General features: G+C 42.6%; 53 protein-coding genes, 1 rRNA gene, 3 pseudogenes, 1 riboswitch and 1 other annotated feature (1 of these 59 running past the window's edge). Of the genes and pseudogenes, 16 read left to right on the forward strand and 41 right to left on the reverse strand.

What is annotated here, in order from left to right; translation table 11 throughout:
* Window positions 1-53: 53 nt before the first annotated feature.
* The 10 genes from B9Y67_RS04815 to B9Y67_RS04860 form a co-directional block, all read right to left on the reverse strand.
* Window positions 54-1,620, reverse strand: a 16S ribosomal RNA gene (locus B9Y67_RS04815).
* 351 nt (window positions 1,621-1,971) lie between these two features.
* Window positions 1,972-2,307, reverse strand: coding sequence for a rhodanese-like domain-containing protein (locus B9Y67_RS04820; protein ID WP_085505662.1), 336 nt, complete (start codon window positions 2,305-2,307; stop codon window positions 1,972-1,974).
* 19 nt (window positions 2,308-2,326) lie between these two features.
* Window positions 2,327-2,635 (reverse strand): rhodanese-like domain-containing protein, encoded by a 309-nt coding sequence (locus B9Y67_RS04825; RefSeq protein ID WP_085505663.1) that lies wholly within the window; start codon window positions 2,633-2,635, stop codon window positions 2,327-2,329.
* Between the two features lie 172 nt (window positions 2,636-2,807).
* Window positions 2,808-5,225, reverse strand: a complete 2,418-nt coding sequence (gene leuS / locus B9Y67_RS04830; RefSeq protein WP_085505664.1) for a leucine--tRNA ligase — start codon at window positions 5,223-5,225, stop codon at window positions 2,808-2,810.
* A 187-nt stretch (window positions 5,226-5,412) separates the two neighbouring features.
* Window positions 5,413-5,629: a binding site (T-box leader), on the reverse strand.
* Window positions 5,630-5,690: 61 nt separating this feature from the next.
* Window positions 5,691-6,626 (reverse strand): ABC transporter permease, encoded by a 936-nt coding sequence (locus tag B9Y67_RS04835; RefSeq protein WP_254901775.1) that lies wholly within the window; start codon window positions 6,624-6,626, stop codon window positions 5,691-5,693.
* A gap of 1 nt (window position 6,627) precedes the next feature.
* A complete protein-coding gene (locus tag B9Y67_RS04840; RefSeq protein WP_085505666.1) occupies window positions 6,628-7,551 on the reverse strand; it encodes an ABC transporter ATP-binding protein in 924 nt (307 codons plus the stop codon).
* Window positions 7,548-8,195: an ATP-binding cassette domain-containing protein gene (locus tag B9Y67_RS04845; protein WP_254901705.1), complete on the reverse strand. Its 648-nt coding sequence runs from the start codon at window positions 8,193-8,195 to the stop codon at window positions 7,548-7,550. Before B9Y67_RS04845 ends, B9Y67_RS04840 begins: the two co-directional genes overlap by 4 nt.
* Window positions 8,196-8,235: 40 nt before the next feature.
* Window positions 8,236-8,619: a GntR family transcriptional regulator gene (locus B9Y67_RS04850; protein ID WP_441007548.1), complete on the reverse strand. Its 384-nt coding sequence runs from the start codon at window positions 8,617-8,619 to the stop codon at window positions 8,236-8,238.
* Window positions 8,620-8,628: 9 nt separating this feature from the next.
* A complete protein-coding gene (locus B9Y67_RS04855; protein WP_085505669.1) occupies window positions 8,629-9,399 on the reverse strand; it encodes a hypothetical protein in 771 nt (256 codons plus the stop codon).
* Between the two features lie 110 nt (window positions 9,400-9,509).
* The gene (locus B9Y67_RS04860; protein WP_254901706.1) at window positions 9,510-9,833 is read right to left on the reverse strand and encodes a DUF2524 family protein; all 324 of its coding nucleotides are present in this window, start codon (window positions 9,831-9,833) and stop codon (window positions 9,510-9,512) included.
* 72 nt (window positions 9,834-9,905) lie between these two features.
* Between B9Y67_RS04860 and B9Y67_RS04865 the strand changes: the two genes are divergently transcribed.
* Window positions 9,906-10,478 (forward strand): tRNA 5-(aminomethyl)-2-thiouridylate-methyltransferase MnmM, encoded by a 573-nt coding sequence (locus B9Y67_RS04865; protein WP_085505671.1) that lies wholly within the window; start codon window positions 9,906-9,908, stop codon window positions 10,476-10,478.
* A 13-nt stretch (window positions 10,479-10,491) separates the two neighbouring features.
* Here B9Y67_RS04865 and B9Y67_RS04870 read toward each other — a convergent pair whose 3' ends face one another.
* Together B9Y67_RS04870 and B9Y67_RS04875 are read right to left on the reverse strand one after the other, a co-directional pair.
* Window positions 10,492-11,529, reverse strand: a complete 1,038-nt coding sequence (locus B9Y67_RS04870) for a tetraprenyl-beta-curcumene synthase family protein (RefSeq protein ID WP_254901707.1) — start codon at window positions 11,527-11,529, stop codon at window positions 10,492-10,494.
* A 40-nt stretch (window positions 11,530-11,569) separates the two neighbouring features.
* On the reverse strand, window positions 11,570-12,370 hold the full coding sequence (locus B9Y67_RS04875) for an alpha/beta hydrolase (protein ID WP_085505672.1): 801 nt from the start codon (window positions 12,368-12,370) through the stop codon (window positions 11,570-11,572).
* Between the two features lie 69 nt (window positions 12,371-12,439).
* Between B9Y67_RS04875 and B9Y67_RS04880 the strand changes: the two genes are divergently transcribed.
* Entirely contained in the window at window positions 12,440-12,955 is a 516-nt protein-coding gene (locus B9Y67_RS04880; protein ID WP_085505673.1) for a gamma carbonic anhydrase, read from the forward strand.
* A gap of 84 nt (window positions 12,956-13,039) precedes the next feature.
* Here B9Y67_RS04880 and asnB read toward each other — a convergent pair whose 3' ends face one another.
* A complete protein-coding gene (gene asnB / locus B9Y67_RS04885; RefSeq protein ID WP_085505674.1) occupies window positions 13,040-14,944 on the reverse strand; it encodes an asparagine synthase (glutamine-hydrolyzing) in 1,905 nt (634 codons plus the stop codon).
* 157 nt (window positions 14,945-15,101) lie between these two features.
* On the reverse strand, window positions 15,102-16,301 hold the full coding sequence (metK, locus tag B9Y67_RS04890; protein WP_085505675.1) for a methionine adenosyltransferase: 1,200 nt from the start codon (window positions 16,299-16,301) through the stop codon (window positions 15,102-15,104).
* A gap of 279 nt (window positions 16,302-16,580) precedes the next feature.
* A riboswitch (SAM riboswitch) is annotated at window positions 16,581-16,689 on the reverse strand.
* Between the two features lie 337 nt (window positions 16,690-17,026).
* Here metK and pckA point away from each other — a divergent pair.
* Complete coding sequence (gene pckA / locus B9Y67_RS04895; protein WP_085505676.1) at window positions 17,027-18,616, forward strand: phosphoenolpyruvate carboxykinase (ATP); 1,590 nt, start codon at window positions 17,027-17,029, stop codon at window positions 18,614-18,616.
* Window positions 18,617-18,686: 70 nt separating this feature from the next.
* Here pckA and B9Y67_RS04900 read toward each other — a convergent pair whose 3' ends face one another.
* Window positions 18,687-19,463, reverse strand: coding sequence for an alpha/beta hydrolase family protein (locus tag B9Y67_RS04900; protein ID WP_085505677.1), 777 nt, complete (start codon window positions 19,461-19,463; stop codon window positions 18,687-18,689).
* A gap of 121 nt (window positions 19,464-19,584) precedes the next feature.
* On the opposite strand from B9Y67_RS04900, the gene B9Y67_RS04905 reads away from it, so the two are divergent.
* Genes B9Y67_RS04905 through B9Y67_RS04915 form a run of 3 tightly spaced genes read left to right on the forward strand, consistent with a single transcriptional unit; the run spans window position 19,585 to window position 22,161 of the window.
* Window positions 19,585-20,580: an ABC transporter substrate-binding protein gene (locus B9Y67_RS04905; RefSeq protein WP_085505678.1), complete on the forward strand. Its 996-nt coding sequence runs from the start codon at window positions 19,585-19,587 to the stop codon at window positions 20,578-20,580.
* An 11-nt stretch (window positions 20,581-20,591) separates the two neighbouring features.
* Entirely contained in the window at window positions 20,592-21,368 is a 777-nt protein-coding gene (locus B9Y67_RS04910) for an ABC transporter ATP-binding protein (protein ID WP_085505679.1), read from the forward strand.
* Window positions 21,355-22,161: an ABC transporter permease gene (locus B9Y67_RS04915; RefSeq protein ID WP_139823733.1), complete on the forward strand. Its 807-nt coding sequence runs from the start codon at window positions 21,355-21,357 to the stop codon at window positions 22,159-22,161. The genes B9Y67_RS04910 and B9Y67_RS04915 overlap by 14 nt, the downstream gene beginning before the upstream one ends.
* A 357-nt stretch (window positions 22,162-22,518) precedes the next feature.
* Here the strand turns inward: B9Y67_RS04915 and cydC are convergent, their stop codons facing one another.
* The 13 genes from cydC to B9Y67_RS04985 form a co-directional block, all read right to left on the reverse strand.
* Complete coding sequence (gene cydC, locus B9Y67_RS04925) at window positions 22,519-24,237, reverse strand: thiol reductant ABC exporter subunit CydC (RefSeq protein WP_085505682.1); 1,719 nt, start codon at window positions 24,235-24,237, stop codon at window positions 22,519-22,521.
* Window positions 24,237-25,964 carry a thiol reductant ABC exporter subunit CydD gene (gene cydD / locus B9Y67_RS04930; protein ID WP_085505683.1) on the reverse strand — a complete coding sequence of 576 codons (1,728 nt, stop codon included), beginning with the start codon at window positions 25,962-25,964 and terminating at the stop codon, window positions 24,237-24,239. Before cydD ends, cydC begins: the two co-directional genes overlap by 1 nt.
* A 214-nt stretch (window positions 25,965-26,178) precedes the next feature.
* The gene (gene ytkD / locus B9Y67_RS04935; RefSeq protein ID WP_085505684.1) at window positions 26,179-26,667 is read right to left on the reverse strand and encodes an RNA deprotection pyrophosphohydrolase; all 489 of its coding nucleotides are present in this window, start codon (window positions 26,665-26,667) and stop codon (window positions 26,179-26,181) included.
* A gap of 33 nt (window positions 26,668-26,700) precedes the next feature.
* Window positions 26,701-27,264: a hypothetical protein gene (locus tag B9Y67_RS04940; RefSeq protein ID WP_085505685.1), complete on the reverse strand. Its 564-nt coding sequence runs from the start codon at window positions 27,262-27,264 to the stop codon at window positions 26,701-26,703.
* A gap of 115 nt (window positions 27,265-27,379) precedes the next feature.
* Window positions 27,380-27,721 (reverse strand): hydrolase, encoded by a 342-nt coding sequence (locus B9Y67_RS04945; RefSeq protein WP_085505686.1) that lies wholly within the window; start codon window positions 27,719-27,721, stop codon window positions 27,380-27,382.
* Window positions 27,722-27,816: 95 nt separating this feature from the next.
* Window positions 27,817-28,569 carry an IucA/IucC family C-terminal-domain containing protein gene (locus B9Y67_RS04950; RefSeq protein ID WP_085505687.1) on the reverse strand — a complete coding sequence of 251 codons (753 nt, stop codon included), beginning with the start codon at window positions 28,567-28,569 and terminating at the stop codon, window positions 27,817-27,819.
* Between the two features lie 285 nt (window positions 28,570-28,854).
* Window positions 28,855-29,559 carry a DUF459 domain-containing protein gene (locus tag B9Y67_RS04955; protein ID WP_085505688.1) on the reverse strand — a complete coding sequence of 235 codons (705 nt, stop codon included), beginning with the start codon at window positions 29,557-29,559 and terminating at the stop codon, window positions 28,855-28,857.
* Window positions 29,560-29,653: 94 nt separating this feature from the next.
* Window positions 29,654-30,748, reverse strand: a complete 1,095-nt coding sequence (gene menC / locus B9Y67_RS04960; protein WP_254901708.1) for an o-succinylbenzoate synthase — start codon at window positions 30,746-30,748, stop codon at window positions 29,654-29,656.
* Between the two features lie 17 nt (window positions 30,749-30,765).
* Complete coding sequence (locus B9Y67_RS04965) at window positions 30,766-32,256, reverse strand: o-succinylbenzoate--CoA ligase (protein ID WP_085505690.1); 1,491 nt, start codon at window positions 32,254-32,256, stop codon at window positions 30,766-30,768.
* 139 nt (window positions 32,257-32,395) lie between these two features.
* Window positions 32,396-33,214 (reverse strand): 1,4-dihydroxy-2-naphthoyl-CoA synthase, encoded by an 819-nt coding sequence (menB, locus tag B9Y67_RS04970; RefSeq protein WP_062440751.1) that lies wholly within the window; start codon window positions 33,212-33,214, stop codon window positions 32,396-32,398.
* Window positions 33,215-33,246: 32 nt separating this feature from the next.
* Window positions 33,247-34,053 carry a 2-succinyl-6-hydroxy-2,4-cyclohexadiene-1-carboxylate synthase gene (gene menH / locus B9Y67_RS04975; protein ID WP_085505691.1) on the reverse strand — a complete coding sequence of 269 codons (807 nt, stop codon included), beginning with the start codon at window positions 34,051-34,053 and terminating at the stop codon, window positions 33,247-33,249.
* A 5-nt stretch (window positions 34,054-34,058) separates the two neighbouring features.
* Complete coding sequence (menD, locus tag B9Y67_RS04980; protein WP_085505692.1) at window positions 34,059-35,804, reverse strand: 2-succinyl-5-enolpyruvyl-6-hydroxy-3-cyclohexene-1-carboxylic-acid synthase; 1,746 nt, start codon at window positions 35,802-35,804, stop codon at window positions 34,059-34,061.
* The gene (locus B9Y67_RS04985) at window positions 35,804-37,195 is read right to left on the reverse strand and encodes an isochorismate synthase (protein ID WP_085505693.1); all 1,392 of its coding nucleotides are present in this window, start codon (window positions 37,193-37,195) and stop codon (window positions 35,804-35,806) included. Before B9Y67_RS04985 ends, menD begins: the two co-directional genes overlap by 1 nt.
* 263 nt (window positions 37,196-37,458) lie before the next feature.
* On the opposite strand from B9Y67_RS04985, the gene B9Y67_RS04990 reads away from it, so the two are divergent.
* The 4 genes from B9Y67_RS04990 (at window position 37,459) to B9Y67_RS05005 (ending at window position 40,368) form a co-directional block, all read left to right on the forward strand.
* On the forward strand, window positions 37,459-38,400 hold the full coding sequence (locus tag B9Y67_RS04990; protein ID WP_085505694.1) for a 1,4-dihydroxy-2-naphthoate polyprenyltransferase: 942 nt from the start codon (window positions 37,459-37,461) through the stop codon (window positions 38,398-38,400).
* Between the two features lie 93 nt (window positions 38,401-38,493).
* A complete protein-coding gene (locus B9Y67_RS04995) occupies window positions 38,494-38,880 on the forward strand; it encodes a hotdog fold thioesterase (RefSeq protein ID WP_394461902.1) in 387 nt (128 codons plus the stop codon).
* A 31-nt stretch (window positions 38,881-38,911) separates the two neighbouring features.
* A complete protein-coding gene (locus B9Y67_RS05000) occupies window positions 38,912-39,289 on the forward strand; it encodes a TraR/DksA C4-type zinc finger protein (protein WP_085505696.1) in 378 nt (125 codons plus the stop codon).
* A 584-nt stretch (window positions 39,290-39,873) separates the two neighbouring features.
* The gene (locus B9Y67_RS05005) at window positions 39,874-40,368 is read left to right on the forward strand and encodes a TspO/MBR family protein (protein ID WP_085505697.1); all 495 of its coding nucleotides are present in this window, start codon (window positions 39,874-39,876) and stop codon (window positions 40,366-40,368) included.
* Between the two features lie 599 nt (window positions 40,369-40,967).
* Here B9Y67_RS05005 and B9Y67_RS05015 read toward each other — a convergent pair.
* Window positions 40,968-42,026 carry a M20/M25/M40 family metallo-hydrolase gene (locus B9Y67_RS05015; RefSeq protein ID WP_085505699.1) on the reverse strand — a complete coding sequence of 353 codons (1,059 nt, stop codon included), beginning with the start codon at window positions 42,024-42,026 and terminating at the stop codon, window positions 40,968-40,970.
* Window positions 42,027-42,223: 197 nt separating this feature from the next.
* Here B9Y67_RS05015 and B9Y67_RS05020 point away from each other — a divergent pair, with 197 nt between their 5' ends.
* Both B9Y67_RS05020 and B9Y67_RS05025 read left to right on the forward strand, forming a co-directional pair.
* Entirely contained in the window at window positions 42,224-42,793 is a 570-nt protein-coding gene (locus tag B9Y67_RS05020; protein ID WP_085505700.1) for a thioredoxin family protein, read from the forward strand.
* A gap of 133 nt (window positions 42,794-42,926) precedes the next feature.
* Window positions 42,927-43,919 carry an ion channel gene (locus B9Y67_RS05025; protein ID WP_085505701.1) on the forward strand — a complete coding sequence of 331 codons (993 nt, stop codon included), beginning with the start codon at window positions 42,927-42,929 and terminating at the stop codon, window positions 43,917-43,919.
* Here the strand turns inward: B9Y67_RS05025 and B9Y67_RS05030 are convergent.
* From B9Y67_RS05030 to B9Y67_RS05060, 6 genes and pseudogenes are all read right to left on the reverse strand, one after another.
* Window positions 43,908-44,312, reverse strand: coding sequence for a YugN-like family protein (locus B9Y67_RS05030; RefSeq protein WP_085505702.1), 405 nt, complete (start codon window positions 44,310-44,312; stop codon window positions 43,908-43,910). The genes B9Y67_RS05025 and B9Y67_RS05030 overlap by 12 nt on opposite strands.
* Window positions 44,313-44,436: 124 nt before the next feature.
* Window positions 44,437-45,225 (reverse strand): annotated as a pseudogene (locus tag B9Y67_RS05035) (group II intron maturase-specific domain-containing protein); the annotation flags it as partial.
* 22 nt (window positions 45,226-45,247) lie between these two features.
* Window positions 45,248-46,914 (reverse strand): annotated as a pseudogene (locus tag B9Y67_RS21195) (IS1182 family transposase).
* A 221-nt stretch (window positions 46,915-47,135) separates the two neighbouring features.
* A pseudogene (locus B9Y67_RS05045) lies at window positions 47,136-47,588 on the reverse strand (reverse transcriptase domain-containing protein); the annotation flags it as partial.
* Window positions 47,589-48,185: 597 nt separating this feature from the next.
* A complete protein-coding gene (locus B9Y67_RS05055) occupies window positions 48,186-49,532 on the reverse strand; it encodes a glucose-6-phosphate isomerase (RefSeq protein ID WP_085505705.1) in 1,347 nt (448 codons plus the stop codon).
* Between the two features lie 153 nt (window positions 49,533-49,685).
* The gene (locus B9Y67_RS05060; protein ID WP_085505706.1) at window positions 49,686-50,852 is read right to left on the reverse strand and encodes an iron-containing alcohol dehydrogenase; all 1,167 of its coding nucleotides are present in this window, start codon (window positions 50,850-50,852) and stop codon (window positions 49,686-49,688) included.
* A 139-nt stretch (window positions 50,853-50,991) separates the two neighbouring features.
* On the opposite strand from B9Y67_RS05060, the gene B9Y67_RS05065 reads away from it, so the two are divergent.
* The gene (locus tag B9Y67_RS05065; protein WP_062440791.1) at window positions 50,992-51,231 is read left to right on the forward strand and encodes a DUF378 domain-containing protein; all 240 of its coding nucleotides are present in this window, start codon (window positions 50,992-50,994) and stop codon (window positions 51,229-51,231) included.
* 66 nt (window positions 51,232-51,297) lie between these two features.
* Here B9Y67_RS05065 and yugI read toward each other — a convergent pair whose 3' ends face one another.
* Window positions 51,298-51,696, reverse strand: coding sequence for a S1 domain-containing post-transcriptional regulator GSP13 (gene yugI, locus B9Y67_RS05070; RefSeq protein ID WP_085505707.1), 399 nt, complete (start codon window positions 51,694-51,696; stop codon window positions 51,298-51,300).
* Between the two features lie 318 nt (window positions 51,697-52,014).
* Window positions 52,015-52,488, reverse strand: a complete 474-nt coding sequence (locus B9Y67_RS05075) for a hemerythrin domain-containing protein (protein ID WP_085505708.1) — start codon at window positions 52,486-52,488, stop codon at window positions 52,015-52,017.
* 166 nt (window positions 52,489-52,654) lie between these two features.
* Between B9Y67_RS05075 and B9Y67_RS05080 the strand changes: the two genes are divergently transcribed.
* A complete protein-coding gene (locus B9Y67_RS05080; RefSeq protein ID WP_085505709.1) occupies window positions 52,655-53,824 on the forward strand; it encodes a MalY/PatB family protein in 1,170 nt (389 codons plus the stop codon).
* Between the two features lie 38 nt (window positions 53,825-53,862).
* On the opposite strand, the gene B9Y67_RS05085 is transcribed toward B9Y67_RS05080, so the two are convergent.
* Together B9Y67_RS05085 and B9Y67_RS05095 are read right to left on the reverse strand one after the other, a co-directional pair.
* Window positions 53,863-54,441, reverse strand: coding sequence for a superoxide dismutase family protein (locus tag B9Y67_RS05085; RefSeq protein WP_254901711.1), 579 nt, complete (start codon window positions 54,439-54,441; stop codon window positions 53,863-53,865).
* Between the two features lie 563 nt (window positions 54,442-55,004).
* Window positions 55,005-55,202 carry a hypothetical protein gene (locus B9Y67_RS05095; protein ID WP_254901776.1) on the reverse strand — a complete coding sequence of 66 codons (198 nt, stop codon included), beginning with the start codon at window positions 55,200-55,202 and terminating at the stop codon, window positions 55,005-55,007.
* Between the two features lie 103 nt (window positions 55,203-55,305).
* Here B9Y67_RS05095 and B9Y67_RS05100 point away from each other — a divergent pair, with 103 nt between their 5' ends.
* On the forward strand, window positions 55,306-55,686 hold the full coding sequence (locus B9Y67_RS05100; RefSeq protein WP_085505712.1) for a kinase-associated lipoprotein KapB: 381 nt from the start codon (window positions 55,306-55,308) through the stop codon (window positions 55,684-55,686).
* Window positions 55,687-55,801: 115 nt separating this feature from the next.
* On the opposite strand, the gene B9Y67_RS05105 is transcribed toward B9Y67_RS05100, so the two are convergent.
* A complete protein-coding gene (locus B9Y67_RS05105; protein ID WP_254901712.1) occupies window positions 55,802-56,776 on the reverse strand; it encodes a cation:proton antiporter in 975 nt (324 codons plus the stop codon).
* Between the two features lie 68 nt (window positions 56,777-56,844).
* Complete coding sequence (locus B9Y67_RS05110; RefSeq protein ID WP_085505713.1) at window positions 56,845-57,048, reverse strand: hypothetical protein; 204 nt, start codon at window positions 57,046-57,048, stop codon at window positions 56,845-56,847.
* Window positions 57,049-57,263: 215 nt separating this feature from the next.
* On the opposite strand from B9Y67_RS05110, the gene deoD reads away from it, so the two are divergent.
* Window positions 57,264-57,671, forward strand: the 5' portion of a protein-coding gene (gene deoD, locus B9Y67_RS05115; RefSeq protein ID WP_085505714.1) for a purine-nucleoside phosphorylase. The gene runs 303 nt beyond the window's last position; only the first 408 of its 711 coding nucleotides appear in the window; it begins with the start codon at window positions 57,264-57,266; the stop codon falls past the right edge of the window.

A 57,671-nucleotide genomic window follows, 5' to 3' on the forward strand; every position in this document is an offset into this window, starting at 1 on the left:
GATCTCTCAAAACTAAACGAACGCAACCAATACGTTTCCGTAATATTCCTTAGAAAGGAGGTGATCCAGCCGCACCTTCCGATACGGCTACCTTGTTACGACTTCACCCCAATCATTGGCCCCACCTTCGGCGGCTGGCTCCATAAAGGTTACCTCACCGACTTCGGGTGTTGCCAACTCTCGTGGTGTGACGGGCGGTGTGTACAAGGCCCGGGAACGTATTCACCGCGGCATGCTGATCCGCGATTACTAGCGATTCCGGCTTCATGCAGGCGAGTTGCAGCCTGCAATCCGAACTGAGAATGGTTTTATGGGATTTGCTACACCTCGCGGCTTCGCTGCCCTTTGTACCATCCATTGTAGCACGTGTGTAGCCCAGGTCATAAGGGGCATGATGATTTGACGTCATCCCCGCCTTCCTCCGGTTTGTCACCGGCAGTCACCTTAGAGTGCCCAACTGAATGCTGGCAACTAAGGTCAGGGGTTGCGCTCGTTGCGGGACTTAACCCAACATCTCACGACACGAGCTGACGACAACCATGCACCACCTGTCATTCGGTCCCCGAAGGGAACGCCCTGTCTCCAGGGTTGTCCGAAGATGTCAAGACCTGGTAAGGTTCTTCGCGTTGCTTCGAATTAAACCACATGCTCCACCGCTTGTGCGGGCCCCCGTCAATTCCTTTGAGTTTCAGCCTTGCGGCCGTACTCCCCAGGCGGAGTGCTTAATGCGTTAACTTCAGCACTAAGGGGTGGAAGCCCCCTAACACCTAGCACTCATCGTTTACGGCGTGGACTACCAGGGTATCTAATCCTGTTTGCTCCCCACGCTTTCGCGCCTCAGCGTCAGTTACAGACCAGAGAGTCGCCTTCGCCACTGGTGTTCCTCCACATATCTACGCATTTCACCGCTACACGTGGAATTCCACTCTCCTCTTCTGCACTCAAGTTCCCCAGTTTCCAATGACCCTCCACGGTTGAGCCGTGGGCTTTCACATCAGACTTAAGGAACCGCCTGCGCGCGCTTTACGCCCAATAATTCCGGACAACGCTTGCCCCCTACGTATTACCGCGGCTGCTGGCACGTAGTTAGCCGGGGCTTCCTCGTCAGGTACCGTCAAGGTGCCGCTCTATTCGCACGGCACTTGTTCTTCCCTGACAACAGAACTTTACGATCCGAAGACCTTCATCGTTCACGCGGCGTTGCTCCGTCAGACTTTCGTCCATTGCGGAAGATTCCCTACTGCTGCCTCCCGTAGGAGTCTGGGCCGTGTCTCAGTCCCAGTGTGGCCGATCACCCTCTCAGGTCGGCTACGCATCGTCGCCTTGGTGAGCCGTTACCTCACCAACTAGCTAATGCGCCGCGGGCCCATCTGTAAGTGATAGCGAGAAGCCATCTTTCAACCCGACTCCATGTGGAGTCCGGTGTTATCCGGTATTAGCCCCGGTTTCCCGGGGTTATCCCAGTCTTACAGGCAGGTTGCCCACGTGTTACTCACCCGTCCGCCGCTCGTTCCACAAGCGTCACCCCCGAAGGGGATCCGCTTGCTTCCCGCGCTCGACTTGCATGTATTAGGCACGCCGCCAGCGTTCGTCCTGAGCCAGGATCAAACTCTCCATAAAAGTTAGTTTGAATAGCTCATGTTTGCACTGCTAAAGTGCGTTGTTCATTTCCTCATATAATGAAGAAATTATATTGACGTACTGGTTGGTTCGTTCAGTTTTCAAAGATCAAAATTGTGCTCCTGTCTTTATCGACAGTAATAGAATTTTAGCATAATATCAAAGAAAATGTCAATAGTGAAAATGATATTTTCTTAGAATGCTTGTTTCGTTAATCGCCTGCTCAAGAAGCGACAAAAACTATAATACACACTTTTAAATTGATTGTCAACAAAATATTTAAGATTTATTGTTTTGCTATGTAAATAAAAGAGCTATCCCGCCATCATGCGAAATAACTCTTTTGTATTATTAAGCAGCAGTTACATAATAAATGTTTTTCTTCCTTTTTTTTCGAAAAAGATTTGCTGCAATTCTAGCTCCTCGAATATCATCACTTACCACCAGCACTTCTTTTTGACAATCGAATTGTTCCTTGAGTGCCCGTGGCAGATAACTAAGCGGAATATTTTCAGCTCCAGGAAAAGGAGATCGGTGAGCAGAAATATAATCACGGATATCTATTACGCAAAAACGTTCATCGAGAACAATTTGCTGATCGATTTCTTTCAGTTTCCATCTTGGAATTGCAAATCGTGTAACAGCGAGTATCCCTAAACTGGCTGTTATCGCAAACAATAACTCCACTTTTCATAACCCCTTCTATTTATTTAGGTTGAGTTTCGCCGTCCCAGTTCATCATTCCGCCTTCTAAGTTACGTACTTTGAATCCTTGCTGATCCAAGTATTGGGCAGCATTCATGCTACGGCCGCCAGAACGGCAAACCATGATATACTCTTGATCTTTATCCAAATCTTTTGCTGCTTCTGGAATCTCTCCTAATGGAATGTGTTTCGCTTGAGGAATCATTCCTTGAGCAACCTCATCATCTTCACGTACATCAATGATTTTTACATCTTTATTTTCTTTCAACATATTTTGAACTTCTTCAGGTTTATATTCATGAATAGCCATTTGACATTCCTCCTTAAAAACTGTAACCTTCACTAATTTTAAGCAAATTTATCATATTGTCAAGGGATAGGTGCCGGGGTATGAAAAGTTTGTACAGTTATACTATATCTCATTTGTATCAAACTTAAACAAAGAAAGCCGAGGCAGCCTTTTCAGACTGCTCCGCTTTCTATCAGTTCGCAACTATATTGACAAGTTTTCCAGGGATAGCAATTACTTTTCGTACCGTCTTTCCTTCCAGCCATTCCTGAATTTTTTCATGCTCGATTGCTTCTTTTTCAAGGTCTTCTTTTGAAGCATCTTTGGAAACTGTCATCTTAGCACGGACTTTACCCATTACTTGAATGACAATTTCCACTTCATCTTCCACTAATTTCGATTCATCGAAGGCAGGCCATGACTGATAAGCAATCGAATCTTGGTTCCCTAGTTTTTCCCATAATTCTTCTGCAAGGTGTGGAGCTACTGGAGAGAGGAGTTTTACAAACCCTTCCATATATTCTTTAGGTAAAACTTCTGCTTTATACCCTTCGTTCACGAACACCATCATTTGAGAAATTCCTGTATTGAATCGTAGTTCTTCAAAGTTTTCTGTTACTTTCTTGACCGTTTCGTGATAAACCTTCTCTAATGTTTGATCATCATTACTTTGTTGAACTTTATCCGACAGTTCTTCTCCTTCTGTTACAATCAATCGGTATACGCGGTCCAGGAAGCGCCGTGCCCCATCCAGGCCATTCGTCGACCATGCAACCGAAGCATCCAGCGGTCCCATGAACATTTCATACAGACGGAGTGTATCAGCACCATGAGAATCGACGATATCATCAGGGTTGACGACATTTCCTTTCGACTTACTCATTTTTTCATTATTCTCCCCAAGAATCATCCCCTGGTTGAATAATTTCTGGAATGGTTCCTTAGTTGGAACAACACCAGCATCATATAAAACTTTATGCCAGAAACGAGCATACAAAAGATGCAATACCGCATGCTCTGCGCCACCAATATAAATATCAACCGGAAGCCACTTTTTCAACTTGTCATAGTCGGCAAGCTTCTCGTCATTATCAGGATCAATATAGCGAAGATAATACCAGCAGCTGCCGGCCCACTGCGGCATCGTGTTAGTTTCCCGACGTCCTTTCATTCCCGTTTCCGGATCGGTGACGTGTACCCAGTCATCAATGTTGGCCAATGGAGACTCACCCGTTCCGGATGGCTTGATTTCGGTCGTTTTTGGCAGGACAAGTGGCAGCTCTTCTTCTGCTACTGGCGACATAGAACCGTCCTCCCAATGAATCATCGGAATTGGTTCACCCCAGTATCGCTGACGGCTGAACAGCCAGTCACGAAGACGATACGTTGTTTTCTTCTCGCCTTTTCCGTTCTCTACAAGCCAATCGATAGATTTCTGGATTGCTTCTTCTTTATCCAGGCCATTTAATATACCAGAGTTGATGTGTTTCCCATCCCCCGTGTAAGCTTCCTGCTCGATATCTCCGCCTTCCACTACAGCAATAATCGGCAAGTCATATTTTTTGGCGAATTCGTAATCACGTTCATCATGGGCTGGAACCGCCATAATTGCACCGCTGCCATAGGTCATAAGCACATAATCTGCTACCCAGATCGGTAATTTATTGCCATTAATCGGGTTGATGGCATAAGTTCCCGTAAATACTCCTGTTTTATCTTTAGCGAGATCGGTCCGCTCCAGGTCACTTTTCGCTTTTGCTATTTGAAGGTATTGTTCAACTTCAGACTTTTGCTCCTCTGTTACAATTTTTTCAACCAATGGATGCTCTGGAGCCAACACCGCGTAAGTAGCACCATAAAGGGTATCTGGACGGGTAGTGAAAACATCGAAGCTTTCGTCAAAGCCGTCAATATCGAAAACTACTTCCGCTCCTTCTGATTTACCGATCCAATTACGCTGCATATCTTTAATGCTTTCCGGCCAATCCAGTTCTTCCAAGTCTTCCAGCAGACGATCAGCATACTCGGTAATTTTCAACATCCATTGCTTCATCGGGCGTCTTTCTACCGGATGGTCGCCACGTTCGCTCTTCCCATCGATTACTTCTTCATTTGCTAATACCGTACCAAGGGCCGGACACCAGTTGACAGGCACTTCATCAACATAAGCGAGCCCTTTTTCGTAAAGCTTAAGGAAAATCCATTGCGTCCATTTGTAATAGTTCGGATCTGTCGTATTGACTTCGCGATCCCAGTCATAAGAAAAACCCAAGGATTTTATTTGACGACGGAAGTTATCGATATTCTGTTTTGTAAATTCCGCCGGGTCATTTCCCGTATCAAGCGCATATTGTTCCGCAGGAAGACCGAATGCATCCCAGCCGATCGGGTGAAGTACTTCATAGCCTTGCATTCTTTTCATCCGCGAAACAATATCAGTCGCTGTATAACCTTCCGGATGACCTACGTGGAGACCGGCCCCTGAGGGATATGGAAACATGTCCAGTGCATAGAATTTCTCCTTATCAGAAGAAGCATCTGTCTGGAACGTTTTATTGCTATACCAATAATCTTGCCATTTCTGCTCAATCTTTTTGTGCTTAAAAGCCATCGCTTTTCCTCCATTCTTATTTGGTTCTCAGAGATGGTGATTTTCTTATATCAACATCAACGTTGAAATATTAGAAAAAACCGGCTTGTCGCCAAACACTTATGGCGAAAGCATCCGTAATTTCTTATAGTTTAAACCTTTAACAAAGTTATACTTTTTTAAAGTATAAAAAAGCCCCTCATCCCAACACTGGGACGAGAAGCTTACATTCCCGCGGTACCACCCAAATTGACGTCTTATACGTCCTCTTCAGCATCGGTAACGGCGATGGGCCGATAGAAGCTACTCTGATTCACTTCTATAACATCCGAGGCGAGTTCATCAGTTACAAGGCCAGCTTCCACCCGCCGCTGACTCTCTGAATTTCTTGCAGTCTGATTACTATTCCTCTTCTACGTCTTTATGAATATATCTATCCGTATCTTAATGAAACGTGAGGGCTTTGTCAAGCAATGGTAAGTGCTTTCACGTCGCAATGTCTCTTTTAGTAAACGATAGATGACTGATGGTAAGAAAAATCACCAGATAAATGATCAATACAACAATAGAGAATTGCGGTGTAATCCCCTCAACCAATGTTCTTGGCTGCAAATATTGCGTCAAGTCTGCATGGGTGAAAAGATAATATCTCATAATGGTATATTCCTGGAGTAAGAACACCATTTGCTGACCGGTAAACATAAGAAAAATGGACAAGCCGATAGCCAGAGCATTGGAGCGGGATAACGTTCCAACCATGAAAGCAAATGAGGTCATGATGAACAAATTAACAAATGACAAGCCATAAAGTTTCAAAGACTCCACCCAGATGGATTGCTTTATAACCTCCCCATTCTCAACAGTCAATAAAACTCCTTCTCCCGTATCAAAGAAAATCCATCCACTTATTATTGAGGTGACGTAAGCAATGATCACGATGGTAAAAGAAAATAAGAGAACAGCTCCATACTTAGCCCATAAAATCTTCCCTCTTTTTACTGGACGGATCGTCAATAACTTAATCGTTCCCCATGTGAACTCTGAAGCGACTATTCCAGACGCAATGATGACTGTAAACAATGTGGCAAATGCTAAGTTACTTTTAGAATCCACGAGAAATTGTCCAAAGCTTCCCCGTTCCAGTGGAGGGATGTTTTCTTCCAGTCGATGTTCAGAAATCACTTGCTGTTCTTCATAATAAGTTAGTTCCTTATCTGTAGCTTCTGGATTAGCAGCTTGTTGTTCGTACATCATTAACTGCTGCTGTACCTCTTCCTTCCAAGGGACATTTTCCTGCTGACTATTCCCCCAGCTGTTCACAAAAGCGAATAATAAGACCGAGCCAACCAAAATCGCAATTAAAATTATAGTGCTGTTTCGCCTAAAAATCTTCATCCATTCATTTTGCAGGAGGCGGATCATTTCAGCCAATCTGCTCACCTCCAGTCATTTCCAAAAATTCATCTTCCAATGTTTTTCGTAACTTAGTTATTTCATAAACAGCTATCCCATTTTCCACAAAGATACGGTTAAGTTCTGCTGCCTGCTCCTTATTAATGGTCAGTTGCAAATAACCCTTTTTCTCTTCCGCCTTTTTTATCTCCTGATGATCTTCTATCAGTTTCAATGCCTTTGCAGGATGAGAAACTTCAAATAGAAACGTATTATTTTGGTTCTGGTCATTATCTTCTACCGAACGGATGGTAATTAATTTGCCCTCCTGGATGACAGCAATGCGATCACACATTAGCTCGATTTCTGAAAGCAAATGACTGGAGACTAATACCGACACACCATCCTCAGCTGCAATTTTCCGTAAATACATTCGGAACTCCCGTATACCGGCAGGGTCTAATCCATTTGTCGGTTCATCTAAAATCAAAAATTTCGGCTTATGCAGGATAGCCTGCGCTAACCCCAATCGCTGCCGCATACCTAAGGAATAGGTCTGGACTTTATCATGGATCCTTTTTTCCAAACCAACCTGCTTTACGACCTCTTTGATACGTTGCTTTGTTATATTCCCTTGCAGCCGGGCGAAATGAATTAAGTTCTGGTAACCCGACAAAAATTTATACATTTCCGGATTTTCCACAATCGCCCCCACTTGTGAGATACTTTTCGTATAATCTTGACTTAACCGATGCCCGTCTATCATCACTTCTCCAGATGTAGGCTTTATCAAGCCGACCATCATCCGGATGGTGGTTGTTTTACCGGCACCATTAGGTCCAAGGAACCCGGTAACCTGGCCAGGATACAAATCAAGACTCAAGTTATCGATGATCGTTTTTCTCCCCATTTTTTTCGTTAAGTGTTTCAGCTGGACAACTGGCTGCTGACTCATGTTAACTTCTCTCCTTCATATAACCGCTTCATCCAATCTACAAGATTCAATTGATGTTTGCTCCGAATTTCATCAATATTTCCTTGAGCTAGAACTGTTCCTTCTTTTAATACCACTACTTCGTCAAGGAGGGGTTCGATTTCATTTATTTCGTGTGTAGTGATGATGAGGGTTTGCCTCTCTAAATCAAGGAACTGAATTAAACCTTGGACTAGGGAACTTCTAACCATCGGGTCCAGACCGGAAAATGGTTCATCCAAAAGGATATATGGTGCATTTCTTGCCAATGTCACTGCCATTTTCACCCGTCCTCTGTTACCTTTTGACAAGTGTTTTATTTTCTCGTCACCGTCCACCTCCATAAAAGAAAGGATATCTATTGCCTTTTGTCTGTCAAAGTCTAAAAACTGACTTTCATAGTAGTCAATCAGCTGAGCTGCATTAAAAAAGGGGTAGAATTGATCTATATCAGACATGTAGGCAACCGTTGCACTTACCTTTCGATCAGCAATTTTTTCACCAACACGTACTTCCCCTTTCGTAGGCTTCAGTAATCCGGCTATCAGTTTGAACATCGTTGATTTACCGCTGCCATTCTCTCCGATGACGCCTACAATTTTCCCCTTAGAAAAGCGAACATCCATGTTATGCACAGCTTTTTTCCATAAAAATTTTTTCGAAACGTTATTCAGTGTAATCATTTTTTCCCTCTCTTTCTCCTTGGTAATGCACAAGACCATCTACCATTTCATCTAGAGTGAAGCCAAGTTCGCTCATATCTTGAACAAATGCTTCGATATACAATTGCTTCATTTCCGTGCGCAGTTTTTGGAGCCGTTCGAGATCTTCTGTAACAAAAGTTCCTTGTCCTCGTTTTGTTTCCACGATCCCCTGCTGCTCCATTTCTCGGTAGACACGTTGCATCGTATTGGCATTCACCCCGGTTTCTACTGCAAACTCCCTGACAGAAGGCAATTTGTCTCCAGCATTACGTTCTCCCCGAATGATTTCACTTGAGACTTTATCGATCAGCTGCTGATATATCGGTTTATCCGGCTTGAAGTCCATTACCATCCCTTATACCTCTACCTTTCGATCCAATACCACAACACTGCCCCCATATAGCAGGCCGACCGTCAGCGCCCATGCTGCCACTTCACCTAATACGATAGGAATTCCTCCCGTTACGCCTCCATGAACAGTCACTCCAAAGACATTCAAAAAGTCGCCTGTCAAACCATCAATGTTAATCTGAACGGTTCCCCACCCTGCTATTTGTTCATATAAAGCTGAAGAACGTATTTTTGAGGTCATAATTGATATTGCAAGAAATGAAATAATAGAAATGATAATACTGAGACCGCCGAGGTAAGTTTTCAATACTTGATGGAGTACCCATAAAAACAATAGAAATACCGCCAATAAGATTGCCTGGCCAAGTATAAGAAGGGTTGCAATGAAAATAACCATTGCTGAGTCTCCTAAAGACAAGGTGACCCATTCCCTTGCTGTAAGTATTGTGATTAAACCGAACACCGTCATGGAAATAAGCATAAATGTGACTAATTGAAGAAACTTCACTCCGACAATCATTAATGAAGACTGTGGATTGTGCAGGAATAGCTCCAGCTGATCAGCTTCCCGATTCAGGCTGTACATGAGTAAAGCAGCTAAAACAAACATATGGAGTACGAGCACTACACCTGTAATAAGGAAGATTCGTGCTTCTTCAATGGTTCCAGACATCACTACTGAGAAGCCCAGTCCCGTTATTAAAATTACTAAATAGTAAATTCTCATTAATGCCCATTCTTTTTTCCATAATCCAATAAAAGCATTTCTTTTCATGTATGCCACCCTCTTGTATTAGTGTACTAGTTAGATAGTACACTAATACAAGATAAGAAGCAATAGATTTTTTCTTCATAAAAAAAACGGCCATAGCGGCCGTTCTCACCTTACCGATGCTCCAGATCATTTTCGTCCAATATCATATCATTCAAACATTGACTTACTTGGAGATGGAGCCGATGCAATTGATCTTTTTGCTGATGGTTTGCACTGTGCATTAATTTATCAATTTCCATCTCTGTTTGTTCCAGCCCCTGCTGTGCTTCTGTATAACTTGCTGTGATTGGATATCCATTTTGATTAGCAAGGGACAACTCATATTTCGCTTGCTCCAACCGTTGCTTCGTCTCCTGGATCATTGTTTCAATCGACTCTCTGGTCGCCATAGCTATCACCTCACCCATTAGCTTGGTTAAATCTGATTTTTTCATACACGAATATTGGTATCACAATCGTTCCATGCTAAAATTATTTCACAACTATATAGAGAAAGAGGAATCTATATGACATTGAGTACGGTACTGGCTTTTGCGCATCAGGTGATGAAAGCAGCCATCAAGGAAGGTGATACCGCAGTAGATGCTACCTGTGGTAACGGCCATGATACACAATTTCTAAGTAATCTGGTCGGCGAAACTGGCCATGTATATGGATTTGATATCCAGGACTCGGCTATCGCTTCTACTAAAGCAAAATTGACAGAGCAGCAATCCAATCGAGTAACCTTAATACAAGATAGTCATGAGGAAGTCCGCAGGTATATAAAACAAGAACATACGCGTTTACTTAAAGGGGCCATTTTCAATCTTGGTTATTTGCCAGGCAGTGATAAAACAGTTGTAACAACCCCCGCCTCCACGTTAACTGCTCTCGAACACTTACTCGAGCTGCTCCAGCCCGGGGGTGTGGTAGTATTAGTCGTTTATCACGGTCATGCTGGCGGCGATGAAGAAAAAGACCAGTTATTGGGGTATGTACAAACCCTGAACCAGCGATCTTTTCATGTCTTACAGTACGCTTTTATTAACCAAAAAAATACTCCGCCTTTTGTAATTGCTATCGAAAAAAGAAAATAAACCCGGCTGTCGGTTAAAGCGACTTGCCGGGTTTCAATTTATGATAGACTTTCGTTTGAAAATGAAAAAACTTCGCTTTTCTCCCGCTTGCATTTAATAATTCCCTGACAAAGACCTTTGCATTTTCAAGCCTGCTAACTTTTCGATCAGCAAGGTACATACCGACGAGCCCCTCCTGAATCATTTGGTGAAAGTGAGCATCAGGAAGTGTTTTGGTGCGTGCCTTTGTCTCTTCCACAAAATAAACGAAACGCTTCCGCATCTCTTGTTCATTTTCATAATAGGAACAGAAGTTGAGATCACCTTCCTCCTTATCCTCCTGCTGGTCAATGTAATAATCCAACAAGATATGAAGTCCTTGTAAAAAAGGGAAGTAGCTTTCCGCAACTTTTTTTGCAAGTCTTTCGTTCATCGTTCCGCCTAAGGTATATGAAACCAGACAGAAAATTCCGAGAGTCGAACCGGTACAGGCAGAGAATTCATACCATTTCAACCCTTTAACTGTTTTCTGTTCGGAAAACCATGTTTGCAGCCTGGGAATGCGTTCTTCTTCGACCACATGTTTGTGGACCTGTAAGTCATTATACAAATCACCTAACTGAGTTACGTAAGGATGGACAATTGAATAATCCGGCTGTCCTTCCAACACTTCCTGACAGGTAATAACCAGAGCTTCCAGGTAACCCCCGTCATTTCGCTCTTCACGGTATTGATAGTAGTCATGCATAGGGTTCCCAGGAGTCAAGGCATCCGTCATTGACTGATGAAGCATTCGGAAATCCTGGGGATCCAGGGAGGTACTACGGTCACATAAATTATCTAAATAGTCACTGATTGTTTGATAAGCAACGATGAATTTTACCGCTTCTTTCCAACGGCTGCCCGCCAGCATGCTATAGATAGAACCACCTTCGCAGTGAAAAGTCTTGCCCTCTATGCTTGCCAGCGCCTGCTTACGTAATTCTTCATTCGGTATTTTTTGCGCCATGCTGATCCAGCCGTTCAGCTCCTTATGTACTTGCGGGAAAACATGACGATAAACATTTCTCATCATTGTCCAACCGTTTGAAGGTATTCGCAAAACCAATGTTTCACTCCTCTTCGTGCGCGGATTGTTCCACTTTTTGCTTCATAAAATCCACAATATGCCGTACCACTGAATCGCGCTCCGGCTCATTCAGAATTTCATGATATAAGTTTGCCCATTCTTTATAACTTTTTTCACTGATGTCCAGCTGGTTGAACCATTTTTTAGTTTGGGTAATGTCGACCATTAAATCTTCACCAGCCTGGACAACTAATGTTGGCACATCCGGGTAGTCGTTAATTTTTTTAAAAGCCTGGTGAATCGATCGGACGAATTCCCAATACCAGCGTACGGACACTTTTTCCAATATAAGCGAATCAGCTTCGTCGGATTCGATAACATGCTTATTCCGTGTCACTTTTTCTGTAAGGATCGGCGCTTCCACCTTATATTTAGGATAGACAGCATCCAATACACGGGAAACCAGCTTCACTGATTTAGTTGGTTCATCTAAAATACCAAGTCCAGGAGAAGATAGAATGACACCGTTGACATCCGGTCTTTTCTCCTGCATGGTACGAATAGTAATCAAACCACCCATGCTATGACCTAAAAGAAAGACAGGAAGCTGGAATTTGGCTGCTTCATCCAGCCAATTCGTTACCGCCTCGATATATTGATCAAAACGGTCAATATGCCCGCGTCTTCTTGTCGATTTTCCCTGTCCAGGCAAGTCTCCGTAGACAACATGAAACCCTTGTTGGCGAAGAAGGGAAGCAATCTCATCATACCTGCCCGCATGTTCAAACGCACCATGAACAATCACTACTACTCCTGCAGGGTCATCTGCAAGTATCTTTTTCATCGGTTATTCCCCTTTTTCAGCGCTCGAATTTGCTATACTTGTAATAACTATATTATAAGGGGGATATCGATGATTTGCGAATATAAAGGAAAGCACCCGAAGATTGCATCCTCCGCTTACATAGCAGAGGATGCGGTAGTGACAGGGGATGTAACGATTGGAGAGAATGTCAGTATCTGGTTCAAAACAGTAATTCGTGGCGATGTAGCGCCTACTTATATTGCTGATAATGTCAACATACAGGACTTGAGTATGCTCCACCAAAGTCCGAATAATCCGCTGATCCTTGAGGAAGGAGTAACGATAGGACACCAGGTCACCCTGCACTCAGCTGTAATTAGGAAAAATGCATTAATCGGGATGGGGTCGCTTGTACTGGATGGGGCCGAAATAGGAGAAGAAGCCTTTTTAGGCGCTGGAAGCCTCGTTCCTCCCGGTAAAAAAATCCCGCCACGAACATTAGCCCTAGGGCGTCCAGCCAAAGTTGTCCGTGAACTGACAGAAGACGATTTTGCCGAAATGAATCGCATTAGAAGAGAATACGTGGAAAAAGGGCAATATTACAAAGAACTGCGTAATGACTAAAATTAAAAGACACAAAAATACCCTTCCGCTGACTTGGAAGGGTATTTTATTTCTCCTATTTCACACTTTATTCATTCTAAATGATTAAACAAAAGTCAATTTGCTTTCTGGTTTATCTTCGTTGATTAAGTCTTCGATTGGATGACGACGTTCGACAAAGACCTGATGCCATAGCATAAACATCAATACGGTCCATATCTTCCGGCTGTAGTCACCTTTCTCCTGACAGTGGGCATCTAACAAATGAAGTACATAGTCTTTATGCAAGTACTGATCCGTTTCACTTTCAAGGATCAGCATTTTCGCCCAATCATATAGCTCATTTTTCAACCAGTGACGAATTGGAACCGGAAAGCCTAGTTTCTTGCGGTCTAATACATGGTCAGGCACAATTCCGCGGGACGCTTCCCTTAAAATACTTTTCGTCGTTCCATTGGCTATTTTCAAATCGACCGGAATACTTTTTGCTACATTAAAAACTTCTTTATCAAGAAATGGCACACGTAACTCCAGTGAATTTGCCATTGTCATTTTATCAGCTTTTAATAAAATGTCACCACGCAGCCATGTATGAATATCTACGTATTGCATCTGATTTACAAGATCATAATTTTTTGCTGTGTCGAATAACAGCTCTGTCACTTTTTGATAAGGAATATTCAGATGGTTGCAAAGCAGTTTATTTTTTTCCTCTACTTCAAACATTTTTGCGTTACCAATATAACGGTCTCTTAATGGAGTAGTGCCCCGTTCAAGAAAACTCTTCCCTTTAACCCCTTCCGGTAAGATATCAGCTACCCTCCCCAGCAGGTGTTTGGCTGGATCAGGAATAGATTGAAAGACTTTCAAGGATTCCGGCTCACGATAGATGTTATATCCTCCAAATAATTCATCCGCACCCTCGCCCGAGAGGACTACAGTGACATGTTTCCGAGCTTCTCTGGCTACGAAGTATAGCGGAACACATGCAGGATCTGCCAATGGATCATCCATGTGATACATGATTTTAGGAAGCTTAGCGACATATTCCTCCGGCGAGATAATATATGATATATTCTCCACCCCAAGTTTATCAGCTGTTTCTTTCGCTACATCAACTTCAGAATATCCCTCTCGCTCAAATCCAACGGAAAAAGTTTTGATTCCTGGATGATATTCTTTCGCCATCGCTACTATTAAACTGGAATCAATACCGCCGGATAAAAACGAACCAACTCCCACATCACTGCGCATATGCTTGGCTACGGAATCATACATGACACCCTGAATACGTCCGATCCAATGCTTTTTATCCATAAGGATGGGCTCAAAAGTGGCATGCCAATAACGTTCGAAATTTATTTCTTGTCCCGGTTTTTGAGTAAAATAATGTCCTGCGGGTACTTTCTGGATATCTTCTGTCATCGTCCATGGCTCTGGTACATACTGAAAGCTTAAGTAATGGTTTAAGGCTTCAGCGTCAACCTGCTCTGAATCTTTCACCAAAGTCAAACTCTTCTTTTCAGAAGCAAAATATGTACCTTGATCTTCTACTGCAAAAAATAACGGCTTGATACCAAACGGATCTCTCGCCCCGTAGAGCTGTTGTTCCTGCTTATCCCAAATCAGGATAGCAAACATCCCCCGTAATTCATCGAAAGCCTTTTCACGTTTGTCATGAAATAAAGCCGCAATAACCTCTGTATCCGACTCTGTATGAAAAGTAAATCCTTTTGTCACTAATTTCTCTCTTAGTTCAATGTAATTATATATCTCTCCATTAAAAACCATCCAATACCGTTGGTCCTCATAGCTTAACGGCTGTTGTCCGCTGTCTATATCAATGATACTGAGGCGGCGGAAACCAAACGATATATACTCATCATGATAGAACCCTTCTTCGTCCGGTCCCCGGTGGGTAATATAATCATTTTGCCTTCGAAATGTATGAAGCTTGTCTTCAGTCATCTGTTCCGGGTCATTTCTAATCACACCGATGAATCCACACATAATAAGCCCCCCTCTTTCTCTTTACAAAATCTTCATACTTACTTATGAAGTATAACATACAAAAAAAGTAAATCCCCCCTCCTTTTTTCATATATTTCCACCATATTGCAAAAAAAACGGACCAACCTTTTTTAAGATTGGATCCGCTTCTTGGCATTTATTCGTTTAACAACTTTTTCAATTCTTTTGCTTTATCTGTTTTTTCCCATGGGAACTTGATGTCAGTACGGCCAAAATGACCATAAGCTGCTGTGTCACGATAAATTGGACGTCTAAGGTCGAGCATTTTAATGATTCCTGCTGGACGAAGATCGAACAATGCACGTACCTCTTCAACCAGTCGTTCTTCGCTCACTTTTCCTGTGCCGAAAGTATTGATAGCGATAGAAACCGGCTGGGCAACACCAATAGCATATGCCAATTGGACTTCACACGATTCAGCAAGTCCGGCAGCTACGATATTTTTAGCAACATAACGCGCTGCATAGGCAGCCGACCGGTCAACCTTAGTGGCATCTTTTCCACTGAAGGCTCCTCCACCGTGACGGGCATATCCACCATAGGTGTCTACGATGATCTTCCTCCCCGTCAAACCAGCATCCCCTTGTGGGCCGCCAATGACAAACCGCCCGGTCGGGTTAAGGAAATACTTGGTTTGCTCATCCATCAATTCTCGCGGCACCACAGGTTCAATCACATGCTGCTTCAAATCTTCCTGGATTTGCTCCAGCGTAATATCTTCCGCGTGTTGGGTAGAAATTACGATCGTATCGATTCGCAACGGACGATCATTTTCGTCATATTCGATCGTTACCTGTGTCTTTCCGTCAGGGCGCAAGTAGTCGAGTGTACCATCTTTTCTTACATCACTTAACCGCTTGGAAATCTTGTGGGCAAGAGAGATTGGGAGTGGCATGAATTCTTCCGTCTCGTTATTAGCATAGCCGAACATCAATCCCTGATCGCCAGCCCCGATTGCTTCAATTTCACTGTCACTCATACGACCTTCACGGCTCTCCAGAGCGACATCAACTCCACCGGCAATATCCGGGGACTGTTCATCGATTGCAGTTAGTACTGCACATGTTTCAGCATCAAAACCAAATTTAGCTCGTGTATATCCAATCTCTTTAATCGTCTTTCGAACGATACTTGGAATATCCACATATGTACTGGTAGTGATTTCTCCAGAAACCAGTACAAGACCCGTAGTTACAGTTGTTTCACAGGCGACACGGGCGTTAGGATCATTTTTTAAAATTTCATCTAAAATAGCATCGGAAATCTGGTCACAAATTTTATCCGGGTGACCTTCTGTTACAGATTCCGAAGTGAATAACCGGCGATTCGCAGCCATGCTGATAAATTCCTCCTTTAGTTGTACACAAATATTAGACGGAACTCTTATCCCAGTACGAATGGGAAACCAACCATCTCATCTATTTCTATTTTAATTCTCCCCGTTAGGGATAGCATGATATTTGATCTCATTAGAGAAACCTGGTTTGCCGCCAAGTCGTTTTGGCGATAGCCTTCATATTTCTTATACTTTAATCATGTAAAAAAGCTAACTTTATTAAAGTATAAAAAAGAAAAACCTTTCCTTTTAATGAGGAAAGGGGGCTGCTTCCTTTCGCTCTTATCGTTCAAGGATCAATCCTTGCTACAGGTTAGCACCTTTTCACTTCCGTGATGGTTGCTGAGGTTTCATCGGGCCTGTCCCCTCCGCCGACTCTGGATAAGAGAGTATCCGTTCGCACTATATCGTAACCAAATCGGTGGCGCTTGTCAATCAACTCAATCCTGTTAGAATAAGGATGGGAAGTTAGTTATACCCTACTATAAATAGGAATACTCCTATCGTATAATAAGGATAAAATAAATCTAAGCTTTTCATATGTTTGAGATCCTATCTTATTCTCAAATTAGCTTATATATATAATAGAATAAATATTTGAAAAAAATATGACAGTAACAAAAATAGTATGGACTAATACAATGAATGTGTTATACTAATAATCAATTAAAATACTCCCCACTTAAAATGTGGGTTGAATCTTTACGTAAAGGCGGGTTTACGCGATGACGACGATAAATCAAATGTCCCAACTCTCTGACTTGCTGTCTCAAGAGAATGTTTTAAAAAACCTTTCTGTAGCCCAATTAGTGGAAAAAACTTTAAGCCGAAATGAAGGCGTTCTCACATCGACAGGAGCGGTACGTGCTACTACTGGCACATACACCGGACGCTCGCCTAAAGATAAATTTATAGTCCAGGATGAGATTTCCAAGGATACTGTAGCCTGGGGACCAGTCAACAAACCGATTGATGAAGATGTGTTTACTCGTTTATATCATAAAGTACTTGATTACTTACGCGCAAAAAATGAAGTATTCATATTTGATGGATATGCAGGGGCCGATGAAAATTATCGTCTTCCCATCCAGGTGATCAATGAATTAGCCTGGCATAACCTGTTTGCACGACAAATGTTTATACGTCCAAAAGAAGAGGAATTAGCTGGTCATGAAGCAGAATTCACCGTCATTTCTGCCCCGAACTTCAAAGCGGATCCCGCAATTGACGGTACAAATTCAGAGGCATTCATCTTCATTTCTTTCAAGCATCGCGTAGTTTTAATCGGTGGTACAGAGTATGCCGGGGAGATTAAAAAATCCATTTTCTCTGTCATGAACTATATGCTTCCCCGAAATAATGTCCTATCGATGCACTGCTCCGCCAACGTTGGGCAGGAAGGCGATGTCGCCCTTTTCTTCGGACTCTCTGGTACAGGAAAGACGACATTATCAGCCGACCCGTACCGTCGTTTGATTGGTGATGATGAGCATGCATGGTCAGCCAAGGGCGTTTTCAATATTGAAGGTGGCTGTTATGCAAAAACCATTAATTTATCAAAAGAAAAAGAACCCCAGATCTATGACGCCATCCGATTCGGTTCCGTGCTGGAAAATGTCATCTTAGATGATGATTCAAGGAACCCTGATTATGATGATACGTCATTAACAGAGAACACACGAGCAGCTTATCCAATCGATAATATTGATAACATCGTGTTACCAAGTGTCGCCGGCCATCCCAACACCATTATCTTTTTGACAGCTGATGCTTTCGGCGTTCTACCGCCAATCAGTAAGCTATCAAAAGAACAGGCTATGTACCATTTTCTTAGTGGATATACAAGTAAGCTTGCCGGTACAGAAAGGGGAGTCACTTCTCCTGAGGCAACTTTCTCTGCTTGTTTTGGATCACCATTCCTTCCACTTGCTCCTGCAACATATGCAGAAATGCTAGGAGAAAAAATAGATCAATATAATACCAATGTATTTCTTGTAAATACCGGGTGGACCGGCGGAGCATATGGGGAAGGAAATCGCATGAAGCTTTCTTACACTCGTGCCATGATTCATGCGGCCCTGGAAGGTGAATTGAATTCCATTGAAACTCACCGGGATGAAATCTTTGGTCTCGAAGCTCCAATGCAAGTACCGGGAGTCCCTGATGAAGTGCTTATCCCAAGACAAACCTGGAATGACCAGAAGGCTTACGATCGAAAAGCTAAAGAGCTTGCGATGAAATTCCATGAGAATTTTGAGAAGTTTACACATGCAAGTGAAGCTATTGCACAAGCCGGCCCGACATATAGAGGCTAGCCTGAACTTTGTTTCCTCATCTCCTCATATATATAAAGAAACGGATACGTCCAGAGCGTATCCGTTTCTTTTATGTTTGTTTCAGCCATGCACACAGCTTCTCGACTGTCTCCCGATTGATTTTTGGTGGAAAATAGTGATCTGTATCAGAATATATCCAGCTTTCATATCGTTTATTATACACCTTCATGGCTTCTTGTAGACGATAGGCATGCTGAACGTCGACATTTTCATCTTTCTCACCATGAATCACCAACAAATCCGCTTCCATCTGATTGAGTTTATGGAGTGGGGTCCTGGCAAGGTAGCGCTCCGGATATTTTTTAGGTGTACCACCAGTCACCCGTTTCATCATGCGCCGAAGGTCTTCTCGTTCCCAGTAAGTAAGGGTAACATCGCTTACTCCTCCCCACACCACCACTTTTTTCACTTGAGGAATCTCAATTGCCGTCCATAATGCCATCACTCCTCCACGTGAAAAACCGAAGACACAAATATCCTCCTTCACTTTGGGATGATTCTCCAGCACACGAACACCTGAGTATGCATCATGTCGGTCATTTAAGGCGAAATCTTCGCTTCCTTCACCGCCCATATTCCCCCGGTAAGTTGGTGCGAATACAATAAATCCCTGGGCTGCAAATTGAATAATTCTCCCTATCCGCACCTTTCCAACGTTCTTAATTCCCCCTCGCAAGTAGAGAAATCCAGGGTAGGAACGATCCTCCTTAGGCTCCACCAAAAAACCCTTCACTTTCAACCCCTGGCTCATATAGGTTACAAGGTAAATATCAAAGCCAGGGTGAGGAGAAGGAAATTTCAGCTTGTCCACCACGGATCCATTCATTGTCATTTTCCCTCCTATGCCAATAAAGCTGTTCTGGTATATAGGCATTCACACATTTTTTCACTTTCACATAAACTACATTAGTTATTCTAACCAACATCATACAGGAGGAGCTTTCCGAATGAAAAAAATCCGTTTAGTGGGAATCTTCATGATGGCAATTCTGCTGACTATCGCTGCAGCAGCATGTGGCCAGCAGCAAACCACCAGCTTGAAGGTAGCAGAAGTCACTCGTTCGATCTTCTATGCCCCACAATATGTCGCATTGGAAAAAGGATTCTTTGAAGAAGAAGGATTAGAGGTCGAACTGAATACGACCTGGGGTGGTGATAAAACGATGACCGCTCTTTTATCAGATGGTACCGATATCGCTCTTGTAGGGTCGGAAACATCCATCTATGTGCACGCACGAGGGGCAAATGATCCAGCTGTGAACTTTGCCCAGCTTACCCAAACAGATGGGACATTCTTAGTTGCCAGGGAAGAAGTGAAGGATTTTCAATGGGAAGACCTGAATGACAGTACCTTTTTAGGACAAAGAAAAGGCGGTATGCCGCAAATGGTCGGTGAATTTGTATTGAAGAAGCACGGGATCGACCCGCAAAAGAATTTAAACCTGATACAAAATGTAGATTATGCTAATATTCCTAACGCTTTTGCTTCCGGTACTGGAGATTATGTCCAGTTATTTGAGCCGACAGCGAGTATCTTTGAGCAAGAAGGTATTGGCCATATCGTTGCTTCATTCGGTGAAGAGTCAGGGCACGTCCCATATACAGTTTTTATGGCAAAAGAAAGCTTCATCAAGGAAAACGAAGAAGCAATCAAAAAATTTACCAAAGCCATATACAAAGCACAACAATGGGTGGAAGCTCAGCCTGCGATGGAAACAGCAAAAGTCATCCAGCCCTACTTTGAGGATTCCGAACTTGATTTGATTGCCACCGTGGTAGATCGCTATAAGAGCCAGGGATCATTTGCTACGGATCCAATTTTAGATGAAGAAGAATGGAACAACTTGAAAGTGATTATGGAAGAAGCCGGTGAACTCCCAGAAGATGTTGATCATTCTACTTTAGTAAACACAAGTATTGCAGAAGAAATAATCAGCGAATAGGAGGATCCCTCATGCCATTGTTGTCCGTCAATCAAGTCTCTCACCACTATTATTCCAAAAAAGATTATACCAAAGCTCTGGAGAATATCTCGTTTACATTGGAACAGGGGGAATTCATATCAATACTGGGACCAAGTGGCTGCGGGAAAACGACATTACTATCCATCGTTGCCGGTTTAATTAAGCCGACAATGGGAGAAATCATACTTGGTGAAGACTCTGCTTCAGAACCTGGCAATAAGGCACATATGGGTTATATGCTGCAGCAGGATTATCTTTTCCCTTGGAAGACGATAAAAGAAAACATTATGCTTGGTCCAAAAATCAACAAAACACTAGATAACTCGATTAAAGAACAGGCAGATCAGATGCTGGAAGAGGTAGGCCTGCAAGGAATCGGGGATTCTTATCCGGATGAACTTTCTGGCGGGATGCGACAACGTGCCGCCCTGGCACGGACATTAATAACCGAACCGAAACTCTTATTATTAGATGAACCCTTTTCGGCACTGGATTTTCAAACAAAGCTCCGGTTAGAAGATTTCGTTTCTCAATTGCTAAAACAATATAACAAAGCGGCATTGCTCGTTACCCACGACATCAGCGAAGCGATTGTTATGAGCGACCGTATTATCTTATTAAAACCACGGCCAGGAGAGATTAAACAAATTTTCCGGATGCCTCCTGAGTTGAGAAAAATCTCTCCTTTCCAGGCACGTCAGCACCCTTCATTCCAGGCTATCTTCGATGAAGTGTGGAAGGAGATGAGTGCGCTTGAAAAATACTGAAGCTGCTAATCGCGAACTCCACCAGGCCTATGTGAGGAAACTAAAGATAGAACAACGCTGGATCTGGTTTTGGCAGATTTCGATCTTTCTTATATTTTTCAGTATTTGGGAGCTGGCCAGTAGATTAAAATGGATCGATCCGCTTCTGTTCAGTTCCCCAAGCAAAATCTACAAGTTATTCATTGCCAAAGCAAGCGACGGTTCCTTGTGGATGCATATTAACGTCACCTTATTTGAAACGGTTGCGGGTTTCATTATCGGCACCTTTGCAGGAATACTGTTAGCGGCCATGCTATGGTGGTCAACTCGCTTTTCAAAGATCATCGATCCTTACCTTGTCATCCTGAATGCTATGCCGAAAGTGGCACTTGGCCCCATTATCATCGTTGCCCTTGGCCCAGGATATATTTCGATCATCGCCATGGGAGCGATTATTTCTATCATCATTACAACTCTGGTTGTCTATAATGCTTTTCAGGAAATCGACAGTAACTATATCAAGGTATTACAGAGTCTGGGAGCATCAAAACGTGTATGTTTTAAGGAAGCGATATTCCCCGCCTCCTTCCCGACAATGATTTCCTCCCTTAAAGTAAATGTCGGTCTTTCATGGGTCGGTGTGATTGTCGGAGAATTTCTCGTTTCAAAACAGGGGTTAGGTTATTTAATCATCTATGGGTTTCAGGTATTTGACTTTACATTAGTATTATTTTCTTTATTGATCATCGCTATCTTTGCAGCTATCATGTACCAGCTGGTAGAGAAACTGGAAAAGAAACTGATCAAGCATTAATGTTAAGACTCTGTTATAACGTTTTGATGATTTATCATTAGATGCTTATTCAACAACCGAAAAGTCGAAGACTTGATTTCGAGATATCAGTGGTTCTTTACTATAATTGAGTCAGGGGCGGCTGGGAAATTGCGAGACTCCAATGGGAGAATAGTACATGGTGAGATCCCGCAGGGCTTTAGCCCGAGGAAGCTCACCGTACGCCCATGGAAAGCGAGTAATTTCCCGGACCTCCAACCCATTACTATCGTAATGGAAACAACATATCTTGAAACTGAGCTTCCATTAAAGGGAGCTTTAACTGAATGGAATGCCAAAAAGTCGTTCAACCGGGAGCAGCGGGTTGAACGACTTTTTTTACATTAATACATCTTTTTCTATTTGCTTCATATGGTAGAAATAGCTTTTTTTATCCATTAATTCTTTATACGTACCTGCTTCGATCATCTTCCCTTGTTCCATGATAATAATTTGATCCATTTTTTCAAGCCCTGTCAAGCGGTGGCTGATTAAGACGAGCGTATCGTTTTGTGCCTGGTGTAACAGATGGGCATAAATATATTTCTCTGTGAGCGCATCAATCGATGAAGCAGGTTCGTCTAACAGCCATAAACGCTCTCCTTTTAACATTGCTCTTGCAATGGCCAGGCGCTGCTTTTCACCACCGGAAAAGTTCTCCGCTTTTTCTAATACCTGATCATCTAAAGAAAACTGCTGTAATTCCACTTTATTCAGTACTGAATTCATCGTTTCGTCAGTCAAACTGTTATCTGCAATCAGTAAATTTTCCCGGATCGTACCATAAAAGAAATGGTTTTCCTGCAGGACCACATTCGTTTTGCTCCACAAATCTTCTTTAGAGATATGAATAATTTCGCTGTCTCCTACATAGATCTCTCCCTTATCTGGGTCAGAAATTCCCAGAAGCAGTTGCAGCAGGGTGGACTTTCCTGAACCACTGGGACCAACGATCGCCGTTTTTGAGCCAGCAGGCAAATGAAATGATACATCCTGTATTGCCGGGTGTCTTTCTTCCGGAAATGTATAGGATACCTTTTCAAACTCGATTGCCAGTGCCTGTTTGTTCGGAATCTTTTTGGATGAAGATGAACCAGTTTCTGCTTCAGACTCTTCCACAACAGAATAAAGGCGCTCTGCTGCTCTGCGATTATCTTCTAAATGATCTGGCAGCACAGCCATCGGTGTGGCATTTTCGAACATGGTTAACGAAATCATGACAAGCATAGCCAGAAAGACACCATCAAGCTGACCTTCCGTTACCAAAAAAGCGCCCACTGTCAGCACTAGCCAGGAAACCGTGAAAGATGCCATGGAATTAATAGCATGATTAAACATCGCTGTTTTCCCTTCAAGTTCCTGTTCGAAAATATAAGCCTCCGATGCATTCGTTAGTTGTGCCTCTTTCCCCTTAAGCTTTTGATAGATTTTCAAATCCAAAAATCCATAAAGTAACTCGGTCGCCTCCGTGGAAAGCTCAGCCCTTGCTTCTCTGATTCGACTCTCCATTTTTTTCTGCCTGATTGTAAACCAGGCTGGGATAATCAGCCCTGTTAAAATCAAACCGATAAATAAAAGAACAGCAATCCACCACGAATAGAAAACCACAAAAAATATTGTGCTTAAAAATACCAAAATTAATAGGATCGGGGGATAAAGCACGCGTAAAAAAAAGTTTTGCAGGCTTTCCACATCTCCGACAATCCGTGCAAGTAAATCCCCACTTCGATACTTTTGAAATATACGGGGAGCCAAGGGTTCAAGTTTCTGAAAAAAAGAGGCACGGATATTACTAAGCATGGTAAAGGTGGCACGATGGGAAAAATAACGCTCGCCATAGCGACTCAGGGCTCGAAAAAAACCCATCAGTTTCACACCTGCTATCAAAAATGCGAGTGTATATAATGGCGGAGCCAATGCCGCTTTCGAGACTAAGTACCCGCTTGCCCCAAACAGCACAATCGCTGTCATGCCGGCGAGATATCCGAAAAGAACAGACAGGAAAATATCTTTTTTTTCCGTCACTATTTCCTTTAGAACATATTTCAAGTGAATCATTACGCTCCACCCCCTTGTTGTGCTGTCACCATCTCACGATAGGCAGGTGTATTAATCAGTAATTCCTGGTGAGATCCTTGAGCAATCAATCTACCTTTATCCAGGAAAAGAATTTTATCCGCGTTTTTAATTGTATGAAGCCGGTGTGCGACTGTAATAACCGTAGAATTCTTAGCAAGTTCTTCGATGGAGTGCTGTAATATACGCTCTGTCTCCAAATCCAGCCCTGTTGTAGGTTCATCAAACAAAATGATCGAAGGGTTTTTCAAAAAAGCGCGAGCAAGTGCAACCCTTTGCATCTCCCCGCCAGAAAGTCCCCGGCCCGCTTCACCGATTGCAGTATCCAATCCTTGTTCAAGAGAGTGGAGAAGCCCTGAAATTCCTGCTTGTTCCGCAGCCCTCTCCACGTCTGTTCTTGTAACCTCTTTTTCGACACCAATAGCGATATTATCTGCAATTGTACCTGCAAATAAATAGGGGTGTTGTGATATATAACTTAATTGCTGAAACCATGCCGCTTCCACGTAATCATATAGGTGCTTATCCTCTACTTTTATTCTTCCTTTTTCAGGAGGGATCAATCCGGCTATCAAATAAAGTAGTGTTGTCTTTCCTGAACCGCTTCTACCTACGACCGCTATTTGTTGATTAGCGGGAAGCTCAACAGTGATATCCTCCAGAGAAAAACCATTCTCCTGATACCGAAAACTAATATCCTTCAAGCTAATAGAAGGTGGTTCACTCATTGAAAAATCTTGTTCTCCCCACTCTACTGTGTTTTCTTTTTCTTCTAATTCCTTTGTTATCTTGTCGGCCGCTCCCATACTTCCTCGTCCAGTATGGAAAGCACTACCTAAATCTTTAAGTGCCGTATAAAATTCAGGGGCAAGCACAAGCACAAAGAAAGCTGTAAAGAAACTGATGTTTTCAAATACAATCAAACGCAGCCCTACCTCAAGAGCGATAATCCCAATACTCAACATGGAAATGAATTCTAAGGTCAATGAAGAAACGAAAGCCAGCTTCAGCACTTCCATGGTGGCATCCCTGAATCTGATACTGCTTGTTCTTATTTTTTCCTGTTGCCGTCCAGCCTCTCCAAATAATTTAAGTGTTGTCAAACCTTGTAATATATCCAGAAATTTTCCTGAGAATGCCGCCATTTCTTCCATTTTTTCTTCAGATTTATCCTTCGTTTTCATGCCAATGATAGCCATAAAAACCGGTATAAAGGGAGCAGTAATCAACATGATGACTCCAGTTGGTGTATGGAAATAAAACGCTGTTCCGATGATCATCAATGGAACAATGGAACTCTGGATCACTTGCGGCACATATTGACTGAAATAGCTATCTATTTCATCCACTGCATCCAGCATCACACTGACTTTCTGCCCTGATTGTCCTTTAAATGAAGCCTGTATCGGGTTTCTGGTAAATTTCCGTAATAAAGACCTGCGAAAATCAGCTTTTACTTTAGCAGCCATTTTAACCCCAGTCCGGCCACTCCAGTACGTTAACGCAGCCCTTACAATCATTACTACTAACAAGCCGGCTAAACTCGGCAGCACATCAGAGAATGATAGCCCCTGCAAAAAAATGCTATCGACCACAGAAACAAACAGATAGGCCTGTCCTATAACCATAGTCCCTGTCAGTACAGCGATAATGGCCAGCATTACTCGTTCTATTTTTTGTTGCTTTGCAATAGCTTTTAAGTCAGTCATAAGTATTTCAGTCTCCCGTAAGGATATCGTGAATATTTTCACATATTTATTATATATCAAATCGCCTGTTCAAATAAATTCAAAAGACTTAATATAAAAAAACGTTGCCTGCTTACGTTATTTACAGCCAGGAAGGGGATCGCCTTCTTTAGTTTACATAAGTAAAGCTTAGAGCCACTTGGGTACTCTAAGCTTTTTTGTCCTCTTAAGGTTATTATGTGTCTTTTTCTTGTAGTAATTGCATTTTTTCGATGTATTGTAAACTACTGGGTAAAACTCCATCTTTCATCATAAAACTGAAACGCTTATTCTTTTTAATGTTTGCTGGCAAAGAATCAAAAAGTACAGGGCCTTCTGTTTCAAAATAATGCTCCTGTTTTTCGATGGATTCGATTCTTGCGAAATAGATATTTTTTATAATCGTCCCCCCTTTGCCATCCACATGATATTGCCCAAGGTATAGCAATTCTTTAATATCTGCACCTGTCTCTTCTTTTACTTCCCGAAAGGCTGCTTCGTCTGCTGTTTCACCTGCTTCGACTTTCCCCCCTGGAAATTCAATACCACGATCCTTATGCTGGGTGAGCAGCCATTTATCTTTGTATCTGCATATCACCCACACATGCTTAGGGTTTTTAGAAAAAGGTTGATTATCAAATGATAATTTCACTTCGTTATTATAGTAATCATAAAATGTCTTCATCGCCGCTTCAACTGCCTTTGACTGCTTCGTTAATTACTCATGTTCTATCTCCTGAATTCGCCACTTTCCGTCATATATAAAGGTAATGGCAATTGTATAGTCACCGTAGAGTTCATCATTATTCTTTTGGACGACCTTCTTATGGTTCTTATCTATATCGATGGTATCATAAGGTTGGCCATTTACAAACCAAGGCGGCGTTTCTGTAGGAAGAATATAAAGACCTGATTGCTTTTCTTTATAATAAAAATCAACATATTCTTTTGCGGCCTGCCCTGTCGCTATCGACTCGAACCCTTCCAGCAATGCTTCTTTGCTGTCATAATTTAAAACTTTATAATTTTCGTCTGTCTTCTGAACCAACTGATCCATAAACTGGTCCGTCCGTTCTTCAATCGTCGCTTTATCCAGGCTCTCTTTATTTTCACTCTCCGTGCTGGTGGCCTTTTTTTCTTCCGGATCCGTTACGGATTCCTGGTGCATGTTAACTTGTTTAGGTTCTTCCGCGTTCAGGGATACTCCGGTCTGAACAAAAAGCGCTAACGGAACAGCTATCACAATCGATTTGGCCAATTTTGCTGTTGAAGTTTTTCTCATTGTTGTCCACCCCTTGATGTCCTTGTTTTATATAATCAGTATTCCTGTTCCAAATCTTCCATAAACCCTTTTTGCTAGCAGATATTTAAAAATAAAATCGAAAAAACCGTAAACATTATAAATGTCTACGGCCTTCGGTAGAATCCTGATCCTCAAGAATTCCCATACTTCCAATATGCTCTTTTGTCTTTTCGTCTCCTAACTCATATACCCTGCGGAATACCATCCTTATGCCATCATCAAATTCGGCATTGGATTCATCATTATGGTAGTGACGAAAGGGAATATGAGCCCTCCAGAAAGTACGCTCATCTGCGTTGTGTATTTCATCAAAAAAGGCGCGAAGTTCCACTACTTCTTCTTCAGTCGCGTAAATTGTGAAAATATCATTATTCCCATCATGGTTGACTGAAATTTCCTGGGAACCAATATTTACGTAATATTTGTTTCTTTCCATGATAGCCCTCCTCATCTTACCAATAGTTTTTACAAACAAGAGGAGAATTATCATGATTTTTCTACTTATAAGCTAATGAAATGAAAAACGCTGCATCAGCAACGATGAGGACAAACTTTGCAATATCCACTGTCCTCATGCAATTTATAGCTTAAACAGCAGCATTTCCTTTCCCGAGCTCCGTTTGGCAGCTTTGGCTGATAGCTGAAATAATGGAACGGGTTCTTCTCTTCTCCAAAACTGGAGCCATCCAATTCATGTACAATGAAATGAAAATCATCACGGATTTGTGCCATCCGTTCTTCATCAAAGTGATTCTCAGCATAGCGTTCATAAAACCAGTAGAGATATATAGCGAAGTTTTCCCATAATACGTTCATAGATAGCCTGGTCAATTGGTTGATCTGAAGAAATAAAGGCCGGACATGTTCCGAGAATAATTCGGTCAATTGTTCACGTAACCTAGTATGACGGTTAACAGCAATAAGTTCCTCGACGTCCTTAGAAACAAATGTAAGCTTCGGAAACCATTTTTTATCCTCATCAAGACGTACGAGCCTTATATTTTCCGGTCGATGATCCGGACATTTGTCGAATGCCGATATCATCGCCAAAACGCCTGTCACTATATAATAACTGTAACGTTTTGAAAAGATAGATGCTGTAGTCAAATAAAAATCGGATTCCATAAAAACATGGATTTCGTCTAATTTTTTCTGCAGTGTCTGTTTATCCAATAGCTCGGAAGCATGGATTATCTCATAAGGTTCGCTATCCCTCTGTATTCGTGAAACATACCGGAAGTGATCTTCCATAAAGGTTTCTTCTCTTTCACTCAGTCGAGTCATTGTAATCACCTCAATGCACTGTCCATTCCATATAGTATAAGTTCTTTTTTTGCTGATATTCCAATTATAAGTCTATGGGGCTCCGTAAACTGTGTCAATGAATTTGATAATCATTTTCATTCAAGGAGTTTTCAAAGAGATATGAAAATTTTGCGTCGTGTGATATGCCCCCATCTATATCAAGAAATTATAAATTCAGCTCTTATGTAGTTCCTTGGAAAAATAGTTTCATTAAAAAACGAGTATGAAACCATGAAACCACAAAGTTACATACTCGTTTTCCCTTTAAAAATCATATTCTTGCAATATTTTTTTGGTAATCAACTGATATCCCTCTTCTGTCGGATGAAGCTCATCACTGAAATACTTATCCGACTTCTTATCGAACAGTCCATTCGTTTCAATGAATTTTGTTCTACTGTAATCATTAACAACTTGCTGACTATGGTTGTTCCAATCTCGCACCACTTGTTCTAATTCTTCAGAAGAAGGAAAGGGGTTATAGAGACCTAAAAATAATATTGGAGCATCAGCATTCCTGTCCCGTATTATCGTCAATATTTCCCTTACGTTATTTTCATAGTCTTTTTTTCCTTGTTCGATACGGTTATCATAAACCTTCGCAAGATCCCCGCCATTACTATTAATTAAATCATTGGTTCCGATAAAGATGATAAAGTAATCGGCATCTTCTATATTCTTTAACACATTCTCTTTATCCAACTGCTGCAGTAAGCCATCGGACTGCTGGCCGGGAATGCCATAATTATGGACCGTCACCGGGCCTTCGTGATTTTTACTTAATAAGGTTTGCAAGTCGCCTACATAACCGTTTCCAGTTTTATCCCCTACTCCATAGGTGAGCGAATCTCCTAAGGCGACTAATTCCTCCTGCTCTTCCGCTTTTTGTTTCTGATTTTGTCCAAGAAAATAAGTAACCGCTGCGATGATGACTAAAATGATTGTGATTGTTATCAGTAGTTTTTTCATAGGCCCCTCCTAGAAACTGTGAAATACCCTTCCCTTTATGAGGATAAACCTCTCCCCAAAAATTGGAATGACTTTCATTAAGTTTCTAAGATATTTAAAACTCAGCTTTTTCAGGTTGGAAGATATAAGTGTCTTGGGTGACAAACTGCAAGTACTCTTCATCCACTTTAAAGCCTATCCCTGGGCCCAATGGGACTTTTATTCTTCCTTGTTGGACCTCAACCTCCGGGATGATCAAATCCCTTTCCCAAAAACGGGAAGAAGCAGATATATCCCCAGGTATGGTGAATCCATCAAGGGACGCCAGCGCAATATTGTGAGCTTTGGATATACCAGACTCCACCATCCCCCCGCACCAGACAGGGATATTATTTTTTCTACTCCATTCATGGATTGCAAGTGCTTCCGTCATTCCTCCCACACGGCTGATTTTGATGTTGATTATTTGGCAGCTCCCCATCCGAACTGCCTGTTTGGCATCCGCCAGCGAGGTTACACTTTCATCCAGGCAGAGAGGGGTCTCCAGCTGATGTTGCAACTGTTGATGAAGATAGAAATCCCCGGGCCGAAAAGGTTGTTCGATCATCATCAAACCATGGGAATCCAATGATTGTAAATAAGGGAAATCCTTTTCTTTATAGATCCCATTGGCATCAATCATCACAGGAAGAGAGGGAGCATAAGTTTTGATTTCTTCAATCATCTGACCTTCGTTATACTTTTCAACTTTCAACTTATAGCGCCTGTAGCCTTCTTCCTGATAGTTAGCGATCACATCATCAAGCTTATCCGAGAGGCTCAGTACAACACCTGATTCGACATACGACCGACTTCCACCGATCAACATACTAAGACTTTTGTTTACTTGTTTTGCACACAAATCCCATAATGCTGCTTCTAACCCGGCTTTTGCCATTTGATTGCCTTGCCAGATTGACAATTGGCTGGCCATGTTGGATGGATGGGCAAGCTGGTGCCATTTAACAGCAGGAAGGAATATTCGTCTTAATACCGACCAGGCAGATTCGATTGTTTCTGACGTATAAAAGGGTGTAGAAAAGGCTGTCACTTCTCCAAACCCCTTCCTTCCTTCATTATCCATTATTTCTATAATAATCAGCTCCCGGTCATTGACCTGGCCGGCATGTGTCTGAAAAGGGTACCTCAGTGGCATCTCAATTTTACGCATGCGAACCTCTGCTATATTCATCCTTTGTCACCATCAACTTTCCGTAAACATAAGAGTTCCCGCCTCATCAGCTTATTTGAGGCATTACGAGGAAGCTGGTCTACAAAATGAATCTCCTTGGGGCATTTATATTTTGCCAGTTCACTATTACAAAATTGAAGCACATCCTCTTCGCGGATTGCACCATTAGTATCAGCAACTATAAAAGCGACAGGTACTTGTCCCCAATTTTCATCCTTTATGCCTGTCACACCAGCCTCCCTAACACCTTCCATCCCCGCCAGTACGCTTTCTATCTCAGCAGGATAAATATTTTCCCCGCCGGAAATAATCAAGTCTTTTCTTCTATCGACCACAAAAAGAAACCCTTCTTCATCCAGATAGCCAAGGTCCCCGGTTGCAAGCCATCCATCTTCTGACATAACCTCTTCAGTTGCTTCCTCCCGTTTAAAGTACCCAGTAGTCACCATGGGACCTTTCACTATGATTTCGCCCACTTCCCCCACGGCTGCATCGATTTTAAGGCTTGCTGTACTTAAAGGTTTTCCCGCGGATCCGAGTTTCCTCAGAGCATCTTTTGGGTTTAATGTAACTATTTGTGATGCCGTCTCCGTCATTCCATAGGTTTGGAAAGCCGGGATCTTTTTTTCTTTTGCTTTTTCTAAAAGCGGCTTTGGCGCTGGCCCACCTCCCAGTAGTACCCCTCGGAAATGGTGCGGAAGCTGTTCCCCTCCTAATTCTCCTATCATCCGCTGCAGCATGACGGAGACTGCCGATAACATGGTAACACCAGTTTGACGGATGGCTTTAATGACCGCTTTTTCTTCAAAACGCTGCATTAAGAAAATCGGCATGCCATAAACAACATTTTTAATCAATGCAGAGAATCCACTGACATGGAACATCGGTAAACAGACCAGCCATTTTTCAAAAGGGGACAGACCGAGATTAAGAGCGGAACTTACTGCACTTGCCCAATGGTTTCCATAAGTCAACTGTACCCCTTTAGGATTACCGGTTGTCCCTGATGTGTACATGATTGTGAAAAGATCCCCTAAATTTATTTCTGTCTGCATATATGTTGGTCGAACCTCTTCTGGTTGAATTTCCTGATATTCTACAATCTTATCCTGGCTAAGGCCGGCTCTATGTGCTGCTTCGCCAGCTACGGAATTGAAGTCCGGTTCTGTAACCATAAGCGTGATTTCCGCATCTTGCAGTTGAAAAGTAAGTTCTTTAGCTGTAAGACGTGTATTCAGCAACACAATGACTGCACCGATATAACTAAGTGAGTGGATAACGACGGGCATTTCTATCCGATTAGAAGAAAGAACCGCTACATGGTCCCCTTTTTTAACGCCCGATTTTTCAAAATAAGCAGCGTATCGCAGACTTTCTTTGTGAAGTTCCTGATAAGAAAGAGTGATACCATCGTCCATTTCGATAGCTGTTTCTTCTGGATTTAATTCTGCCTGTTTCAGCAGCCAGTGAGGGATTGTCGTTACCATGCCATAAAACCTCCTTAAGATCTTAAAAATAGGCCAATTACTTATTTGTTATGTAAAAAGAGAAGAAAGCATCAGCTTCCATGCGTGTGCACGAACTGATGCTTTCCCCATTGTTTGTCCTGACTTGTTCCTGTTCCGATCAAGGGAAACGCGGGAACTGTTTGAAATCAGGCTTTCTTTTCTCTTTAAAGGCGTCACGGCCTTCTTTTGCCTCATCGGTAGTGTAATAAAGTAATGTTGCATCTCCACCCATTTGCTGAAGGCCAGCAAGGCCATCTGTATCTGCATTAAAGGACGCTTTTAGGAAACGTAAGGCAGTCGGTGACTTTTCAAGCATTTCCTGACACCATTGTACGGTTTCTTTTTCCAATTCTTCCACTGGCACAACCGTATTGACCAAGCCCATGTCCAATGCTTCCTGTGCATCATATTGACGGCACAGGTACCAGATTTCGCGCGCTTTCTTATGGCCGACAATACGAGCAAGCAGCCCTGCGCCATACCCGGCATCAAAGCTTCCTACTTTAGGGCCAGTCTGACCAAAAATGGCGTTGTCAGCCGCAATGGTCAAATCACAAACTACATGCAGCACATGCCCGCCACCAATTGCATAGCCAGAGACCATTGCAACGACAGGCTTTGGAATGACACGGATTAAGCGCTGCAAGTCCAGTACATTCAGGCGAGGGATTTCATCTTCTCCTACATAACCGCCATGCCCACGTACGGATTGGTCGCCACCGGAACAAAACGCTTTATCTCCAGCTCCTGCCAATACGATGACACCTATTTTGGAATCATCTCTTGCATAAGTAAAAGCATCCAGCAGTTCATTAACCGTTTGTGGACGGAAAGCATTGCGAACTTCCGGACGGTTGATGGTGATTTTTGCAATACCATCATATGTTTCATAAAGAATATCTTCGTAATTTCTTTCGTTTACCCATTCAATTGTCATGGAAACTCCTCCTTTAAAACGCTTTCCGTTTCTTATTCTAGCACGAATTCGCTGACAATTTCAGCAAAAAACTCCGGTTGTTCGACATGAACCGCATGCCCAGCCTCCCGAATCACGTACAGCGAGCTATCTGATAGCTTTCTTTTCATACGTTCATTGATAGATACAAACTTCTTGTCCCACTCGCCAACAATCAGTTGGACTGGCAATTCCAGATGCACTAACTGTTCCCACCATGAGGGCTGGACACCAGTTCCCATGCCGCGGAGTGACAGTGCTAAACCAGCTGCAGACTGGCTCAATCTTTCTTCCCGAATTTTTCTTTTCACTTTTTCCGGGAGTCTTCGTTGGGAATCAAATAGGGGAAGGTTTTCCCAAAAATCGACAAATGATAGGATCCCTTCAACTTCTAACTTTTTGGCCAGTCTTTCATCCTTACTAATCCTTGCATGCTGATCCTCACTCGATTCCAACCCGGGAGAGGCACTTTCTAAAATAAGTTGTGCCACATAATCCGGATATAAAGCAGCAAAGGAAAGGGCCGTTCTCCCACCCATGGAATATCCTGCCAGGGTAAGAGAAGAAAGGTTTAATTTATCTATTAAGTGTTTCAAGTCATGACAAACCCGTTCCATCGATAACCTGTAATCCGTGTTATAAATGGTTTTCCCATGCCCGGGCAGGTCAATCGTTATCACTTGTAACCCTTTATTTATTAGCACCCCAGCTACGTCATCCCACGTCCGAGTGCTTCCGGTAAAACCGTGCAGCAACATCATAGGAGGGCCTTGGCCATTAATTTCCACCCAGTATTTTGTGCCATCAATTGTATGATACATAACGATCAACCCTTTAACTGTTTACCAATAGCTTCTTTGACGCTTTCCCATTTTGCCCTATGGTAAGGAACATTTTCTTCCCGTCTCGTCTGGACCTCTATCACCGATAAACCTGATGAAGCATAACTTTCAGCCAATGCATTTGTATAGTCCTCCCACGATTCTGCCAGGCAATAAGAGCCGCCATAAGCTTCCACAAATGGTTGAAATTCAATGCCCATGGGAGTGCCGAACAACTCCTCATAATGTTCAGGATGGCTGGCTTGCGGCAAGTAGGAAAATATCCCGCCCCCATCATTATTTATCAGAACAATTGTGATGTTAAGGTTCTTTTGTTTAGCAATCAACAACCCGTTCATGTCATGGAAAAAGGATAAATCTCCAATCAGCAATGTTACCGGTTTACCATTGGCACCTGTACCCAAGGCAGCAGACACGACACCATCAATGCCGTTCGCGCCCCGGTTAGCCATGATATCGACTGCTTTTGGCGTAGTCATGAAGAAAGTATCGACATCACGGATTGGCATGCTATTGCCGACATATAAAATAGACTGGTCAGGTATCACTTCGGCAAGCTTGACTACTGCATGACCTTCATTCATACCTTCTTCAGGTGATTCCGCAAGCAGCAGGTCTTTCGCAATCCGATTCATACTTTTCCAGGTATCAAGCCAGCTATATTCCACAATAGGCTCATCCAGCCGTTCAGCTAACTGCTCAGAGAAAATAACAGGATCGGCATAGATGGCTGCAGTCTCGACACCTGCTGGTTCACGGTATCCTGCCTCCGGTTCCACTATGAAGTGAAGCGGGGCATTCAGGGAAGTCAGCCATTGTAAGTAAGGCTTGGAAACCGGCATCGCTCCGAAACGGATAATAAACTCCGGCTGCAGTGCCTGTTTAATTTCATCATGCTTTAAAATCGCATCGTACGTCTCAATGATATTATTCTTTTCATACTTATTTGCTCTAAGCTGGGACAGTGGATCTGCCAATACAGGAGCACCGATGCGCTTAGCCAAATAGGCGAGCGCTTCACCAAGCTCAGGGTCCATCTGCGGTCCGCAAACTATGACGCCTTTGGAAAACCCTTTGAGTTTTTCAATCAGACTATCCAGATGTTCACGATCCAATCCCCGCTTGCCAATGACCGGGCTCTGTTCTTTTGTTGACCTGTCAGTTTCCCATAAACCTGGTAAAGTAAAGTCAGGGATCAAAGGTTCCCGTAACGGCAGGTTGATTTGGACAGGACCAGCATTCCCAAGAATTGCTTCCTGAACAGCACGACCAGCGGTAGTATTCGCATAACGGAGCATTTTTTCGCTCCCTTCTGGCAATGCAAGATCATGGAACCACTTTACGTACTCCCCGTACAAGTTCAGTTGTTCTATTGCCTGGGGAGCCCCAACATCCCGAAGTTCATGAGGCCGGTCTGCAGTGAGTACAATTAAAGGAATCCTGCTGTAGAAAGCTTCAATCACAGCAGGAAAATAATTGGCAGCAGCGGTGCCGGAAGTACATACCAGCGCTACAGGCCTTCTTCGTTCTTTTGCCATGCCAAGAGCAAAGAAGGCAGCCGAGCGCTCATCCAGGTTAACCCAATGATTAATTTCATCGTATTCAGCACAGGTCATGGCGATTGGAGTAGAACGAGAGCCAGGCGAGATGACAACATCCCGTACCCCCGCCTCCACTAATCCTTGCACAAACTTGGCCATGTACCTGGTCAGTGTCTCGGTGTGTTCCATCATGCTCCTCCTAGTACGGCTAACATCGGTGTAAACTTAATTGCTGTTTCTTCATATTCCATTTCGGGATCCGAATCTTTTACTACGCCACAGCCCGAAAATAAGGATGCCCTATTCTGTTCAATCAATGCAGATCTTATGGCGACGGCGAATTCCCCATTTTGATTCGAGTCGAACCATCCTACCGGACCGGCATACCAGCCTCGATCAAGGGGTTCAAACTCCCGGATATATTCAATCGCTTCCTCTTGTGGCAATCCTCCCAACGCCGGTGTCGGGTGCAGACGGGAAACGACATCCAGTAATGTATGCTCCTGCTTTAATCTTGCCCTTACTGGTGTATAAAGGTGTTGAAGATTCTTTAATGGATAAAGTACAGGCGAGGCTGGAATATCGACGTTTTCACTGCAGGCTTCGATCGCCTCACGTATCATCCGGACAACGAACTGGTGCTCCTCCAGGTTCTTTTCGTCCATCAGGAGTTCCTGCCCCAGCTTTTCATCCTGTTCGGCTGTCTCCCCTCGAGGGATTGTCCCCGCAAGACAGGTAGACAATAAGTTTTGATTTTCCACTTTAACCAGGCGTTCCGGGGTAGCCCCGACAAATTGGGCACCATTACTTTCAAATGCGAAAATATAACTGTTCGTCTGGGTGTCATCCAGATGCTGAAGTACTTGAGCTATGTCAACATTTTCATCAAACTTCAACCGCATCTCCCGTGCCAGCACTACTTTATCCACCACTCCGGCTTCAATATCTTCCGTTGCTTTCTTAACCAACTGTTTCCATGCTTCCGGTTCGATTTCGGTTTGTTCCAAAATTTCCGGAGTACTAAAAGAACGGTTAGTACATTGCAACAATAACGCCTTAGCTTCTTCCCATTGAAATTTCAATTGTTCTTTATGGTCATCCGGGTAAATGATGGCATTAATGGTAAGATAATGGTCACTCCCCACTTTCGTCAGTAAATAGCCCGGAATTTCCAGCTGACTGTTTTCAAAAGAAGCCCATAATTCGGTACTTACTTTGAAAGGATCAAAGCTGAAACCTCCCATGGCTACTGGACCGGTTCCCTTTTGCTCATAGCGATCGAACCTGTAGGCGTGCTCCATCAGCTTCTTCCATTGAAATTGTATATCCTGAAAACGGTCGTTTTTTGGTGAAGCTAAACGTACAGCCGCACCAACTCCTGCCATTACAAAGTCTTCATCGGCACTTTTCCAAAAAAGTCGGGTATCACCCATCACCGATGCTCCCACATAAAACAAAATCGGGTCAATTGGTTCTATATAATCAACGAAACTTACCAGCTGCTCTTTATTGGTCTGTTTCGCTTTATTCAATGCCTGATCTATGACTTCATCCAGTGTCGCTGCTTCTGTATGAATCATACGTGTCCCCCCTGAGTACCAGGAATGATAGTCTTAGAGAATACTAAGACTAAGCCCTATATAAGTCACCCTGCTCACGAACGGGTGTATTACTTCCATCCTGTTTTTCACTTCCTTTTCTATTTTATTCTCTTTTTGGACAGGACTCAAGGAATCCCTACTTATATCCAATAGTTTCTTACATAGATTGACACTTTCTCCTTGATTCCATAAACTTAAGATTGATTGTAATAATTTGATAGAAATAAAGGGAGAGAACAACTATGAATCCTGTGCAAGGTCAAGATATAAAGGCTTCCTTGAATGAAAAGGGAGGTTTTCAAGTTTGGTGGCGGCTGCTTCGTCCCCATACGTTGACAGCAGCATTCGTGCCAGTATTCATCGGAACGATGCTGGGCGTACTGGATGGGGGGTTTCATGCAGGGCTGTTTCTTGCTATGCTGACAGCTTCCATATTGATACAAATCGCAACCAATATGTTCAACGAGTATTATGATTATGTAAGAGGGCTGGATAATGAAAACTCTGTCGGTATCGGTGGTACAATCGTCAGGGATGGTATTTCCCCTAAAACGGTATTAACGTTGGCGCTTTCTTTATTCGGCGTTGCTATCCTGCTTGGTATTTATATTTCAGTAACAACCAGCTGGTGGGTTGCTGCTATCGGTGCTATTTCCATGTTATTCGGTTATTTGTATACCGGTGGCCCTTATCCAATCGCTTATACTCCATTTGGCGAATTGGCAGCAGGATTCTTCATGGGCACCATCATTATCGGCATCAGTTATTTTATCCAAACCCTTACAATCCATGGAGGAGTCCTTTGGATTTCCATACCAGTCGCCATTTTTGTTGGCGCCATCTTACTTGCCAATAATATCCGGGATTTAGATGGAGATAAAGAAAACGGACGGAAGACAATTGCCATCCTGTTAGGAAAACAAGGCGCTATCCGCTTCCTTGGAGCATTATTCCTCACATCCTATCTATTAACATTGATTTATATCATCCTTGGCCTACTGCCATTATGGTGCTTCCTTGCGTTTTTGAGCATAAAGAAAGCAGTTCCGGCAGTGAAAGGATTCGTTGGTAAATCACAGCCAATTGAAATGATGCCGGCTATGAAGGCAACTGCTCAAACCAATACAATCTATGGTTTCTTATTAGGTGTCTCTTTGTTACTACAAATCTATGTACCTATTTAACATCAAGCGGCAAAGGTTTTTGCCGCTTCTTTTTACATCCTGTGATGTTTTATTGAAGGTTTTACGGGAAATACTTACAAAGGAATGAGTGTAATGGAATTACAATTCGACAATACGATGATGGAAGCGTTAGGGATGGAAGTAAAAGAACTGGAGAAAGACAAGGTGGTCATGACGATGCCGGTACATGCTGCGACTCACCAGCCACTTGGATTTCTTCATGGGGGAGCTAGTGTCGCCCTTGCAGAATCAGCAGCAAGTATAGGTGCATTTCATAATATCAATCCGGAAACACACCGCGTATTTGGAGTTGAAATCAACGCTAACCATATCAAAAGTAAACGTGACGGCGCCGTCACAGCCACCGCTGTACCTTTCCACATTGGCAGGAACACGATGGTTTGGGAAATTAAAATCACCGATGAAGCCGAAAAGCTTATTTCCATCTCTCGCTGTACGATTGGTGTAGTTCCTCTATAACGATACTAGTGTTTCGAAAGGAGACGAAGCCATGCTTAATGATAAACAAATCCAGGAATTCAAAGAACGATTATTGGAAATGAAAAAGGAAACAGAACAGGATCTCGAAAAATATAGCGACTCTCTGGGAAATCAAGACTCCTCTGCGGAAAGCCATCAGGAATTGTCTGATATGCCTGATCACCCAGGCAACCATGGGACAGAACAGTTTGAGCGTTCCAAGGATCAGACATTTTACGAAAAAGCACGGGAACGTATGATGGAGATTGAAGATGCCCTGCAACGAATCGAAGACGGAAAATACGGACTTAGTGAAAAATCAGGCGATCCAATCCCTGTCGAACGGTTGGAAATCGAACCTACCGCTCGCTATACAGTAGAAGAGAGTCAGGAGATAGAAGGACGGTAATACACCGTTCTTCTTTTTTAGCCTGTGTCTCTGTTAAAACTCCATGCTTATGTTAAAGATAAGCTCCCTTTTCTTGAAGGCTCAGTTTCGAGATAGTTTGTTTCCGTTACGGTAGTAACGGTGTGGAGGTCCGGGAAATTACTCGCTTTCCGTGGGCATGTGGTGAGCTTCCTCAGGCTTCGCCTTGCGGGATCTCACCGCTCATGTTCATCCCACTGGAGTCTCGCAATTTCCCGGACCTCTTTGCGTTTATGAGAGAAACGGAAACATCAGTATATCGTTCTTCGAACCAAGAGTGAGCTATACATGAAATATGAACTTAAAGCCGCATCTTTATTCAATTATCCATTAAAAGTAGAAGACATCTGCAATATAAGAGGGGTTCTTTTCTCCCATCCTTCGGATTGGGTGGTTGAGAAACTGCGAGACTCCCGGGGTAGAAGGATCTAGGCGAGATCCCACAGGGCGGTAGCCCGAGGAATCTTTTATGGTAAAGAACCGCAGATACCTCGAAATCAAGCCTTCGACTTTTCGCCCGTTTTGTTGAATAATTTTATAACAAGATTGCAAAAGGAGAGAGAACTATCGGTAAATTAATTAAATTTATAGCTGTTTTTATCCTTATATATGCGGCTTTTTCACTAGCTGGATTTTTGTTTCCTGTTGATCGTCCATGGTATGACGGACTGGATAAACCATCCTGGACACCAAGCGGAAGTACTATCGGAATAATTTGGGCAATATTATATGGCTTCATCGCCTTTTCTGTTACTTACGCCGGTTTTAAAAATGGTTTCAAACAATTAGGAGTATGGTTCTGGAGCACCTTTATAATCAACTATATAACGAACCAGTTATTCAGCTTCTTTCAATTTGATTTAAAAGACTTGTTATTAGCCGCTGTAGATACTTCTTTAGTGGCTTTAAGCAGTTTACTGTTAGTAATTCTGCTCTTCAGGTGGGAAAAGCTAAGCGCATTATTACTTATTCCTTATTTCCTTTGGAGTTTATTTGCCACGTTCCTGGCCTTTACCTTTTTTCAGATGAATCCCGATCAAACCTTCTTTTCATGGATGTAAAAAGCCTTGCCTGATTCACAGGCAAGGCTTCTAGACTTGGAATTTATGTCAGGTTGAGATTTTTATTGCGGCAAATCATGGCTATAGCAATATATTTATCTTGAATTAAGCGCCCTTTTTGTTTCGAGCAGGAGCTGCTGATAAGATATTTGCTTTTTTAAACCTCCTTACGTGGCGTCGTATATAACAGAAGGCAAGTATTTCTTCCTCATTTATCCGAAGGACTCTAACAACCCGATGGGTAAAATCATTGCCTTTACTGAGATAGATCAACTCTATTGTTTTGCCACTTTCCTTCGCTCGACTTAAGATGTTATCTATGTGCCTCATTTTCCCACCCCCAAAACGAACATTTGTTCTTATTATACCCTTATCATATTCGGCAGTACACATGAAAATTCATCCATCATTCCAAAATAATATAACTGTCTTCCTATATTGGGGCTAATAAAAAAGAGAGCTGGAACCCTCTTCTCCTGCCACAGGAAAAATATTAAGCTTTATCGCAGCATTCGCCCCGTTCAGCTCACTATTTTCCCGATGGAGATCTGAGAAACTTCCCAACTCTCTAATGCCAAATCTGGCCACATTCATTGTTCTTAATCCTCCAATGGATTTAGGCTTTCTTTTCCTGTCATGTTAGCAATCATTTCCACCAGTAAATCAATTTCTTCGTCGATATCTTTGATGCTGGCCGTTTCTACTGGAGAGTGCATATATCGAAGCGGAAGAGAAACCAGGCTTACCGGAACCCCTTTTCCTGTCAGCCTCATTCTGTCGGCATCTGTCCCCGTAGCTCTTGGAGTCAGTTCATATTGCACCTCCATTTCAAGCGATTTTGCCGTTTTTTCAAGGAGTTGATTGATCTTCCGGTTGATCGGTGCTCCTTTTGCCAGTACAGGTCCACCTTCTAAACGGACATCTCCATATTTGTTAGTATTGACACCTGGATAATCGGTTGCAAAGGTGACATCACAGGCAATCGCCATCGTTGGTTCAATTCCAGCTGCTGCAAAATAGGCTCCTCCCATATTTGTCTCTTCATTGACAGTGGAAGCGGCATAGACACCCACTTTCAATTTTTTCTTTGAGAGTCTACGCACTACTTCTCCCACAATGAAAGCACCTGTACGATTATCAAGCCCTCTTCCAGCTACATAGCGGTCCATCATCACTTCCGGTTCCCGCTTATAGACCGCCAAATCACCTATTTGCACCAGTTCTTCCATGTCCTCTTTTGATTTAGCTCCACAATCAATAAACAGATCTTCCAGACCAAAGTCATCCTTAATCCCACCATGATGCTGGGCGTTAACCCCAATGACTCCTGTCACTGTTTTTTGATAGCCAAGTACTTGTACCTTCATACCGATTGCAGCTTTGGGGTTAATTCCTCCCATTTTGTCAAAATGCAGGTAGCCTTTCTCATCAATCCGATTGATGACCAATGCGATTTCATCACAATGTCCAGCTAAAAGTATTTTGAAATCAGCTTTGGGATTGAGAACAGCAATTGCATTGCCTGCATTATCGGTGAGCAATTTATCAGCATAAGGGCTAAATTCTTTCATCCATTTCTTTTGGATCTCCATTTCCATACTGGAGGGGGATGCTGTGTTTAATAATTCCAATAAAAAGTCCCTGCGTTGTTGTTCCATATTTGTTCCTCCTTCTACCACTGCTTTCTCCATCATACCAAAAAATCAAATCGCAGATGAGAATGTTTTTTAAGAAGATGTTTTATGTTACACAAGCTTCTTTTACACTTTGATAACTTATTAAAAATGTGTGCATGATTCATTACAAATCGGGGAATGGATTCTTGATATGTTCATTATTACGAGGAGGAGCTAACATGAATCTGGAAGAATGGTTTGAAAAAGGAATAACTGCACAAGAATATGTAGAATCAATGGGTAAATACCAAAAAGATTTTATTCATATATATGAGAACTTCCATATCCCTACGGATGATCAGCCCTTTTTTGAGTATTTGCAAAAACAGAATTTACGAGTAATCGTTTTAACAGAAGATTGGTGCGGAGATGCCATGCTTAACATACCTATTTTGTTAAAGTTCGCCGAGGCAGGTCACATGAATGTTCATTTGTTAGCACGTGATGAAAACCCTGAATTAATGGATGACTATCTGACAGGAGATGCCAGGTCTATTCCTATTTTCATTTTTATTGATCCAGAAGGAAATGAAGTCACCCATTGGGGGCCGAGAGCAGAGGCTATTCAACAATTTATCGAAAAATCCAGAAACGGTCTGCCTAAAAAAGATCCAAAAGATTACCAACTGAAAGAAAAGCAAATGTTTCAATTCATAACGAAAGCTTACCGTGATAACCAGGACTTTTGGAGTGAAGTATATGACAGTTTAAAACAGTCACTCGGACAGTTGGAATCAAGCCTGCCATAACACGGCAGGCTTTTTTAAATTGTATTATCGAAGGAAAGGTTGTCTATACTTAATGTTAGAAAAGCTTGTTTTGTCTTTTTTTGCTAATACTAATAATTATCTACTTTAAATGCTAGAAAGGAGGCGTACCTGTATGTATGGTTTTGTTCAGTTTTATTTCCGTTTACCTATATTCGTACGCCTTCTTCTCACGGTCATCATCTTCATGGTGTTTTTTGGAAGTGTCATCCATTTGCTTGAGCCCAGTCATTTTCCCACACTTTTTGATGGCGTATGGTGGGCATTCGTTACAGGATCGACTGTAGGTTACGGAGATTATGTACCGTTAAGCACTTCAGGAAGGATTGTTGCTATTTTACTGATTCTAGCAGGTGGAGGCCTTCTGACTTTTTATATGGCAACTATATCTGCAGGAACGATTAAGTATGAACGTGATTTATCAAGTGGAAAAGTCGCCTTTAAAGGAGAAAATCATATTATCGTGGTGGGCTGGAATGAACGCACAAGACAACTGATTGATATCATGCAAAAACAAAAAGACCCGGAAAAAGTAGTGGTCATTGATAAAACAATGAACATGCTCCCCTACCGGCAATATCCGGTTCATTTTATACGTGGTGATTTTTACGAAGATAAAATCTTATTTATGGCAAATATAACCAAAGCTCGTAAAGCTCTGATAACCGCTGACCCTTCGCAATCGGAAGATAAGGCAGATCAGGCAGTTATATTAGGTATTGTTGCGATGAAAGGCTGTAACCCTGACCTTAATATAACAGCTGAAATTCTTACCGACAAACAGGTCATCAATGCAGAGCGGGCAGGAGCGAAAGACATCATCCGATCCAACGATTTTATGAGTTCTTTATTTTACCATGAACTTTATCGGAACGACCCTGTCCAGCCATTTAAATTGTTATTGAAAATCCTGACGGAGGAACAGTTTTATGAACTCACCCCACCCACCCATTTAATTGACGCAAACTTTTCAACAGGGGCAGCTTACTACGCTGAAAAAACTTCCATTCTCATTGGATTGCTAAGACAAAATTCCTTGCTGATTAATGTCGATCCACAAGAATCAATACGTGAGGACGACCGACTGGTTTTATTGTCACCGAAGTAAATGAGCTTCCAGCTCTCTTACTAGTTCTCTGCCGATTTCAACATATTTATCCGGAACCGAAGCATCGGGGTCAACGGGTTCAGAAAATTGGTCAATGGAAGCTTTACCGACACCAACATGTACGTGATCGTCCATCCCTCGCTGATATTTATGGGAAAGTAGAAAAGGCTCACCTAATTCAACTATTACATGGTAGTCGTCTAAGGACCCTTGTTTTGCTTGAAATGGGACACGCAGAAACTGGTAACCTCCCTCGTCAGCAATCTTATAATCAAAATAACCATGGTCATAATCCCAGTTGCCACCTATTTGATAACCTAGAGGTTTCAAGGTCTGTTCTAATTCGCTCAAAGTGAAAGCTTCACCTGTCAGTTTTGAAGTTACAGGAATCACAATCATCACTCCTTTCTTGTTACCATCCCCAAAATCATTGAAGTTTATGAATCGAGTAGGAGGAGGTGACTAACCTCCGTCCTCTCACACCACCGTACGTACGGACCCGTATACGGCGGTTTCTTTAAGATTGACGTAAGAAAATATATCTTTGATACAAACTGCGAAGCCCTAAACGACTCCAGTAGGAGTTGTTTAGGGTTTTGCTTAGTATAGGACTCTCCGCAATCCGCCAGTATCCTTTTCTGGTGTTCGCCCATTCGTGGGCTTTCCACTTTGGAACACCTAAGCTAATCAGTTTCCTCTTGCGAGTCTTCGGAAGTTTCCATTCTTTCCAAAGACACATCCTCATTCGGCGACGAATCCATTTGTCCAAGCTGGAGAAAATGCTTTTCGTATCTGCTAACGCAAAGTACCCACACCATCCAATGAGGTATTGATTCAGTTTCTTGATACGATAGTCCATGCTCCAACCTTTTGACCGGGAGGTTAATTCCCGAATTTTCTTCTTCAGACGTTGTACACTTTTCTTATCCACGCGTACCTTCGGTTCGCGATGAGACGTGAAACTGAACCCCAAGAACTTTCTTCTCCATGGTCGGTCGACAGCTGATTTCTCCCGGTTCACTTTTAAGTGGAGTTTCTTCTCGATGAATGCGGTAATCAAGTTCATCACCCGATAACCTGCCTTCCGGGAAGAAACGTAGATATGAAAGTCATCGGCGTACCGAACAAAGTTGTGTCCTCTCTTTTCGAGTTCTTTGTCTAATTCATTAAGAACAATGTTGGCTAAGAGCGGGCTTAACGGACCACCTTGCGGAGTTCCTTCCTTCGATCGAACACAAACGCCATTCATGAGTATCCCCGATTTCACATATCGTTTGATAATCCGGAGAAGTCTGCTGTCTTTGATGGGGCTGTCCCATAAGTCCTCTTTAAAATGGAAAAACCACGAAGAAATTGATTTTTCTTCGTGGTTTTTTCGTTGTGAGCTTATTTCCCCGGTGAAACAGGCGGTTCCACTCCGCCTGTTTCAGGAAGTTGTGGGCGATGGCGACCAGCCCAAACTCTATATTCACTTTATCGATGCCCCGGAGAGAAAACCTCCGGAACGACCGATTGCCTTTGATATGACCGAACACACTTTCCACCTCAACTTTTCGTTTGGCGTAGATTTGTGCTCCTTCGTCACACCAAAGGCTTTCCCTTGCTTCCTTCTTCAGTTGTTCATATGCCGGGTTATAGTAAACACGCCGGTTTCCTTTTGCTTTCGTGCATTTTTCTTTTATAGGGCACCCGGTACACGCTTCACATTCATAGACCTTGAAGGCTCGCGTGTATCCGTACCTATCGGTACGGTGAGAATGGAATTGAAAAGGGACCTTTCGTCCATTCGGACAAATATAATAATCCCCTTCTTCCTTGTACTCCCAGTTCATAACCTGGCTTGGGTCTTTCTTGAACGAACGAGACTGCTCTTTTCGCATCGTGTTATATGGAATGAGTGTATCAAACCCTTCCTTCTTTGCGTATTTGTAATTGGTTTCTCCGCCATAACCTCCATCAGCGACAATTGTGTTGGGGAACGGAAGATCTGCAGCCTGCAGCTTTTGAAAATGCGGTTCAAAACAACGGGTATCTGTTGGACGCTGATGGATCGAGTAGCCGATGATGAATTGATTCTCTGTTCCTGCCTGCACATTATAACCCGGTTTCAGTTGCCCATTCTTCATATGATCCTCTTTCATTCGCATAAAGGTGGCATCCGTGTCTGTCTTAGAATAACTGTTCCGGTCACCGAAGGTGGCCAGCTGGTTTTCATACTTTTTTAAACGAGGAAGGTAGTCCTGGCTCAACGTTTTATAGATACGTCGTTTGGCGCGGAATACTTCCTTTTTTTCTTTCTTCTTTACCTTATCAGCTTCCTCTTCGACCGCCTTTTCCGCCTGTTCCACCTGAGCTTCTACCTGCTCGACAACTTTTTCAAATTGCCGGAAGTTACTCGCTTGGCAGGAGATTCCTCATTAGTAAGTATGTTTTCGTCTAACTCAATAGCTTCTTCAATATCCGCGAAAGTTTGATCCAACTTTTCCTGTAAGTTTTTTTCGTAACGTTGGACGGATTTTTTCCACACAAATGTATACTTATTGGCATTTGCCTCTATTTTTGTTCCATCAAGGAAATAATTGTCCATGGATATGTACTCTTGATCGATCAGAAGCTTAATCAACTCAGTAAATAAAGGTTCAATAATTGCTTTCATCCGTTCTGAACGGAACCGGTTGATGGTTCGGAAATCTGGTGACTGTTGGCCGGCCAGCCACATCATCGGCAGATGTTCTCGAAGAGCTTTGGCGATTTCGCGGCAGGAATAGATTTTTTGCGTGTAGGCGTATAAGATAACTTTTGTCATCATTTTGGGATGATAGGAGCTCCGACCGCCGCCTTGATATTGAGAGAAAAAGATGTCATCGTTGACCTGTTCCACCATGGCATGAATGACACGGACCACATGGTCCTCAGGAATTAAATCACTGAAGTCCATTGGTAGAACCAATTGCCCCATGTTATAATCAATGAAAGTAGCTGAAGAGTTACTCATAAAAAAAGAAGGTTTTTGTATTGTTGATTGCCAATTTGGGCAGGGAAACGATGAGACTCCTACGGGAGAGGCAAGACTGACGAGGCCCCGCAGGGCGAAGCCTGAGGAGACTTGTCGTCTTCCCCGTGGAAAGGGAATCGTTTCCCAGCCCCACTTTTCCAGTATCAACAATAATGAAAAAAGGCTGCCCCTATAAGTCTCTTATAGACTTATGGGACAGCCCCCATTAGCTTGTCATGATTGACTTTGTCGAAGAACTTTTCTAAATCCATATCTACGACCCAGCGGTTACCTTCTCGAATGTACGCTTTCGCCTTGCGTACCGCCTGATGGGCGTTTCGCTTCGGGCGAAAACCATAACTGTGTTCAGAGAAGGTGGGGTCGAACACCTTGGTTAGTTCTTGGGCTATGGCTTGTTGGATGAAACGGTCCACCACGGTAGGGATACCCAACAACCGTACTCCACCGTCTGGTTTCGGGATTTCGACTCGACGTACGGGAGAAGGTTGGTAGGTTCCCTTCTCAAACTCTGAACGCAAGGTAGACCAGTGCTCGGTTACATGCCTTCGCAGGTTTTGTACGGGCATGTTGTCGACCCCATGGCTCCCTTTATTACGTTCCACGCGTTTCAACGCTTGTGTGAGATTTTCCCGTGATAGGATGCGTTCCATCATTAGATATCTCTCCTACGCGAGCGATGTTCTTTCTTCGTTTCACCTTCTGTTCCACCCTCTCAAAGTCCCCCATGGACTTCACCACTTCCTCCTTTGAGTAGACTCCTGCGGAGTTGGCTGTGTCTTCACAGAGAAGTGCATCCGAAAGGATCGCTCTTGCTTAAAGATTCAGTCCTTCCCTTCCTACCTCGAGTTAGGAAGGTACTATGACCTCGGCTGACTTCTGCAGGATCAGCTGTCCATCACTGAACAGGTTGCGAAGGGTACCTCGCGTATCCGACAGACCTCCCCGGGTAAGTGCGCAAACTTCCTCTCCATGTACCCGCCTCATTTACTGCCAATTCTCTTTGGTCATTCGGGCTTTGGTGTGTTGTGCCACCTCATCCTAGAATGACAGCCTTCTATGAGATTCGTGTTCCTCGGGTCGGAGATTTGCCTCCAGCTTCCTTCAGATTCCAGGTCGTCCCAGACACCCTTGCCTTCAGCTAACGGTTACAATGACCTTCACCGCTCGGGACTTGAACCCTAAAGCGTGCGCACATGCCGGGCACACACATAAAAAAAACCCCGCTTCCCGCGGGGCTTTGCTATTTTTACTTACAACCGTTTTTCCAGCTCTTCTTTTTCTTTTTCGAATCCTGGTTTACCAAGCAAGGCGAACATATTCTTCTTATACGCCTCGACTCCCGGCTGATCGAAAGGATTGACACCTAATAAATATCCGCTGATGGCACATGCTTTTTCAAAGAAATAAACCAAATAGCCAAATGTATAGGCGTTCAACTTAGGAACATGAACAGTCAGATTTGGAACCTGACCATCTGTGTGTGCAAGCAAAGTACCTTCATAGGCCTTTTCATTAACTTCATCTACTGTCTTACCTGCAAGATAATTCAAGCCATCCAGGTTCTGTTCGTCTTCTTCAAGCGTAATATCTGATTTTGGTTTCTCTACTTTCAATACCGTTTCAAACAGGTCTCGCCGGCCATCCTGAACATATTGACCAAGGGAATGAAGATCTGTCGAGAAGTTTGCAGATGCAGGGAAGATTCCTTTCTGGTCTTTCCCTTCACTTTCTCCAAACAACTGTTTCCACCATTCCGCAAAGTATTGTAAGGCTGGTTCGTAATTAATAAGCATTTCAATCGACTTGCCTTTATTGTAGAAAATATTCCGTACAGCAGCATATTGGTATGCAGGATTTTCGCTCAGTTTAGAACCATTTAATTCATCCATTCCTGCTTTCGCGCCTTCCATCATGCTGTCGATATCAATACCACTGACCGCTATCGGCAACAGCCCTACCGCTGTTAATACAGAGAAACGGCCACCAACGTCATCCGGTACTACAAAGCTCTCATAGCCTTCTTCATCAGCTAATGTTTTCAGAGCGCCCTTTTGCTTATCTGTGGTCGCATAGATACGCTTACGAGCTTCTTCTCTTCCATATTTCTCTTCCAGAAACTTACGGAACAATCGGAATGCGATGGCAGGTTCCGTTGTCGTGCCGCTTTTGGAAATGACATTGATGGATACATCTTTATCTTTCAATACATCAAACAGTTCATTCATATATGGCGCGCTAATACTATTACCAACAAAAAATACCTGTGGTGTTTTTCGCTGTTCACCACTCAATTCATTGTAAAAGCTATGGTTTAGCATTTCTAATGCTGCACGAGCTCCTAAATATGACCCGCCAATACCGATAACCACCAGAACGTCACTATCTGACTGTATTTTCTCTGCTGATTTCTTGATACGGCTGAATTCTTCTTTATCATAAGTTTCAGGAAGATCAAGCCATCCTAAAAAATCATTGCCAGCTCCTGTCTTTTCATGTAAGGCATGATGCGCGAGCTTGACTGCATCTTCCATATAGTCCAATTCGTGCGTTTCGAAAAAAGGTAAAGCTTTTTCATAATCAAAGCGAATATGTGTCACTTTTATCCCTCCAGTTTTTCTGAATAAAACCAATCCAATTTCACTTTAGCGGAACACACCGTGCAATTCAAGCGCGTCCCAGGATGAAAGCGGATACAAGTGAAATTTATTTTTAAAAGCCGTCTGGCTGCCTGCCAGACGGCTTTTTTCTCATTATTTGGACATTTCTAGAATAGTTGCTACATCATCGTTCTCCAACTTATTAAAGTTACCGAAAGAACCACGTTTCATTGCTCTATCCACAATCAGCTCAAATTTCGAATCATCGATATCATAATCCCGCAAAGTTTCAGGAGCACCGAGTGATGACCAGAACTTACGCAATTCTTCAATCCCTTGCAATCCAGCTTCACGGTCTGATTTACCTTCTGCATTGACGCCGAACACCTGGACAGCCAATCGCTTGAAACGGGCAGGGTCCTGATCAAGGTTGTGCTTCATCCAATTCGGGAAGAGGATTGCCAAACCTCCCGCATGAGGAATATCATAAACTGCCGAGACAGCATGTTCGATGTTATGCGTGGCCCAATCACCACGATAACCCATCTGGAGCATGCCATTTAACGCAATTGTACCCGCATATAAAATGGTTTCCCGGTGCTCATACGACTCCAGGTCACCCAGCAGCTTCGGCGCTGTTTCGATGACAGCCCTTAAGACCCCTTCACACATTTCATCCTGTACAGGTGATTTCGTGGGATTATGGAAATATTGCTCTAGAATATGGGACATCATATCTACAATGCCATAAATCGTCTGATCACGAGGTACAGAAATAGTATGAGCTGGGTCAAGTATAGAGAATGAAGGATACGTATATGGAGGATAGCCCCAACCATATTTTTCGTTTGTCTCCCAGTTAGTGATTACTGCACCTCCGTTCATTTCAGAACCGGTCGCCGCCAGAGTGAGCACTGTACCGAATGGTAAAGCTCCTTCCGGGACAGCTTGTTTTGTTACAAGATCCCATGCGTCTCCTTCGTATTTTGCACCAGCCGCAATCGTCTTCGTACAATCGATTACGCTTCCTCCGCCGACCGCTAAAAGAAAATCAATATCCTCCTGCTTGCATATTTCCACACCTTTTCGGACGGTAGCAAGCCTTGGGTTCGGTTCTACTCCAGACAATTCAAATACTTCCGCACCAAATGTTTTTAATTTATCCAGCACTTTATCATATATGCCATTTTTCTTGATGCTACCTCCACCATATACCATAAGAACTTTTTTCGTTCCTTGTGGAAGCTCATCAGGAAGCTTTTCCAGCTGGTCTTTTCCAAAAATCAACTTCGTTGGATTATGAAATTGAAATGCATCCATTTTTATCAAAACTCCTTTCTTTCCCAATTAATTATGACGAACTTATCCAAATTTCTCAAAACATAAGCAATATGCATATTATATGGATTTCGAGAAAACCTAACAGAGAACCTATTCTTAACTAATTGGAGGGAAAAACATGGATACAATTAAACGGATAGCATTAATACTAACAGTTATAGGAGCAATTAACTGGGGATTGATTGGATTGTTCCAATTTGACCTGGTTGCTGCCATCTTCGGCGGTGGTGAACAAAGTGGTGCATTTGCCCGTATCATCTACACGCTAGTCGGTATCAGTGGTATTATTGCGCTATCTTATTTGTTCCGTCCAGAACTGGAAACTGCTGATCGGACAGAACCGAATACTACTCGATAAAAACAACAAGGCAGTCACGATGAGTTCGTGACTGCCTTCTTCATATCTTCCTGGTCAGGAATAGTATTAGTTGTTTTTGTTATAGGTCTTAGAGCGATCTTCCGATTGCTCAATCCACTCTTGCAACTTGTCTTTCAACGTGTTGAACCCTGCTGAATTATCTTGAGTTTGTGCTTGTGCAGGCTGGGAATTACGTGGACGACGAGGTTGTTTCTTAGGTGCTTCCTGAGTAGCACGGATAGAAAGAGAGTACTTGTTCTTCTCTTCGTCGATATTCAGAATTTTAACCTTTACTTCATCGCCTTCGGATAGATGTTCATTAATATCCTTTACATAACCGTGTGTCACTTCAGAAATATGAACCAAGCCTTGGACTTGATCGTCAAGGGCAACGAATGCACCGTATGGTTGAATTCCAGTAACTTTACCTTCTAATACTTGACCTGTTTCGAACTTCTCTGACATGCTATACAACTCCTGATTTATATATTATTATACTTTTACGCAATTATTGATTCTATCACATTAATCAGCTGCTGGCAAAGAATACTCGCAAATTGCAACAAAAGTTCTAAAAAACAGGAGCTACGCTTAATGTTACTAATCGAATACTTTAATTTATCGAAATGAAACATCCTATTCCAAAAAAATCAATGAATCTATGAAAAAATTATTAAAAACAGGTTTAAACAATGTTTAATCTGGTAATAATGAGTAACGTAAGACTTTCTCGTATTCCCCCTGTATAAGCAAAGCGGTAACCGCTTTGCTTTTTTTTATTTGTTAGACAAGTTTTTCGTGCAATGTAAGAATTTCAGGAAAGAGGTTTTCCTCTTCCCGGATAAAATGAGCAGTTACTGCCTCCAGCGCAAAACGGAGGCTGATTAACACATTAGCCTTTTTTATTTCTACTGTCCTTTCGTGATAACGCTCAGCCATGAATAAGAACTGTTTGATGTATTGTTTTATTTGTTTATGTTCTAAATCAAAGGTGAAATAAAGATAACCATGTTCTTCCGTTTCATTTAACAATAAAGGAAAGAGCTCCTTCTCTTCTGAAAGCAAATGGGCTTCCAATTGTTCATAGAAATGCTTGACTGGCAAAACAAGTTCCTTCATATCCTCATAAGAAATCTGCACAGACCGCTCAAGGTTAGTCAAACAGTCATCAATGATCTTCATTTCTGACTGCAGGGACTGGTGATCCTTCAGGAACTGATCTAATAGTAATGGGAGCCCGCCGTCATTATGCAACATTTCTATCACCTCCTGTTATTCTCTTACAATATAGCTCATATTGCGGCTTAGAAACATGATGTTTGTCACAATCAGTTATTTATTTTAATAAAAACAGCTTATTTCTCATTTCTAACAGTTTTGGTTAAGATGAAAAGGTGAAGGAAATTAAAAGGAGTGATAAGAAATGAGCCGATTTTATGAAGTGAAAGACCGAATGGGTACACGCTCTGTGAAATGGGATATGGCGGAAAAGTTATTCAAATCCAAAGAAGTGCTTCCTATGTGGGTGGCAGACATGGATTTTCAAGCCCCGCAAGGCGTGATCGATGCCTTAAGGGAAAGAGCAGCGCATGGCATTTTTGGATATACGTTAACAGACGAGTTAATTGGAGGAACGATATACGACTGGGTAAAATCACGGTATAATTGGACAATTGATACAAACTGGATCACCTATAGTCCAGGAGTCGTCCCCAGCCTACATATGATGGTGCAGGCCCTTACAGAAAAAGGAGATAACCTTTTGATTCAGACTCCTGTCTATCCCCCATTCTATAAAGTAGTCGAACAACATGAGCGCAATATTATCAAGAATGAACTGATCTACAGAGAGAACCGTTACGAAATTGACTTCGATGATTTCGAAAATAAAATAAAAGAGAATGATGTAAAAGCATTCATTCTATGTAACCCTCATAACCCTGTGGGGAGGGTATGGACAGAAGAAGAGCTGAAGAAAATGGCAGACATCTGTTTAAAACATAATGTCCTCATATTTTCCGATGAAATTCATGCAGACCTTGTCCTTCCTGGATATAACCATACACCGATCGCTTCTTTGTCAGAGGATATCAACCAAAAAACGATCACCTGTCTATCACCTACCAAGACTTTCAATTTAGCAGGACTACAGGCATCGTATGTAATCACTGCCGATAAGAAATTGAAGAAAAAAGTGGATGATAAGTTCCTTGCTCAGGGAATGAACATGCTGAACACAATGGGGATTACAGCTTTAGAAGCTGCTTATCAACATGGTACAGAATGGTTAGAAGAACTCATTGGAATCATAGAGGAAAACAAAAATTATGCGCTGAAACATTTGAATGCGACAGGAAAAATAGAAGTCGTAGAACCAGAAGGAACTTACCTCTTATGGCTCGATTGTAAAAAAACCGGTCTTGCGCATGAAGATTTGAAGACTTTTATGCAGGAGACCGCAAAAGTAGGACTTAATGACGGCGCCTCTTTTGGTAAAGAAGGCGAAGGATTTATGCGCATGAACATTGCCTGCCCTAAAGCGACACTCGAAGAGGGCGTAGACCGCATCGTACAAGCGGTGAAAGAACTTTAATATGAAAAAAGACGGGCTTATAAAGCGCCCGTCTTTTCTCATTCCTCTTTTTTATTCTTTTGGTCCATCGGATCGGTTGGCATCTCCCCGTCATCGTTTAATTGTATCTTTCCACAGGCTACACGTTCTCCCGCATCTCCCGCAGGCTGCGAAAAGCCATCGTCGATTGCTTCATGGATGACTAATGAAGTGCCTTCCCCTTTCATCAATGAATTTTTCCCATCCAGTAAGGTCGCCTCCGGAAGCATCACTTCCGCTTCCACTACCATCCCAGATTCATCTGCTTCTAAGTTAGGCATATCGCCTACATGAGGACCTTCCGTATTCATCAGCCCATGCATTTTTCCCGTAGGGTTATAGTGGTTGCCGGCACTTGTAAAATCAGGTCCTTCACACACCGGAAATTCGTGTACGTGAAAACCATGGGGACCAGGTTCTAAACCTTCCACATTTACCAGTACCTGGACTCCTTCCGACCGCTCTGTCAGTTTAGCTGTACCAATCATATCCCCATCCTGGTTATACATTCCGATCGTAGCATTTGATCTGCTGCTGCTTTGACACCCTATCAAACCTAAAGCAAGAAGACCTATAATAAATAACTTTCTATACTCCATGAGAAACGCCCTTTCCCTTGTTTCCCATAGCTTAACCAAATATTTATTCCTTTACACAAGCATTTGAAAAGAAGCGGCCATTAAGTCTTACTTAAATATAGCTTGTTGCTGATTTACCCATAAAGCCTTATTCAATAAAAGGTCCGAAAAGTCGAAGACTTGATTTCGAGATACTTTGAGGTCCGTTGCCGAACCAGAAGTAAGGGCGGCTGGGAAACGGGTCGCTTTCCTGTGGGGGGAGCCGCCGACCAAGGTACCTTTAAGTGTGATGAGGCATAAAGCTCGCTTTTTACTCATTTTATAGTCTTCCGTGCTGACCTGTTTCCGTTACACATAAAAACGCAAGGAGGGCCGGGAAATTGCGAGACTCCGATGGGAGAATAGTACATGGTGAGATCCCGCAGGGCTTTAGCCCGAGGAAGCTCACCGTACGGCCATGGAAAGCGAGTGATTTCCCGGCCCTCCTCTCCTAACCGTTACTAACGTAACGGAAACAAACTATCTTGAAACTGAGTCTTCAATTAAAGGGAGCTTAAATGGAAAAAGCCAGGGGCTCCCCTGGCTCATTTGTTAAGATAGTGCTTGTGCTCTTCTTCGTTTTTGAATCGTTCTTCTGTACGTTCTTCTTGTTTCTTTGATACTCTAATGATCAAATACATAGTAAGTACTGCAAGAGCAATAAATACAGACAAAGATAATACAGCAGGAATGTATTCCGTTTTATCCTCTGGAAAATATAAAAAATCCATCATAAATGGCATCACTTCCTTATCAAATTACACGCCTAGTATATCAGATTTTCCAATCTCTATAAATAAAAAAAGAAGGATATATTTGTTACAATGAAACAAAGGAGGTTTGATTATGTCAGAGCTTAATATCGGAGACTCCGTAATCGCGCATTATAAATCAGGCAGTTATATCGGAAAAATCATCGAGGATCGAGACCGTTTTTATTTAGTTGAAGTATTAGCTGTAGAAAAACACCCGATGCAAGGAGATCTACATAACCCGGGGAAAACGGAAGATGTATTCTTCCACGAACGAAAAGCGCTGAGCCACCATGAAAAAGCGAATATTGCAAAATCCGCCGTAAAGGCCTATGATGGTGAGATACCTGATTACGAACAGTCGCTAAGAAATGCGGTGAACAGGTTGAGAGAGCGCCTGGAAAGAAAAGATTCTGCTTTCAATCAAAAAGCGCTGGATCAGGTAACTTCATTAGAAAAATCTTATTTTGGATAAAAAGAGGAGCTGCACTGGGAAACCATGCAGCTCCTTTCAACTTCCAGGCACTTTTAAATCCCGTTTCTTTTTTTCCGGTTTACCATAAATAGCATTTGTTAACTTCGGGGCTAAGTCAAATAATAGCATGCCAAGAAATGCGGTGATAATAATATAAATTCCACTGAATATTTTGATGTTTCCACTGGCAATACTTGCGATAACAACGAGAAAATTCTCCTCTCGCGCATAATGAAAACCCCGCGCGTAGTGATGATCGCTTTGAAAGCCCAAACAATTTCCCTCCGATTATACCTACTAATAACTTTGCGATAACTGACCATAGGACCAATACAAGCAGTAATAACGGAAAAGGAACCCCGTCTCCAAATTCAATGGAAGTACCGAAGTAAACAAAGAAGGTTGGAAGCATCAAATCCCTGACAGGTACCACTGTTTGTTGGACACGATCGATATTACCGATTTCAGCTAGCATCATTCCTGCTAAAAATGCTCCCAGAACTTCTGAGAGTCCTAAGTATAAAGCCATCCCTCCATACGCTAAAGCAATCCCTATCAAAAGGGCTATCTTGAAATCCTCATCATCAATCTTATCCAGGAATTGACCGAAGCGTTTGAAGAGTGTCTTACCAAGTACAATTGCGTCTGCTGTCAGTCCGATAATCTTTCCGACTAAAATAATCGAATCCACCATGGTAAAGCTATCTCCAGAACTGATACCTATCAGCACTGCGATCGCAATTGGCGCCACTAGATCTTCGAAAATCAACAAAGCCAAAATGAATTCTGTTTCTGTATTTGCCATTCGGCCTTTATCATCTAACAGTTTTGCAGTTATAGAGGAACTTGTAGCATATGTAACAGCCCCGATCAGAAAGGCATGGAACAAATCCATTCCAAAGGCCATGGCCAGTATCATAGCGACTCCCATACTGAGAAAAACATCCAGGAAACCCGCGGGCCAAATTTTCTTGGCAATACCACCGAGCCTGTTTACACTGAATTCCAGTCCCAATAAAAAGAACAGTAGAACAATACCTATTTCACTTGCAAAGTGAAGCAATTCATTACCGCTGACAACATCGGCCAATACAATACCCAGCAGGATATAGAGAATGACATTGGGAAATTTTATTTTAAGGCTTAAGTAACCTAACCTTAGCTACGGGCTTTTCTGTTTCTTTTTAGGCTTTGATTCGCCTGAGTGGCGAAAATCAAAGCGTCCAATTGTTCTAATTTCATATTTTGTTCTTCTGTAGGTAAATGATTTACACCTTCACTCATATCATGTAACAGGGCTTGCTTCTCCGCTTCTAAACCATCCAGCCATCCTTGGATATTTGCCACAGAATTATTTTGCATCACAACCCCCTCCTTATACTTTTATTTTACTCTTTTTCATGCACAAAAATATCGACAAAAGAATGAATAATATGAAAGTTATGTGAATGAATGTATATTCATAATTATGGCAAATCATTGTCATATCAGTAAATGAAGGCGCTATATTTGTTTTTGATTTTTCACTGTGATAACTTGTAACTGTAGTAAACAATGTAAATAATGGAGGTTATACAATGAGTGTACATATTGGCGCTAAGCAAGGGGATATAGCGGAGACGATTCTACTTCCCGGTGATCCTTTACGCGCAAAGTATATAGCAGAAAACTTTTTAGAAGACGCCGTATGCTATAACGAAGTCAGAGGAATGTATGGGTATACGGGTACTTATAAAGGAGAACGCATCTCCGTACAGGGGACAGGAATGGGAGTACCTTCCATTTCTATCTATATCAACGAATTGATGGAAAGTTATGGCGTTAAAAAACTGATTCGCGTTGGAACTTGTGGAGCATTGCAAAAAGACGTCAAGGTACGGGATGTCATTCTGGCATCTACTTCTTCTACGGATTCTCAAATGAATCGAATGGTATTCGGTGGCATCGATTATGCTCCGACCGCTGATTTTGCACTTTTAAAAAAT

Source organism: Thalassobacillus devorans (assembly GCF_900176565.1).
GTDB classification, from domain to species: Bacteria; Bacillota; Bacilli; order Bacillales; family Halobacillaceae; genus Thalassobacillus; species Thalassobacillus devorans_A.

Bases quoted from the DNA above. Each gene is read 5' to 3' on its own strand.
- B9Y67_RS05075 (WP_085505708.1), bottom strand. From the start codon at position 52,488: ATGTTGCATAATGACGGCGGGCTCCCATTACTATTAGATCAGTTCCTG.
- B9Y67_RS04880 (WP_085505673.1), top strand. From the start codon at position 12,440: ATGATTTGCGAATATAAAGGAAAGCACCCGAAGATTGCATCCTCCGCT.
- B9Y67_RS04905 (WP_085505678.1), top strand. From the start codon at position 19,585: ATGAAAAAAATCCGTTTAGTGGGAATCTTCATGATGGCAATTCTGCTG.
- menH (WP_085505691.1), bottom strand. From the start codon at position 34,053: ATGTATCATACAATTGATGGCACAAAATACTGGGTGGAAATTAATGGC.
- B9Y67_RS04940 (WP_085505685.1), bottom strand. From the start codon at position 27,264: ATGAGAAAAACTTCAACAGCAAAATTGGCCAAATCGATTGTGATAGCT.
- B9Y67_RS04855 (WP_085505669.1), bottom strand. From the start codon at position 9,399: ATGAAAAGAAATGCTTTTATTGGATTATGGAAAAAAGAATGGGCATTA.
- B9Y67_RS04995 (WP_394461902.1), top strand. From the start codon at position 38,494: ATGGAATTACAATTCGACAATACGATGATGGAAGCGTTAGGGATGGAA.
- B9Y67_RS05020 (WP_085505700.1), top strand. From the start codon at position 42,224: ATGAATCTGGAAGAATGGTTTGAAAAAGGAATAACTGCACAAGAATAT.
- menB (WP_062440751.1), bottom strand. From the start codon at position 33,214: ATGACAATTGAATGGGTAAACGAAAGAAATTACGAAGATATTCTTTAT.
- B9Y67_RS04865 (WP_085505671.1), top strand. From the start codon at position 9,906: ATGACATTGAGTACGGTACTGGCTTTTGCGCATCAGGTGATGAAAGCA.
- B9Y67_RS05065 (WP_062440791.1), top strand. From the start codon at position 50,992: ATGGATACAATTAAACGGATAGCATTAATACTAACAGTTATAGGAGCA.
- B9Y67_RS05110 (WP_085505713.1), bottom strand. From the start codon at position 57,048: ATGCAAAATAATTCTGTGGCAAATATCCAAGGATGGCTGGATGGTTTA.
- B9Y67_RS05095 (WP_254901776.1), bottom strand. From the start codon at position 55,202: ATGCCATTTATGATGGATTTTTTATATTTTCCAGAGGATAAAACGGAA.
- B9Y67_RS04910 (WP_085505679.1), top strand. From the start codon at position 20,592: ATGCCATTGTTGTCCGTCAATCAAGTCTCTCACCACTATTATTCCAAA.
- B9Y67_RS04985 (WP_085505693.1), bottom strand. From the start codon at position 37,195: ATGATTCATACAGAAGCAGCGACACTGGATGAAGTCATAGATCAGGCA.
- B9Y67_RS04835 (WP_254901775.1), bottom strand. From the start codon at position 6,626: ATGATCCGCCTCCTGCAAAATGAATGGATGAAGATTTTTAGGCGAAAC.
- B9Y67_RS04990 (WP_085505694.1), top strand. From the start codon at position 37,459: ATGAATCCTGTGCAAGGTCAAGATATAAAGGCTTCCTTGAATGAAAAG.
- B9Y67_RS04850 (WP_441007548.1), bottom strand. From the start codon at position 8,619: ATGGACTTCAAGCCGGATAAACCGATATATCAGCAGCTGATCGATAAA.
- B9Y67_RS05025 (WP_085505701.1), top strand. From the start codon at position 42,927: ATGTATGGTTTTGTTCAGTTTTATTTCCGTTTACCTATATTCGTACGC.
- B9Y67_RS04945 (WP_085505686.1), bottom strand. From the start codon at position 27,721: ATGGAAAGAAACAAATATTACGTAAATATTGGTTCCCAGGAAATTTCA.
- B9Y67_RS05060 (WP_085505706.1), bottom strand. From the start codon at position 50,852: ATGGATGCATTTCAATTTCATAATCCAACGAAGTTGATTTTTGGAAAA.
- metK (WP_085505675.1), bottom strand. From the start codon at position 16,301: ATGGCTGCGAATCGCCGGTTATTCACTTCGGAATCTGTAACAGAAGGT.
- menD (WP_085505692.1), bottom strand. From the start codon at position 35,804: ATGGAACACACCGAGACACTGACCAGGTACATGGCCAAGTTTGTGCAA.
- B9Y67_RS04950 (WP_085505687.1), bottom strand. From the start codon at position 28,569: ATGACTCGACTGAGTGAAAGAGAAGAAACCTTTATGGAAGATCACTTC.
- ytkD (WP_085505684.1), bottom strand. From the start codon at position 26,667: ATGAAGACATTTTATGATTACTATAATAACGAAGTGAAATTATCATTT.
- cydC (WP_085505682.1), bottom strand. From the start codon at position 24,237: ATGATTCACTTGAAATATGTTCTAAAGGAAATAGTGACGGAAAAAAAA.
- pckA (WP_085505676.1), top strand. From the start codon at position 17,027: ATGACGACGATAAATCAAATGTCCCAACTCTCTGACTTGCTGTCTCAA.
- yugI (WP_085505707.1), bottom strand. From the start codon at position 51,696: ATGTCAGAGAAGTTCGAAACAGGTCAAGTATTAGAAGGTAAAGTTACT.
- B9Y67_RS04840 (WP_085505666.1), bottom strand. From the start codon at position 7,551: ATGAGTCAGCAGCCAGTTGTCCAGCTGAAACACTTAACGAAAAAAATG.
- B9Y67_RS04955 (WP_085505688.1), bottom strand. From the start codon at position 29,559: ATGAAAAAACTACTGATAACAATCACAATCATTTTAGTCATCATCGCA.
- B9Y67_RS04825 (WP_085505663.1), bottom strand. From the start codon at position 2,635: ATGGCTATTCATGAATATAAACCTGAAGAAGTTCAAAATATGTTGAAA.
- B9Y67_RS04845 (WP_254901705.1), bottom strand. From the start codon at position 8,195: ATGGATGTTCGCTTTTCTAAGGGGAAAATTGTAGGCGTCATCGGAGAG.
- B9Y67_RS05080 (WP_085505709.1), top strand. From the start codon at position 52,655: ATGAGCCGATTTTATGAAGTGAAAGACCGAATGGGTACACGCTCTGTG.
- menC (WP_254901708.1), bottom strand. From the start codon at position 30,748: ATGCGTAAAATTGAGATGCCACTGAGGTACCCTTTTCAGACACATGCC.
- cydD (WP_085505683.1), bottom strand. From the start codon at position 25,964: ATGACTGACTTAAAAGCTATTGCAAAGCAACAAAAAATAGAACGAGTA.
- B9Y67_RS05100 (WP_085505712.1), top strand. From the start codon at position 55,306: ATGTCAGAGCTTAATATCGGAGACTCCGTAATCGCGCATTATAAATCA.
- B9Y67_RS04900 (WP_085505677.1), bottom strand. From the start codon at position 19,463: ATGAATGGATCCGTGGTGGACAAGCTGAAATTTCCTTCTCCTCACCCT.
- B9Y67_RS05015 (WP_085505699.1), bottom strand. From the start codon at position 42,026: ATGGAACAACAACGCAGGGACTTTTTATTGGAATTATTAAACACAGCA.
- leuS (WP_085505664.1), bottom strand. From the start codon at position 5,225: ATGGCTTTTAAGCACAAAAAGATTGAGCAGAAATGGCAAGATTATTGG.
- B9Y67_RS04875 (WP_085505672.1), bottom strand. From the start codon at position 12,370: ATGAAAAAGATACTTGCAGATGACCCTGCAGGAGTAGTAGTGATTGTT.
- B9Y67_RS05000 (WP_085505696.1), top strand. From the start codon at position 38,912: ATGCTTAATGATAAACAAATCCAGGAATTCAAAGAACGATTATTGGAA.
- B9Y67_RS04860 (WP_254901706.1), bottom strand. From the start codon at position 9,833: ATGAAAAAATCAGATTTAACCAAGCTAATGGGTGAGGTGATAGCTATG.
- asnB (WP_085505674.1), bottom strand. From the start codon at position 14,944: ATGTGTGGATTCATCGGTGTGATTAGAAATGACCCGGAACAGATGACT.
- B9Y67_RS04870 (WP_254901707.1), bottom strand. From the start codon at position 11,529: ATGAGAAATGTTTATCGTCATGTTTTCCCGCAAGTACATAAGGAGCTG.
- B9Y67_RS04965 (WP_085505690.1), bottom strand. From the start codon at position 32,256: ATGGTAACGACAATCCCTCACTGGCTGCTGAAACAGGCAGAATTAAAT.
- B9Y67_RS05085 (WP_254901711.1), bottom strand. From the start codon at position 54,441: ATGGAGTATAGAAAGTTATTTATTATAGGTCTTCTTGCTTTAGGTTTG.